The organism is Ostreibacterium oceani, assembly GCF_009362845.1.
In the GTDB taxonomy this organism is placed as follows: domain Bacteria; phylum Pseudomonadota; class Gammaproteobacteria; order Cardiobacteriales; family Ostreibacteriaceae; genus Ostreibacterium; species Ostreibacterium oceani.
On sequence record NZ_WHNW01000009.1, the window covers coordinates 1 to 57,671 of the forward strand.

Below are 57,671 nucleotides of genomic sequence, written 5' to 3' on the forward strand. Positions count from 1 at the left end.
TTGTGAAGTCGAGCAATCGACTGAGCTAAAATAATAAGGTTTAAACTGAAGAGTTTGATCCTGGCTCAGATTGAACGCTGGCGGCATGCTTAACACATGCAAGTCGAACGGTAACAGGAGAGAGCTTGCTCTCTTGCTGACGAGTGGCGGACGGGTGAGTAATGCATGGGAATCTGCCTATTAGTGGGGGATAACACGGGGAAACTCGTGCTAATACCGCATACGCTCTTTGGAGGAAAGCGGGGGATCTTCGGACCTCGTGCTAATAGATGAGCCCATGTCGGATTAGCTAGTTGGTGGGGTAAAGGCCTACCAAGGCGACGATCCGTAGCTGGTTTGAGAGGATGATCAGCCACATCGGGACTGAGACACGGCCCGAACTCCTACGGGAGGCAGCAGTGGGGAATATTGGACAATGGGGGCAACCCTGATCCAGCAATGCCGCGTGTGTGAAGAAGGCCTTCGGGTTGTAAAGCACTTTCAGTGATGAGGAAACGGTTATGGCTAATAACCATAGCAATTGACGTTAGTCACAGAAGAAGCACCGGCTAACTCCGTGCCAGCAGCCGCGGTAATACGGAGGGTGCAAGCGTTAATCGGAATTACTGGGCGTAAAGCGCGCGTAGGCGGTTTATTAAGTCAGATGTGAAAGCCCTGGGCTTAACCTAGGAACTGCATTTGAAACTGGTAGACTTGAGTATGGTAGAGAATGATGGAATTTCCAGTGTAGCAGTGAAATGCGTAGAGATTGGAAGGAATATCGATGGCGAAGGCAGTCATTTGGGCCAATACTGACGCTGAGGTGCGAAAGCGTGGGTAGCGAACGGGATTAGATACCCCGGTAGTCCACGCCGTAAACGATGTCAACTAGGTGTCGGGTCTTTTGGATTCGGTGCTGCAGCTAACGCATTAAGTTGACCGCCTGGGGAGTACGCACGCAAGTGTAAAACTCAAAGGAATTGACGGGGACCCGCACAAGCGGTGGAGCATGTGGTTTAATTCGATGCAACGCGAAGAACCTTACCTGGCCTTGACATGCAGAGAACTTTCCAGAGATGGATTGGTGCCTTCGGGAACTCTGACACAGGTGTTGCATGGCTGTCGTCAGCTCGTGTCGTGAGATGTTGGGTTAAGTCCCGCAACGAGCGCAACCCCTATCCTTAGTTGCCAGCACGTTATGGTGGGAACTCTAAGGAGACTGCCGGTGACAAACCGGAGGAAGGTGGGGATGACGTCAAGTCATCATGGCCCTTACGGCCAGGGCTACACACGTGCTACAATGGGCGGTACAGACGGTTGCCAAGTCGTGAGACGGAGCTAATCTGAAAAAGCCGTTCGTAGTCCGGATTGCAGTCTGCAACTCGACTGCATGAAGTCGGAATCGCTAGTAATCGCAGATCAGAATGCTGCGGTGAATACGTTCCCGGGTCTTGTACACACTGCCCGTCACACCATGGGAGTTGGTTGCAAAAGAAGTAGGTAGTCTAACCTTTGGAGGACGCTTACCACTTTGTGGTCAATGACTGGGGTGAAGTCGTAACAAGGTAACTGTAGGGGAACCTGCGGTTGGATCACCTCCTTTAAAGAAGATAAAGGATTGGCCGGTAAAATACTCGACACAAATTATTTTGTTTACATATCAGACGTTAGCCGGGGCTATAGCTCAGCTGGGAGAGCGCCTGCCTTGCACGCAGGAGGTCAGCAGTTCGATCCTGCTTAGCTCCACCATTTTAGGCCTGTAGCTCAGCTGGTTAGAGCGCACCCCTGATAAGGGTGAGGTCGGTGGTTCAAGTCCACTCAGGCCTACCATTTAGGTGAATTTAGGTGACGTTTGATACGATGTAGGTTTTGAGAAAGTAAATCAAGCGAATGGTTAATGATTTTTATCCGTTTTTTTTATTTTGCTTTTTCAAGGCAAAGCTCTTTAACAATTGGCAAGTCAAGTGGATCAGATAATTATCTCTCAAGAGTTATCTGATCAGTAAGGTCGTGATGCGTAAGTATTGCGAACATTACAACGTTACTTATGCAAGTAAGAAAATGATACAAGGTAAGTGTTAATCATTGGCTTTGGCGTTAGACGCTTTAAGGTTATATGGTTAAGTGAATAAGTGCATACGGTGGATGCCTTGGCGACAACAGGCGATGAAGGACGTGAAAATCTGCGAAAAGCCACGGGGAGCTGATAATAGGCATTATATCCGTGGATATCCGAATGGGGAAACCCACCGCTTCGGCGGTATCCCATGCTGAATACATAGGCATGTGGAGGCGAACCCGGGGAACTGAAACATCTAAGTACCCGGAGGAAAAGAAATCAACCGAGATTCTGTTAGTAGCGGCGAGCGAACGCGGAGTAGCCCTTAAGGTTGTATTAAGTTAGTGGAAGCTTCTGGGAAGTGGCGCGATACAGGGTGATAGCCCCGTACACGAAAACTTTTTACAGCTGAAATCGAGTAGGACGGGACACGTGAAATCCTGTTTGAATATGGGGGGACCATCCTCCAAGGCTAAATACTCGTTGTCGACCGATAGTGAACCAGTACCGTGAGGGAAAGGCGAAAAGAACCCCTGTGAGGGGAGTGAAATAGAACCTGAAACCGTATGCATACAAGCAGTGGGAGCATCCATGTGATGTGACTGCGTACCTTTTGTATAATGGGTCAGCGACTTAATTTCAGTAGCGAGCTTAACCGGATAGGGGAGGCGTAGCGAAAGCGAGTCTTAATAGGGCGTATAGTTGCTGGGATTAGACCCGAAACCGGGCGATCTAGCCATGGGCAGGTTGAAGGTTGAGTAACATCAACTGGAGGACCGAACCCACTAATGTTGAAAAATTAGGGGATGACCTGTGGCTTGGAGTGAAAGGCTAAACAAGCTCGGAGATAGCTGGTTCTCCTCGAAAGCTATTGAGGTAGCGCCTTGTGGTGACACTGTTGGGGGTAGAGCACTGTTATGGCTAGGGGGTCATACCGATTTACCAAACCATTGCAAACTCCGAATACCAACAAGTGATACACAGGAGACACACGGCGGGTGCTAACGTCCGTCGTGGAGAGGGAAACAACCCAGACCGTCAGCTAAGGTCCCAAAGTTTGTGTTAAGTGGGAAACGATGTGGGAAGGCATAGACAGCTAGGAGGTTGGCTTAGAAGCAGCCATCCTTTAAAGAAAGCGTAATAGCTCACTAGTCGAGTCGTCCTGCGCGGAAGATTTACCGGGGCTCAAACACAACACCGAAGCTACGGGATGTCATTAGACATCGGTAGAGGAGCGTTCTGTAGGCTGATGAAGGTGTCTCGTAAGGGATGCTGGAGGTATCAGAAGTGCGAATGCTGACATAAGTAACGATAAAGGGAGTGAAAAACTCCCTCGCCGAAAACCCAAGGTTTCCTACGCAACGTTAATCGGCGTAGGGTTAGTCGGCCCCTAAGGCGAGGCAGAAATGCGTAGTCGATGGGAATCAGGTTAATATTCCTGGACTTTTAATTACTGCGATGGGGGGACGGAGAAAGCTAAACCAGAACACTATCGGATGTGTATCTAAGCAGGTAGGCAGAATCTTTAGGCAAATCCGGAGATTTAATGCTGAGATGTGATGGCGACGATTATTGCAATCGGAGTGGTTGATGCTATGCTTCCAAGAAAAGCCTCTAAGCTTCAGGTAATTAAGAACCGTACCCCAAACCGACACAGGTGGGTGGGATGAGAATTCTAAGGCGCTTGAGAGAACTCGGGTGAAGGAACTCGGCAAAATGGTACCGTAACTTCGGGAGAAGGTACGCCCCTGATGGTGAATGAATACTCAGTAAGCTATTGGGGGCCGCAGAGACCAGGTGGCTGCGACTGTTTATCAAAAACACAGCACTCTGCAAACACGAAAGTGGACGTATAGGGTGTGACGCCTGCCCGGTGCCGGAAGGTTAATTGATGGGGTGCAAGCTCTTGATCGAAGCCCCGGTAAACGGCGGCCGTAACTATAACGGTCCTAAGGTAGCGAAATTCCTTGTCGGGTAAGTTCCGACCTGCACGAATGGCGTAACGATGGCCACACTGTCTCCACCCGAGACTCAGTGAAATTGAAATCGCGGTTAAGATGCCGTGTACCCGCACCAAGACGGAAAGACCCCGTGCACCTTTACTATAGCTTGGCACTGAACTTTGCACCTACATGTGTAGGATAGCTGGGAGGCTTTGAAGTGGGGACGCTAGTTCTCATGGAGCCGTCGTTGAAATACCAGCCTTGTATGTGTGGAGTTCTAACTTAGGTCCGTCATCCGGATCGAGGACAGTGTCTGGTGGGTAGTTTGACTGGGGCGGTCTCCTCCTAAAGCGTAACGGAGGAGCACGAAGGTAACCTAATCACGGTCGGAAATCGTGAGGTTTGTGCAAAGGCATAAGGTTGCTTGACTGCGAGACAGACAAGTCGAGCAGGTACGAAAGTAGGTCTTAGTGATCCGGTGGCTCTGTATGGAAGGGCCATCGCTCAACGGATAAAAGGTACGCCGGGGATAACAGGCTGATACTGCCCAAGAGTTCATATCGACGGCAGTGTTTGGCACCTCGATGTCGGCTCATCACATCCTGGGGCTGTAGCAGGTCCCAAGGGTATGGCTGTTCGCCATTTAAAGTGGTACGCGAGCTGGGTTCAGAACGTCGTGAGACAGTTCGGTCCCTATCTGGTGTGGGCGTTGGAGATTTGAGGGAAGCTGCTCTTAGTACGAGAGGACCGGAGTGGACGAACCACTGGTGTTCCAGTTGTATCGCCAGATGCATTGCTGGGTAGCTACGTTCGGACGGGATAACCGCTGAAAGCATCTAAGCGGGAAGCCCCTCCCAAGATAAGATCTCCCTAGACCCTTGAGGTCTCTAAAGATCCGTTGTAGACCACAACGTTGATAGGCTCCGTGTGGAAGTGCAGTAATGTATGCAGCTAAGGAGTACTAATTGATCGTGAGGCTTAACCATATAACGCTTAAATCGTTTATATCATGGATTACCGTATAATAACGTTGTAACCTTACAACACTTGACAGCCAATGTTAAATAGCACCAGTTTTGCTGGTATACATAGAGACGTGGAACCACCTGATCCCATCCCGAACTCAGAAGTGAAACGCGTCATCGCCGATGATAGTGTGGGGCCTCCCCATGTGAAAGTAGGTCAATGCCAGCGCTTAATAACAAGCCCCGTACAATGTGCGGGGCTTTTTTTATGCTAATATCTACGCCTTCTCTATTTGAAACAATGCTCTTAAATCTGGATTGATAGCGTAATCTTCTATTGTGTCTAATATATCCTGATATTCCTTATTAGGCAGTCTTTTCCTAAGGAAAAAAATCATATCGCTGATAAATGCTATTGCAATATTGATTAGATAACCATTTATATTCTGGATTGATTTGTCGTTAAAGCTGTCCCGATGCAAGATATTTATATTCCTGTAATCAATAGAGCCACGAACTCCAAAAGCACAATGTAAAAATCCTATGCCACCCTTATTGTTAAGTTTATCACCCCTGAAGTCCTGTGCTTCTTTGGGATTGTAATCACTCCATTTGAAATCCGTTTTTTTCTTTATTTCGTTTTCGTGTTTTTCTCGGTAGTACTTATGTTCACCATTCAATTTTGCAAAGCAAGCTGATTTAGCATCTGAGTAATTTCTAATAAGAGCATTATCATGCCCCCCAAGCTTAAATGAAGTTACGTTTTGTGAGTCAAATTCATTTTCCCTCGTGCTTTCTACTAGCGATGAGTACCTAAAGGAAAAAGGTTCTTGTATTAGTCCTTTTTTAGCAAATAATTCGTCAAACATTTTTGCTGTTTGAGTATGATTTTCTGAGGATGTTTTTCTTTCTTGAGCTGATATCATGGATTTAGCAGCGTGATAAATGCAATAATACCAAGAATTTACATTGGATAGCAGTATCGGGGTTGTTAGGCAGTTTGGGCTATCTTTTATAGCGGATAAATTGCTTAAGGACAATAGTATCTGTTCTGTTATTTCCTTTGTAATTTCATCAGTAAATTCTCCTTGCTCAACTTTCAGATTATTTCCATTATCTGCGCGATTGTTTACATCATCTACGATAAAATTTAGCGCTTCAAGCCATTTTATGATAGGTCTATGGCCTGCATATTGATTATATTTTAGTAACTTACTCATTGTTTATTGTTTATTGTTTGTTATCGTTAATCTAGTCCTTTTACGACGTTTTTAGGAGTGATGAAGCGTTTTTGAATTGCAAACAGTAATGCCCCTGTTGCAAGTCCTATTATATCGGAGACTATGCCGCCACTAATCATTGCAAGTGCAGCAAAAAATAAGACGATGCGCAGCACCGGTATCACTCGACCAAAGAACCAGCCTTGTATCGCCGAGGTTAACATGAAAATTCCAAGGGCGGCGCTGGAAAAAGCATGGAAATTTTCAACGCCACTGCCTTGCATTAACATGCCAGGGGTATAGAAAAACATAAACGGAATAACAAAAGCGGCTAAGCCGTATTTAAAGCTTTCCACGCTGGTTTTCATTGGGTCGGTTTGTGCAATTCCAGCCCCTGCATAGGCGGCTAAGGCAACCGGTGGCGTGATGGCAGACATTACGGCAAAGAAGAAAATGAAAAAATGTGCAGTTAATGGTTCAATGCCCATTTGTACTAAGCCTGGCGCAATCACACTTGCTGCTACGGCATAGGCGGCGGTTGTAGGCATGCCCATGCCAAGAATAATGGCCACTAGCATGGCAAAAAATAGTGCAATGAGTTGGCTATTGCCGGCTAAATTTAAAAGCATGGCTGAAAATCGGGTGCCGATACCTGTTAGTGCAATCACGCCGACAATGACTCCAGCCGCCGCACACACTGCCACCAATTGCAATGACATTTTTGCCGCAATTTCAAAGGCATATAAAATCATTTTTGTGGTCATTTTATGTGGAGTGAACCAGCTTACAACAGCAGCAGAAACCATGGCTAACGTACCTGCACGTATAACAGAATAGCCTAAAAAGAGTGCGATAATTAAAATGAAAATTGGTAAAAACAAAAAACATTGCCGCGCAAGCAGCGCAAATTTAGGTAAGTCGCTGCGTGGCAAACCTTGCATTCCCAATTTAAGCGCGGCTTTGTCTACCATAAAATAGATTGACAAAAAATAAAGTAGTGCAGGTATGATTGCGGCAAAGACAATATCGCGATAAGCCAGCCCCGTGATTTCTGCCATGATAAATGCACCTGCGCCCATAATCGGAGGCAGAATTTGTCCGCCCGATGATGCGGCCGCCTCTATAGCCGCAGAGGTTTGGGGTTTATAGCCAACCTTTTTCATGAGAGGAATGGTAAGTGAGCCGGTTGACACCACATTGCCAGCGGATGTGCCATTAATGGTGCCCATCAAGGCAGAGGAGAATACCGCGACTTTTGCTGGCCCACCGCGTGCACCTCCGGCAACTGCAAAGGCGAAATTAATGAAATATTCACCAACTTTGCTGGCTTGTAAAAAGGCGGCAAAGGTAATAAATAAAATGATATAGGTTGAGGAGATGGCAGTAGTTGGACCAAGCACGCCATTGTCCGTATATAAAAAGGTGAAAAAACGTGCCGCAGGATAGCCTTGATGTTGCAGTACGCCAGGCAGCCATGGGCCAATAAAACCATAGGCAATAAAAACACAGACGATGATTACTAATGCTAAACCCGCCAAGCGCCGTGTTAATTCGAGGATGAGAATAATACCAGCAATGGCGGCGTACATATCGTTGATATGTGGAAAGACTTGGGCGCGCATACGCAAAAATTCTGCATGACTAATAATGTACAGCCCCACTGATAAGGCAGCCAATGTCAATAAAATATCGGGTAAGCTAAATTTTTCACGTGCTTTGGCAGGCGTTAACCACGCACATATCACGGCAAGGGTTGTACCAATAAAAATAGGATAACCAAAGGTATATTGCATTTTGTCTTTGGGTGCGCCCATTGGGATTAAATTGTCACTGACCACAGCATAAATGATTTGTCCTAATGCAACGAAAATTGCCAAAGCCGCTGGGATGAGTATAAGCCATAGATAGGTGGGTATGGGAGCAAAAAACGTGTGGTCTTGATTAGGGTTTGCAGAGAGTATGAAATTACGCGCCGAATAAATCATATAGCCAAGCATTAAACCGCCTGTGACATGCACTAAGCGATAAACCCATGTTTCTAAAGGATAAAAGTTCATGACAGCAATGTGAAACACGGTATAGAGTATGCAGGCAAATGCAAGCACTGCCGCGATTTTGCCACTGAACACACGCTGATTGTTTAAGATGACCTCATTATCAACACCTTGTGCAATATTTTCTGAAGTGGCAATGGTATGTTCGTGCGAAGGTTGGTTTGTGCTTTGGTTCATTGCATTAATCCTGTATAAGACTCAATTTGAGTGTTTATGCTTGTGTCAACAGGTGTCCAGCATGAATTCAAATATTCAAATGACAGCTGGTCCGCTTGTTAATGTTAATGTAATTTTGTTATGTGAAAACAATGCATACTAAAGGCTATGATTTCACACTTACTCGTCACACTTTTTTTTGCATGGCGAGTAAGTGGTGCAAATTATCTTGTTAAGGATTCCTAAACGCCTTACTCTTGCAGATTCGCAGGAATCTCAATGCCAATTTCTGCGAAGTATTTTACTGCGCCTTTATGGTAGGGGAGGAAGCTGTTTTTATCCCAGTTTTCGGCTACGGTTTTAGCGGCAGCTGCGTGAATGCTTTTCATGCGATCATTGTTTTCCATAACCAATTTAGTGATTTCATAGGCAAGCGATTCAGGCATGTCTTTATGTGCAACGGCAAAATTCCACATGGCAACGGACTGTTGATCGTCGGGTTGCACGCTGTAAGTACCCCCTGGAATAGTGAAGGCCGCAACTTCCGGAAATTTTTCCAAAATAATAGCGTGTTCTTCATCAGTAAAGGCAAAAGTTTTAACGTCAGCTTCGGCTGATAATTGTGAGAAAGCGCCAATTGGAATACCTGCTGAGAAAGTGAAGGCATCAATTAAGCCATCTTTTAATTGGCCGGCGGCATCGGACGCGCCAGAATAGTTAATTTGTGCATTCACCCCTAAAGCTTCGAGGTAGCGTGGCCAATATATCGAACTGGTTCCCCCTTGCGGTCCAACGCTGATGCGTTTGCCTTCTAAATCTTTCATGGACTTGATGTCCGTTTTACTCATGGCAATGGCATGAAAAGGCGTTTCGTACATGGGGAATAAGGCGCGAACATTTTTGTGTTCCAAACCTGGCGCTAATTCACTTTTGCCACTCCAAGCCTCATACATTGGTCCCATAGTAACTAAGCCAATGGTTTGTTCGCCCATTTCGACTAACGTGGCATTTTGCTGTGGGCCGCCTGTGACTTCTCCGCTTGCGCTAATGCCAAATGATTCACCGAGAAATCCAGCCAATCCGTTGCCATAAACAAAATATACACCGCCTTGGCTGGCTGTGCCAATACTGATGCTTTTTGGCCAATCACTACGATCTTGCGCGACCGCAACGCTCATAGTAATCGCAGTCGTTGCGATAGACAGTAGTGTTTTTTTCATTATTTTTTTCATGATATTACCTGTTTTGTGGTTTGTTGTATTTTGGTTGTGCTACGGACAGTGTAATGAGTCGCACAACCGTGATTGATTACGGTACTGAGTATAGGAATTTTTTCGCGCGATGTCTATTTTTTTATAGCTTATATTGGTAAAACAGATAGCAGCAGGGCGGCCAACTAAGGCGGGCGGCTAATGACGTAGCTTAAGCAACACCAAACTCACTAAAAAAAAGAGTAAGATAGGCGAAATCGCACCTAAAATAACGGGTAGCCCTGTGAGTAAAACAATGTTGGCAATACTCGAATAAGCAATGAAGTAAGCCAGTCCCAACAAAATGCCAATAAATAGCTTTCGACCTTGACCACTATTGCGCTGAGAGCCAAAGACAAAGGGCAGTGCGAGTAAAAACATGACACCTGTGGTCAAGGGTATCAGTAACCGTTGCCAAAAAATTAATAAATAATTGGTTGGTTGGATAGCATTGGCTTTTTGATATTGAATATAACGTGATAAATCACGCAAAGAGAGTGCCTCAGGATCGGATAATAGCAAAGTGAGGATATCGTAATCGAGCCGATTTTGCCAATCATACGTTTCATGATGGGTGACGCGCATTGTATTATTGGCAAAGGTTTTTTCAGTGGTGTTAAAGAGTTGCCAGTTGCCAGGGTTAAAGCGGCCGCGCTCTGCGGCCAATACTTGATCAAATTGCATTGCCTCGTCAAACGTATAGATTTTGATGCCAACGAATTCCCCTTGGGCATTGACACCGTTTATCCGCAAAATGCTGCGATTATCTTGCGCCCACACGCGTTGATTAACCAGGCTGTTCGTGACTCTACCCAGCGCGTTGGCGCGAATATTTTCGACTTTGTCGTTTAGATAAACGCCCAAAAATTCGCTAATCAACAAAATTAACGCACCGAGAATAACTGCCAAACTAAACCCTAAGATGCCGATACGTAGGCGTGAAACGCCAGACGACTGCATGACAATTAACTCATTTGCGGCGGCCATTTTACCAAGACCAAGCAGTGCGCCAATTAATAAAGCAATCGGGAAAAACTCGATGAGCTTTAGCGGAATTAGCCCGAAAACGTATTGCATGAGGGTGACAAAATTATAGGTATTTTTGCCGAGGTTATCCGCTTCGCCAATTAAGGTCGCAAGCAAATCAATCATCAGTAGGGCTAACAAGACAACAAAAATTGAGCCGCAAACCGTGATGACGATATGTCGGTCAAGTCGTTTTTGCATGTTTTCCTCTGTTTTTTCGCAACGACTGCAGACTGGTTTTGAGGTTGTTTTGCGAATTCGCTAGTGTTAACCAAATGAATAAAATAAGCAGAAATAAAAGGTGGCTGGTGTGCATGCCAGGCAAGATGCTCAGTTTGCCATTTTCAACCAATGCTTGGAAAATATACTGCGAGTTTAAATAAATTGCATAAGTGAGAATGGCAATTACATATTTTCCGTAGCGATTCTCGCGCGGATTGACTTGAACTAACAGCGGCGCAAATAGTGCGAGTAAAAAAATCGAAAGCGCAGGAGAAAATCGGCGCTGTAATTCGAGCTGGTTGTCTATGTTTTTTTCACTCAGCAAGGTTTTGGTGGGGACGGCTTTGATGCGTTGGTTACGATTGATGTCGGTTACAGCGGGGAGCAGGGCAAGTAAGCGCTCAAATTGCATCAGCTGCGTGCCATCGCTATTTTCGGTAATTCTTGAGCCACTATCTAGCGCTAAAAATCGCTGAGTATCTTGGCTAAACTGTTGCCCGCTTGCCGCGACAGTGGCGGACTCGCCCTGTTCGTTGGCTTGCCAGACAAAAAATTGGGAAAACTGCTGTTCATCGACGTTGGCCACATAGATGGTCGTTTGATTGCCGATGGTGCGAAAATTACCAGGTTGTATCAGAGATAATTCGGATTCTTTTCTGGCTTTTTCACGCAGGTCGTAGCTTAGCTCTCGCGTTTTGGGTAGCAAATCCAACGTCAGGTAAAGTATAAGGAGTGCCAGCGGCGCCGCTACGCTAAAGATGGCCGTGTATGTCTGCAATTTTCCATAGCCCAGTGCTTTCATCGCAATGAGTTCGTTGTCGGTGGCAAGCTTTGACAGGCTGATGAGCACCGCAATAAAAAAGGCAAAAGGCGTGAGCAGTACGAATAAATTCACACTGTGTAGCGCCACCAATTTAAAGACAGCGGCACCGACAATTTTTCCACTGGCCGCCTCGCCAAGCAATTTGGCGAACTGAAAGCTGACCATAATCAGTATCAGTGCGGTAATGACCGCCAAAAAGACTTCCATCATTTCGGTGATAATATGTTTTTTTAGCCGATGCAAATAACCTCCTTGCTGACCTTGTGTAATAAATCCAGTAAACTCTATGTTAAAATTACCCTGATTGATAATGACAACGAGTGATTTGGTTGTTTACTGCGGGTGTTGTTTTGTTATCCAGAATGGCTGCTAAGTCTCGATGACAAATAACGACAGCGGGTATTATATTACGACCAATGCCATTAGGGGTATGAGTTTGTTAAGAACTTAAATAAAACTAATCATAACGAAACAAGGTGATTCATGCAAATCGAGCTAAAAAAGCAAGCAATAGTCTCTGCATCCAGCGATGTGTTGATTGTAGGTATTGAAGAAGACCAAGCGATTCAAGGCGCATTAAAAACATTGGATGAGGCGACCAAAGGCTATTTTGATCTAAAAAAAGCAGCAGGTGTCTGGCCAACAAAAGCAGGGCAAATTCGGACATTTTATGGCGTGACAGGTGTTGAAGCAGCGTCTGTTGCGGTTATTTGCTTTGAAGCCAGTCACAAAGGGCTTAAAAAGGCAAGCGAGACCATTATCGGTTATTTACGAGGGCATGCGATCAAAACAGCGGATATCGCGCTAGTTCAAGCGCCAATTGAAGGGCTATCCATGACGGCGAAAGCACAGCTAATGACGCAGTCGATGCTAGATGCGGATTACCAGTTTGATGCGTTTAAATCGCAGCCCGAGCCGCGAGAACCCATTGAAGTTAATTTACTTAGCGAGACAGAGACTACGGCAATCGCGACTGGCATCCAGACGGGGCACGCCATTGCCGCAGGGATGAAGGTCTGCAAAGACTTGGGTAACGCGCCAGGTAATGTGTGTACGCCAAAATATCTGGCCAAAGTCGCGGGTGATATTGCCAAAATGTTTGACTCGTTGACCGTGCATGTGCTCAAAGAGCGCGACATAAAAGAGTTAGGGATGAATGCCTTGCTATCCGTGTCCAAGGGGTCGGCGGAAAAGCCCCGTTTGATTACGCTCGCGCACCAAGGCGCAGATGCCAACGAGGCGCCGATTGTTTTAGTCGGGAAAGGCGTGACGTTTGACACGGGTGGGATTTCAATTAAGCCCAGCGCCAATATGGATGAAATGAAATACGACATGTGTGGTGCAGCCACGGTGATTGGTGTCATGAAAACGGTGGCGATGCTAAATTTACCGCTTAATTTGGTTGCCGTGGTGCCTGCGGTTGAAAATATGCCGTCTTCAAAGGCGAGTAAGCCAGGCGACATCGTCACCGCCATGTCAGGCAAAACGATTGAAATTTTAAACACAGATGCCGAGGGTCGGTTAATTTTGTGTGACGCCATGACTTACGCACAGCAGACGTTTAAGCCCAAAACGATGATTGATTTTGCGACGTTGACGGGGGCGATTATTGTCGCGTTAGGCCATGAAACAACGGGAATTATGGCGAATGATGACTCATTGGCACAATCACTGGTTGCCGCAGGTGATCGGGCGTTGGATCGTGCATGGCATTTGCCGTTAGGCGAGGAATACAGCGAAAAATTAAAAAGTCCGTTTGCTGATTTGCAAAATATTAGCGCGGGTCGCGGTGCAGGGAGTTTGACCGCAGGTGCATTTTTGCAGGCGTTTGTTGACGATGTGCCTTGGGCGCATTTGGATATTGCGGGTACGGCATGGCAGTCAGGCGCTAACAAAGGGGCGACAGGCCGCCCAGTGCCGCTGGTTGTTGAGTATCTGCTTTCACAAGTGTCTTGATGACAATCAATAGCCAGTCGCCTGATGCGCGACAATCTGATATATCGCTAACTGAGGCATCACTAACTAAGGCATCGCTAACTGATGCGCAATCTGCGGCGCGTTTGCAAGCCGCCGCCGACGAATTAGGGATTACGTTGTCAGGCCAGCAAATTGCTCAATTGCTGGACTATGCGCGGTTATTTATGCACTGGAACAAAGCATATAATCTATCCGCTGTACGGACCTTGCCGATGGTGGTTGATCGACACTTGATTGACTCGCTCTCAGTGGTGAGTCAGGTCGCCGCCTATTGCCCTAAATGTATTGCTGATATTGGGACGGGAGGGGGTTTGCCTGGCGTAGTGTTGGCTATTTTGTTTGCAGATACGCCCGTTTATTTGGTGGAAAGCATTGGTAAGAAGTGCCGTTTTTTAAGCCATGTCCGTGCCACTTTGCCGCTTAATAATGTTGAGGTTATACAGCAACGGGTTGAGGCTTGGCAGCCTGAGTTTGCTTGTTCGGTTGTTGTTAGTCGCGCGTTTGCGTCGCTAAAGCAGTTTACCCAGCTGACACGGCATTTGGGCGATGAATCTAGCGTTTGGTTGGCGATGAAATCAGCAGATATTGCCGATGAACTAAACGCGCTACAAGACAGTGAATTTGTGATTGCGTCGGATAAGCCAATAACCGTGCCATTTGAGCCAGCAAAACGGCGATTAATTAGTTTAACTTTACGGAAAACGCCTTGAAAATTATTGCGATTTGTAACCAAAAAGGCGGTGTTGCCAAAACGACAACCGCGGTTAATTTGGCTGCCTCTTTAGGCATCTTAGGTCAACGGGTGCTGTTGGTGGACTTAGATCCGCAAGGAAATGCATCAATTGCGTGTGGTATTGACAAAAAGACGCTATCTTCAACGTTGCTAGAGGTCCTCACGGGCGAGCAACCGTTAGCGGAAATTATTTTGCCAACTCGGTTTGAATCGCTTGCGCTGGCGCCGAGCAATCAGGATTTAACCGCGGCTGAAGTGAGTCTGGCGAAACAGGCCAACGGCGCGTTTCAGTTGCGTCGCTGTATCGAAGCATTAACCGAAGCGCGGACTGAAGTGTTAACCGAAGCGCGGGCCGATGACACAAGCCATCAATCCAGTTATGATACGGTGGTTATTGATTGCCCGCCTGCGTTAAATATCTTGACGGTTAACGCTTTGTCTGCAGCGGATTACTTAATTGTACCGATTCAGTGTGAATACTACGCGTTAGAGGGGTTGACAGCGCTGCTGGATAATGTCGCCGACATTCGTGCCAGCGTTAATTCGACGCTCAACGTGCTTGGTTTTTTGCGTACCATGTTTGATAAACGGGCGCGCTTGGGCACAGAAGTATCCGCGCAGCTAGAGGGCTACTTAGGCGACAAGGTATTTGATACCATTATTCCGAGAAATGTGCGCTTAGCAGAAGCGCCAAGCCACGGAATGCCCGTGTATTATTACGAACGTTCATCCAAGGGCGCCAAGGCTTATTTGGCATTTGCGAAAGAAGTGATAAAGCGGCTAAAATAATGCCCAAACGAACCGCTAATGGTACCTCCACAAAGAAATAATAGCGTAGAGAAAGCAATGACAAAAAAAAGAGGATTAGGGAAAGGGCTTGCCGCACTACTCGGCGAGGAAGCAAGCGGCGCGCTATTGGCGCGTCAAGAAAACGCCAACGGCGTTGCAGAAAATGATTGGTCCAACGGTGGTGCTATTTTGCAATTGGCGATTACGCGATTGGTGCCGAATCCGTATCAACCACGCAAAGCGTTTGACGAACAGGCGCTTGCGGCGCTTGCGGATTCCATTGCGGCGCACGGTATTATTCAACCTATTGCCGTCAGAGCCGTAGGCGATTATTACGAAATTATCGCAGGTGAACGGCGTTTTCGTGCCGCTAAGCGAGCGGGTCTCGAGGTAGTGCCAGTGGTTATTCATGAGGTAGACGATGCAGACAGTGCCGCATTTGCCTTGATTGAAAACATCCAGCGTGAAGATTTAAACGCCATTGAAAAAGCCAAAGGAATTAGCCAGCTAGTTGATAAATTTTCATTAACGCATGCCGAGTGCGCCAAGCTATTGGGGCAGTCGCGTGCGAGTATCAGTAATACGTTGCGATTACTGACGTTAAGTGAGGTGGTGCAGCAAGCCATCGTTGACCACCAGATAGAAATGGGGCACGCACGCGCCTTAATTTCTGTCGATAATGCGACACAGCAACAACTGCTTAAGCAAATCACTTTAAATGGGTTGTCCGTCCGAGAGACGGAGGGTTTAGTTAAGCAATATCAGTCGGTTGATGATAAAAAGCCGAGAGCCCAAAAGCCAGATGAAGTAAAATACTTAGAAACTGAGCTAAGTAAACAGCTAGATTGCCGTGTCAGTATACGAAAGCACCAAACGGCAGGTGGCAAAGTGACATTAAATTGCAGTGACGAAGAAAGCTTTAACCGACTAATTAAAAAGATAAAAAGCGCAAAAAAATAATGAACTCCGTGTAATATTTTTTTTCTGCAAAAATAAATGCCTGAATAGGTTGACCGATAGCGGATAAGGCTCTATAATTTTGTCCATTATACGACATGCAGGCATAAACTCATCAATGACCAATAAAAGCGTTTTACTTGTTGCGACTTTATTAATTGGGGTGGGTTTTTTTTTGCCAGACTGGCATAGTCAATTCAGCTATTATGCAGGTCTATCAGTTAGTGGGATGAATGCGGGGTTGTTTTTTTTGTTTTATTTTAGGGTAAAGCAGAAAATATCAACCTACCCTTCGCAAGCGGTGGTTAAGGTGTTTAGCTCGACAATCACACGGTTTGCGGCAGTGGTGGCATTGCTTGCGCTGATATTTCAGCTAGAGAATGTTGTTGCAGCATGGCTAATGGTCGGGTTTATGCTCGGGCAATGTTGCTTTTTATTGAATCAATTAAATTTATTATCGGTAAAACATGGCGAAAAATAGCGGCGAACAAACAGCAACAGAGTATATCCAGCATCACTTGCAAAACTTGACCTTTGGTCGTCACCCTGATGGCAGTTGGGGGATGGCTAAATCGTCTGAAGAGGCGCAGCAAATGGGTTTTTGGGCGATTCATGTCGATACCATGTTTTTTTCTATTCTCCTTGGTGTGTTGTTTCTGTGGTTATTTAATCGGGCAGCTAAAAAAGCCTCGGCCGATCAGCCGACTGGTTTTCAGAATTTTATCGAGTGGGTGATTGAATGGATTGATGAAAATGTCAGGAATGGATTTACTGGCAAGAGTACCATGATAGCCCCGTTAGCGCTGACCATTTTTATGTGGATTGCGCTGATGAATAGTTTAAAGCTAATGCCATTAGATTTGATGCCAATGATTGCCAGTCTGTTTGGTATTAACTACCTCAAAATAGCGGCGACTACGGATATTAACACAACCTTAGGGGTTGCGACAGGTGTGTTCTTGTTGATTCTATTCTTTAGTGTTAAGGTAAAAGGTGCGGGCGGTTTTGCCAAAGAGCTCTCTAGTCACCCTTTCCCATGGAAGGCACTAATTCCATTTAACTTTACGTTAGAGCTGGTGACGTTGATATCTAAGCCTGTGTCACTTGCTTTGCGTTTGTTTGGTAACATGTTTGCAGGTGAAATGGTCTTTATTTTGATATCATTAATGTTTAGCGGTGGTTTGTTCTTTGCCTTGTTTGGTGGCGGATTGCATTTGATTTGGGCGATTTTCCATATTCTTGTGGTGTTGTTGCAGGCTTACATCTTTATGGCGTTGACGATTGTCTATTTGGACGGTGCTTGTGACGAGCATATTGAGCATGACCATGCGCCTTAGTGATGGGTGTGCTTGCGATGTTTTTACGTATCTTTTTAAAATGAAATTTAAATCTGGAGGAGTGAAATGGGTGAATTAATGTTAGGTTTGGGTCTTATGACTGGTTTTTCGGCGATTGGTGCGGCGATTGGCGTTAGTATTCTCGGGGCAAAATTCTTAGAGAGTGTGGCGCGTCAGCCTGAAATGGAAAATCGATTGAAAGGCAGCTTGTTCTTGTTGGCAGGTTTGATTGACGCGGTACCAATGATTGTCGTTGGTTTGTCAATGTATGTTATGTTTGTGGTCGCTTAGTTCCTTGGCGTTAGTTTTGTTGTTCATATATCGCTAAAATTTAACTACCGGAGACAGGCATGAATATTAACTTGACCTTGTTTGGTCAACTGCTTTCCTTTGGGGTGTTCGTTTGGTTTTGTGTTAAGTACGTTTGGCCGCCGCTCATCAAAGCATTAGAAGAGCGAAAGGCTAAGATTGCACAAGGGTTGACCGCCGCAGAAGAAGCAAAGCGCCAATTAAGCGAAGCAGAGTCCCAGTCAGATGAGTTGGCGCAAGAAGCCCGTAAAAAAGCGATGGATATTGTCGCTGAGGCAGAGTCACGCGCCAAAGCAATGGTTGAGGCGGCTAAGCTCGATGCGCAGCAAGCCGGCGCGAAACAGTTGGCAGCGGCACAAGCGGAAATCTCACAACAGTTTGAGCAATCCAAACAGGCGCTACGCGGTCAGTTGAGTGAGTTGGTGGTTTCGGGTGTGTCGCAGGTTATCGATAAAGAAATCGATGATAAGCAGCATTCTGATTTGATCCGCAAACTCGCTGAGCAGTTGTAGGTGCGTTATGGCTGAATCAATCACCATCGCAAGGCCCTACGCCAAAGCGCTTTACGAAGTCGCAACAGCGCAAGGTAGCGCGGCAGCTGAATCATGGCTGCCTGCCATGCAAGTTTGTCAAGACTTAGGCGCTTGCAAAGCGGCAGTGAAGCTGATAAATAGCCGAGGCTTTGACTATGATGCGTTTAAACCGCTGATTTCTGCGTTATTTGAGCAGGCAAAAATCAACAAATACCCCGAGCAGCTTGATGATTTTTTTGCTGTGTTGGCGAATAACCAGCGTTTGGGCGTGTTGCCCGAGGTGGCGAGTCAATTTATCGCTGAAGCAAATCGCGCCAATAATAAGGTGTTTGCTGAAATCATCACGGCGAAACCATTGTCAGACGAAGACAGTCAGCTATTACGAGAGCGCCTACAAGCTAAGTACCAGCAGCAGGTAGAGGTTAGCGTTGTCATTGATGAGTCTCTCATTGCGGGGGCAATGATTCGCGTTGGTGACACAGTGATTGATGGATCGGTTAAAGGTCGATTATCCAAGTTAAGCAAAGCCATCACCAAAACCTAATGAGCACTGAATTACTATTTACAGAGGACGCAGTATTATGCAATTAAATCCATCCGAAATTTCAGACATCATCAAATCTCAGATAGCGTCGGCTGACCTGAGTGCAGAAGCACAAACAGAGGGTAAAATAATCGGTCTATCTGACGGAATTGCCCGTGTTCATGGCTTAGAACAAGCCATGCAAGGGGAAATGTTAGAGTTTCCTCACGATATTTATGGGCTTGCGCTTAACCTTGAGCAAGACTCAGTCGGTGCGGTTATCTTAGGTGATTACGAAGCCTTGTCTGAGGGCGATACCGTCAAATGTACGGGTAAAATTTTAGAAGTGCCAACGGGCGAAGCATTACTTGGTCGTGTCGTAAATGCATTAGGGCAGCCTATTGATGGCAAAGGACCCGTGCAGACGACAACAACGTCACCCATCGAGAAAATCGCACCAGGTGTTATCGAGCGACAATCGGTTGATCAGCCAGTACAGACTGGATTGAAATCAATCGACGCGATGGTGCCGATTGGTCGCGGCCAGCGAGAATTAATCATCGGCGACCGTCAAACAGGGAAAACGGCGATTGCGGTTGATGCGATTATTAACCAAAAAAAATCAGGCATCAAATGTGTTTATGTTGCCATCGGTCAGAAAGCCTCTTCGGTGGCGGCCGTTGTGCGTAAGCTAGAAGAAGAAGGCGCAATGGCGCATACCATCGTTGTGGTTGCATCCGCGTCTGAATCGGCTGCCATGCAGTATATTGCCCCTTACACAGGGTGTACGATGGGTGAGTATTTCCGTGACCGTGGAGAAGACGCGCTAATTGTTTATGATGATTTAACTAAGCAAGCGTGGGCTTATCGTCAAGTATCATTGTTGCTTAGACGGCCGCCAGGGCGAGAAGCCTATCCTGGTGATGTTTTTTACTTGCACTCACGTTTGCTTGAGCGTGCCTCGCGAATCAACGCAGACGAGGTAGAACGGCTAACCAATGGCGAGGTCAAAGGCAAAACGGGTTCACTAACTGCGCTACCGATTATCGAGACACAGGCGGGAGATGTCTCGGCATTCGTTCCGACTAACGTGATTTCAATTACCGATGGTCAGATATTTTTAGAAACCGATTTGTTTAACTCAGGCATACGTCCAGCGATTAACGCAGGTCTTTCTGTTTCACGGGTTGGTGGTGCTGCCCAAACCAAAATCATCAAAAAACTCGGTGGTGGTGTCCGGCTTGCCTTGGCGCAATACCGTGAACTCGCCGCGTTTGCACAGTTTGCTTCTGACTTGGATGAAGCGACGCGCAAGCAGCTCGAAAGAGGGCAACGAGTAACAGAATTGATGAAACAAACTCAGTATCAACCGCTTAGTACAGGTGATATGGCCATTTCGTTGTTCGCGGCGGATCGTGGCTATTTAGATGATATCGAATTAGACAAAGTATTGGACTTTGAAAAGGCAGCGATTGATTATTTCCGACAGCATCACGCAGGACTGGTTGATGAAATTGATGCCAGCGGTGACTTTAATGATGCCATTGAGCAGACATTTGTCAGTGCCTTTGATGCGTTTAAAGCAAATGGCGTTTGGTAAGCAGAGGCTGTCATGTCGAATGCAAAAGAGATAAGAACCCAAATCAGCAGTATCCAAAATACGAAAAAAATCACCAAAGCCATGGAAATGGTGGCGGCATCCAAAATGCGCAAAGCGCAAATGTATATGGAGCAAAGCCGCCCTTATGCCGATAAGATTCGTAGTGTTGCAGCTGGATTGGCGAACGCGAATACCGAAATCGAACACCCATTTTTAATTAAAAATGAGAAAAAGAAAGTCGGTTATATCGTGGTTACCACTGATCGGGGGCTTTGCGGTGGTCTCAATATTAATTTATTTAAAAAATTAATCGCGAGCGCAAAAGCGCACCACGAAGAAGGCTGCGAAGTTTCGCTGGCGGTTTATGGGACAAAAGGATATAAATTTTTGTCTTATATGGGGTTTAATATTATCGCTAATAAAGAAAAAATCAGCGATCAGCCAAGCCTCAATGAATTATTAGGGCCTGTGACGGTGATGATTGATTTGTATCGCGCAGGGGAGCTGGATCGGCTTTACATGGTGTCTAATAAATTCGTCAACACGATGACGCAAGCGCCTGAAATATCTCAGTTATTACCAGTGCCTGCTTTTGAGGCTGATGCGTTGCCCGAGCACGCGTGGGATTACATTTATGAGCCGTCGGCAGAGGCGTTGTTAGAAAAAGTATTGGTACGTTATGTTGAGGCGTTACTAAAATGCGCCGTCTCTGAGAATGCCGCATGCGAGATGGCGGCACGTATGATTGCGATGAAAAATGCAACCGATAACGCGGGTTCGTTGATCAAAGAAAAGCAGTTACAGTATAACAAGGCGAGACAGGCAGCGATCACACAAGAATTATCAGAAATTGTCGCGGGCGCAGCAGCGGTTTAATATTATTAAGGGGTATAACTAATGAGTATGGGTAAAATTGTTCAGATTATAGGGGCCGTTATTGACGTACAGTTCACCGTTGAGCATGTTCCAAATATTTATGATGCATTGGAATTAGCCGACGGCGGATTGACACTGGAAGTTCAGCAGCAGCTAGGTGATGGCATTGTCAGAACAATTGCTATGGGCGCCAGCGAAGGCCTGAAACGTGGCATGGCGGTTAAAAACACCAATGCCCCAATTTCTGTGCCAGTCGGTAAAGCCACACTGGGTCGCATTATGAATGTCTTAGGCGAGCCAGTCGACCATTGTGGTGATGTGGCGTCTGAAACGACTTGGCCCATCCACCGCAAAGCACCTGCATACGACGAATTATCTAGCTCAACGGAGTTACTAGAGACAGGTATTAAAGTTATTGACTTGCTTTGTCCCTTTGCAAAGGGTGGTAAAGTCGGCTTGTTTGGTGGTGCAGGTGTCGGTAAAACGGTGAATATGATGGAGTTAATCAACAACATTGCAACCGCCCACTCAGGATTGTCTGTGTTTGCTGGCGTCGGTGAGCGAACCCGTGAAGGGAATGATTTTTACCATGAAATGCAAGAGGCGGGGGTTGTCAATGTTGAAAAACATGATGAATCCAAAGTGGCGATGGTTTACGGACAAATGAACGAGCCACCTGGTAACCGATTGCGCGTTGCCTTGACAGGACTGACCATGGCGGAATATTTCCGCGACGAAGGTCGTGATGTACTACTATTTATTGATAACATTTATCGTTATACCCTAGCAGGTACTGAGGTATCGGCATTATTAGGTCGTATGCCGTCGGCGGTGGGCTATCAGCCAACCTTGGCTGAAGAAATGGGCCGCTTGCAAGAGCGTATTACTTCGACGAAAAAAGGGTCGATTACATCAATTCAGGCGGTTTATGTTCCTGCGGATGACTTAACAGACCCTTCGCCTGCCACGACATTTGCGCACTTGGATGCAACCGTTGTTTTGTCGCGTCAAATAGCTGAGCTAGGTATTTACCCTGCCGTTGATCCGTTGGATTCGACTTCGCGTCAGCTTGATCCACAAATTATCGGCGAAGAACACTACGAAGTTGCCCGTAGCGTCCAGACCGTATTGCAGCGTTACCGCGAGTTACGCGATATTATCGCCATTCTAGGGATGGATGAGTTATCAGAAGAAGACAAGCAAATTGTTACGCGTGCACGTAAAATACAACGGTTTTTATCACAGCCATTCACCGTTGCTGAAGTCTTTACTGGCGCACCAGGTAAATACGTCTCATTAAAAGAAACCATTGCTGGCTTTAAAGCTATCGTTAACGGTGACTATGATCACCTGCCTGAGCAAGCTTTCTATATGGTCGGCGGTATCGAAGAAGCTGTCGCCAAAGCAGATAAATTGTAGGAGGTCGGCCAATGGCCAACAAAATAGCGGTTGAACTAGTCAATGTCGATAATTCTGTTTTACTAAGTACAGAGGCTGATTTGTTGATTGCCACAGCAACAACAGGTGAGGTCGGCATTATGCATGGGCATATTCCGTTTTTTGCCTCACTAAAGCCTGGGCATGTGATTATAAAAAACGAGGGCAAAGCTGACGAAGCGGTCTTTATTTCGGGTGGGTTTATTGAAGTTCAACCCCAAAAAGTCACGGTATTAGCGGACACGGCAGAACGTTTTGAGGCGTTAGATGAAATGATGGCTGAGCAAGCAAAACGAGAAGCCGAAAGCGAATTACGTTCAGCAACAGGCCCTGACTTTGAAAGGGCGCAAATGGCTTTGGCCGAGGCGTCTGCTCGCCTGTCGCTAATCAAGCGCTTGCACAAGTAATCGGCTAAAAGCAACACGCTACCACCGCTAAAACGTTAAGCAAAATCAGCAGTAAGTAAAATTAGAGGTAAGTAAAATCGCGGGGGTCTGCAAAGGATTGCACGGGTGGCGCCATCTAGTGGCAAGCGCCTATTCGCCGGCTGAATCAGTCGTGTGCTTATCTACAGCATTAGCTGTTTCGGGCATCTTTTGATTGGTATGATTGGTGCCGAGCTGTGTTTCAATCTGTGTTTCAAGGCGATCCAATTTCTGGTGTAGCGTAATGACCATCGCCTTGAGCGTTTCAAATTCTTCTCGTGTAACAATGTCCATTTTCTTGAGCTGGCTGTCTAAAATGACACGTCCGACACCGTCGACTTCTTGTTTGATTTGTTTTGCATTTTCTGCAAAACTTTGTAATAAGTCATCTAATTTTTTATTTTGTTGCTGGCTCATGGTGTTCCCCAATTAATTCAAATAACTTGGCAGTGCTGAGCTTGCCAAACTATGCTACACTGACCTATGCTACACCAAATTAAGCAACTTATCAAAACAAACAGGCCGTGTGGCGATTAACAAAACCACTGAGAAACGACCCAAAAAACACGAGTCAAATGAATATACCTGCTATCCAGTCAATGCACGATGGAAACTAATTGGATAACCTACTTTAGTGCGCATACTGAAATTCTATTAGAGAAGTTTGCACAGGACTTGTCGGATGATTTATTCGGCGATGACGGCGGATTGATAGATCCTTTCGCCAAAACTGTTTTATTAGTGCCAAATTCAGGTATGCAACGATATTTAGAATTAGCGATTGCTGAGCGGTTTGGCATTTGTGCACAGATTGATATTACTTACCCCGGTCAGTTTTTATGGCAATTTTACCGCGAACTTTCGTGTGAGCTGTCGTGTGAGCTTTCGTATGAACTTTCGCAAGCACCCCCAACCGATGCCCAGCAGGCACTAATGCCCCGCTATGCCAATCCAGATAAGCGCACGATTATATTTGAGCTACTGAGCAAATGGCAGACGCAACCGAGCACCAATGACAAAACTAATACCGCGTATGATCAATTATTAAATGCGCATCCACACCCGATGCAACGTTATTTTTTGGCCGATCAGATTGCCACGCGATTGATACAGTATCTTAACGATCGCCCAGAAATAATCAACGCATGGCAACAATGGCTGCCGTCTGAACAATGGCAGCCGTCTGAAGCTTCAGCCACAGGGGCGTCAGATGAGACAGAAGCGTGGCAACGAGATTTGTTTAATCAGCTGGATTTATCGCAATACAATAAAGCCGAGTGGCAGACCCATTTACGGCATTACTTGGCATTGGAAACAACGCAACAGCTGCTACCCAATCGCTTGTATTTATTTGGCTTTCATGCGCTACCTGCGTCTCAATGGCAAGATATTAGGCTGTTGGCGGCGCATTTGTCTGTTCACGCGTATGTGTTTAATCCCAGTTTGAGCTACTGGGAAGACCTAGTGAGCGAGACAATCAAAGACAAAGTCATGCTAAATGACCCAGATAAAGCCCAGCTTTTTGAGGTGGGTAACCCACTGCTAGCGAATTGGGGCAAAGGTGGTAAACCGTTACTCATGCAATTGCAGGAGCTAGAGTCAACGCAGCTCGATGGATTTAGTGCGACGACAATAAACCTTGATGCGTACTTGTTGAATTTGGACGATTCAACGGCATGGCGTGAAGCGCCTAGTAGCTTATTGTCGGCAATCCAACAAGGCATTCATCTGAATCAATCAGTGGTACGGCTGAATGCAGATGAGCTCGCTCGCATTCACTGCAATGAACAAGCTGGGTTAGCACAACAAAGCATTATGCTAACTAATGCCAGTAGTCACCGCCGTGAAGTTGAGTTATTACAAGACTATTTATACCATCTATTTGAGCAGACTGACATAACACCTAACGAGGTGCTTGTCATGATGCCAGACGTTAGGGATTATGCGGATTATATTGGTGCAATTTTTGGCACACAGCATCAGTCAGTCATGGGCAAAGACTTGTCAATACCTTATACCATTGCCAATCAATCCGCTGCTACGACTAACGACGATGTCAAAGCGTTTTTGGCGGTGTTGGCGCTGATTGAGGCCGACTTTGATAGTGCGACGCTACTGCGTTGTTTATCAGAGAATAGCTTGGTTAGCCAGTACGGATTAGAGCTCAGAATGTTGAAATCGATTCGACGCTGGCTAGAGGGGCACCACGTGACCAATGGTTTTTTTGACGACAGTGATGGTTACTACAGTAGTCTAGAAAAACTCCTCGATCGATTGTTGCTAGCTGCTGTCGGTGGGGTAGAAGCACAGGTTGGGCAGCGCTTGGCCTCTGACCAGTATTATGAAGACCAAAATGAGGCATTAAAAATACTCTGCCAGCTATTCGAGGATATTAAGCCCTTTGCGCGGCTTAAACAGCGATCGCTGGGCTTGACAGCGTGGTATAGACAGCTGACACAACTCAGCCACGTATTGCTACCAACACAAGGTGGCAAGAATGGGGTGAGTGAGTTGTTGCGTGAGTGGCATCAATCGATTGCTAAAACAGCAGAAACGCAAGCGCGATTTGACTTTGCGATTATCTACCAAGATATGCTGGCGTTATTTGGGCGTGAGGCGCTGCACGGGCCGTTTTTATCAGGTGGTATTTCTTTTTGCACCATGATGCCGATGCGCGCAATCCCTGCCAAAGTGATTTGTGTGCTAGGTCTGCACCATGATTTTCCCAAGCCTTTGCTCAGAGATGCGCTGGATTTGCGGCAAAAATCCCCCAAGCCCACGGATAAAAATAGTTACCTAGAAGCCAAATATTGCTTTTTAGAAACTCTAATGTCAGTGCGCGAGCGACTATACTTGAGCTATATCGGCACCGATGATCGAACCGAAGAAACCATTTTGCCATCGACGTTAGTAACGGACTTAATTCAACAGATTAAGACGTACGGTGGGGAGGAAATGGTCAATGCCGTGATTAAAAAGCAACGACTGCATGGGTTTATGGATGCGGATAATCGTTCGTTTCAGACTTTGTATGAGGCGGCGCCAACTAATGCACCAACTAATGCACCAACTAATGCACCAACTAATGTTTTAACCAATACGGCTATGCCGATGCGTTGGCAGACATCTGGATTGGAATTGGCGCTTACTCGCCCGTTGAGCTTTTATATCAAATATCGCATACGTGCCACCCAAATTCATGATAAATACCCAGAAACACCCTTGGTCGAACATGATGCGATTCTGCCACTGAAGGGGCTAGGTCAGTGGCGGCTAAAAAATGCCTTGATGGATGAAGTTTGTTTTGCAAAGGATTACAAGACCCACCTGGCAAATGATAATCTATTGCCACCACCGCTGGTTGCCAATCATCTGATGGCTAATTATGGGCAAGCAGGGGCGTTGATGAGCCAAGCGATGCGACCAATCACGCAGGCACCCGTTGTGGCGGTTAGCGAGATTGTCTACCTGTCATCGGCAATGCCATCACTGTCGTCATCACTGCCCACATCATCGCCACCAAATGCACTGCCAGAGACACCGCCAATGTCACGACCAATAACGCCATCAATCACGCCACCAATCACGTCACCAATCACGTCACCAATCACGTTGGATGTTTATTACCACGCGACCCAATTAACCACCGCAGGTCAGTGGCGCTGTGTTTTATCTAGTAACGCTAGCACTGTTGCCAGAGGCGTGCTTAACGCATGGCTGCACCATGTGCTGCTTAATTTATGCGATGCGCCGTCAGCGGTCAAAGCAACCCATTTTTTTGCACTATCTGCTGATAAATCGTCTGTTATTAATCTACAATTTCCTGTGTTGACGGGTACTGCATTAAATGCCAGTTGTGAAGCGATAACTGCATGGTTAGCGCAGGCGTGGAGCCAACCGCTGCCAATTAGCGTCCACTGGAGTGCGAGCAATAAAATAAGTGGCAAGTTAGATAGCGAACTAAGTAAACAAGCAAGCCTGTATCAAGCATTAGCCCCACTGCCCAGCACCTTGCCGCCAGCCACTCAACAGGCATTGGCGCAATTGCTTGCCCTAGTGAATGAGCAAGTCATTAACGTACAGGTGATGAATGAATAAAACCCCAAACACAAGCATCGCGTTTGATCCATTCGATTGTCCGTTGACGGGCAGCCATTTGCTCGAGGCGAGTGCAGGCACGGGAAAGACCTATAGTTTGTCGTTTTTATACCTTAGGCTACTTGTTGAGGCGGAGCTTACGGTCGCAGAAATCCTAGTTACCACCTTTACCAAAGCCGCAACAGCCGAGCTGGGGCAGCGTATTTATCGTGAAATTGATAAACTGCAACAGGTGCTTAACCAACAACTACAACAGGTTGCATCAGGGACCGTGCTGGGTTTTGGTGATTTATTATCAGCATTGTCCGCGTCAGATAATACGGCGTTAACGGTTTGGCTAGATGGGTTTTTTGCTGTGAATACAGCGGATAACACGGTTGATGCCGACAAATTAAAACGCGCTAATCTACAGCTGCGTATTGCAATGGCGCAATTTGACCATGCGCAAATCTATACAATCGACGCGTTTGTGGCAAAAATATTCAATGAAAATAGTAACGTCATTAACCATTATTTGCCGCAGACGGTCAGTGATAATGACGAGACACTGATTAGCCTTTGCTTTACAGCGTTGGCCAAAGCAAACTTTGCTGCACTAGGTGCTGATGCAAAATCGTTAGTACAGGCAATTAGCGATAAGTCATATGATGAGTTGGTAAAGGATTTATGCCAAACAGTTTGGCACTATAACGCGTTGGATTGGGCGTGTTATACGCAGGCTAAGACAGCATACGCCCGCTATGAGCAACTAATCGCACAATTGATTGCAACCGACCATACAGCAATGGTAGCGGCGGTTAACGCCGCGATGGCAAAAGACTGGCTTAACAAAAACAGCTATAAGCCAGCCAGTTTTACAAAATACAGCGCGCTGTTAACCAATAAGCAGGCGTATGATGAAAAAGGAAAAGCTGACGTCGCACCGCTAGTTAATTTTTTTAGTCCAAATAATGTTATTAATAAAATTAATAAAAAAAGCGGCGCCAGTGAGACGGAAAAAAACACGCTACAGGCTACACTAAATAACGACTTTGATGAATTGGCAGGTTTGCAACAATCGCTGCCTGCAAGTCTGACAGATTTTCGCTATTCATCAGCGCTGGTGGCGATTGCGACAGCGATTAAGCCGTTATTGGCTGAAAAAAAAGCGCAAATTATGCAACTAACGCATAGCGATATTACCGAGAGTGTGGCAAAGCATATCAACGAATTATCGATCCAACATCGGGCGGCGTTGGTTGATGAGGCGCAAGATACCAGTCAAGATCAATTGGCGATTTTCCAGCGTGCATTTGTTGAAACGGGAAAAACCTGTTTCTTTGTTGGCGATCCAAAGCAAGCAATTTATGGTTTTCGTGGCGGTGATATCTATGCGTTTTTGCAGATTAAAAAAAATGTCCAACACTATTGGCGGCTAGACACCAATTATCGCTCAACGCTGGCACTAAACACCAGTGTTAATTACCTGTTTTCAGGTAAAAATCCGTTTATTGAAGCAGACATCCAGTATCAGCCAATCAACACTCAGCCCACCCAAGCTCAGTCCACATCAGCTCAGTCCACATCAGCTCAGTCCACATCAGCTCAGCCGCCCAATACAAGCCCAGCTCCAATTAGCGCGACTCAGCCCGCATTGGTGTGTGTGACGACAGCAAATGCAGACAAGCCCAGCTTGGCGGATATTGCGGCAACGCAGATTATCGAACTAGTTCAACAAGGTGTGCCAGTCAGCGATATCGCCGTATTGGTTCACGGTAATGCCGATGCAATGACAGTGAAAAACGCATTGGCAGCAGTGGGCGTATCCGTCAGTGCGGCGACCAAAAATACGGTCTATGACAGCGATGAAGCGAAATGGCTGCATGCGTTACTCAGTGCCATCGCCCACGCAGAGCTCAGTAAAACGCGTAGCTTATTGCTTAGCGGTTGGTTAAATTATCCACTGGCGTTCGTTGAGGATGATGAGGAAATTGCCGCCATCGGTCGCGCATTATTTGGCTATGCTAAGCGCTATCAGTATCTCGGCTTTGGCCGTATGTTTTATCAATTACTACAAGACTACCATATCCCTGCCAATCTATTGCGACAAACCGATGGTAAGCGAAAATTAACCAATGTGATGCAGCTATTTTCATTGTTACAAGCGGCAGGGCAAAGCCAGTCGTTATCATTGTTTGGGCTGATTGATTGGCTGGGTGAGCGCATCGCCAAAGCAGACAAAGAAAGCGAATTACGGCTAGACGACAGCAACGCCGTGTCTATTATGACGATGCACTCTGCCAAAGGGCTACAGTTTCAATATGTGGTGTTGCCGTTTATTTCCTGTGTGCCTAAGTCAAAGAAACCGACGTTTTTTAAGTCTAACCAGCGTCAGTCTGCGGTATTTTTGGCGTGGGATACCGATGGTTGTTATCAAAAACAACTGGCGTTTGAATCTGAAGCGGAAGAAATGCGCTTGGCTTATGTCGGATTAACGCGCGCGGTAAAACAAAATATCCTGATTTTATCCGAGAAAAAATCAGATAAAAAATCAGGGGGAAAAACAGCGAGTGAGCAGCCCGAGAATCCTTATGTGAATAGCTTATTTGGTAAACTTGTACAGACCCTACCGCAGAGGATGGCAGGGTTATTGGCACAACCGTTTGCCGCCAAAATAGACGTTGATATCTCACGGATGACAAGGCAGTGCTTGCAACAGCCGCAGGTGAACTACCAAGCAAAAAAACCAACCAAACAGCATGTCATGCGCTGGGTGTTGGATTCATTTTCACGAATGCAGCAAACGTCTCATCAGACGTCCCATCAGTTGCCCCATCAGCTGCCCCATCAGCTGCCTCATCAAGTGCCCCATGATTTTTTGAATGACTCGTCGAATAACTCGTTAAATGATTTACCGCAACCCAAAGGGTTGCCCGCTTTACTGAATTATCCCGCGGGTGCGGCAGCGGGTTCGGCATTGCATGAAATGTATGAATACTTGATGGAGGCGCGGCCAGCAACAGAGGCATTGGCGAGGCAAATTGAGCAGATTGAACCACACTATTTTTCTGCCGCGACCGCGCTACCCGATAGCCAAGATTTGGCGACTGATTTGTTGGCTACGGCGCAATACGCATTGACCCCGTTGGGGTTTTCATTGTGCGATATTGACCCAGCGCAACAAAGCATCGAAATGCCATTTTATTTGCATCTATCGCCAGTGGCACGTCAGTATCTATTGGATTGCTTTAATACGCACCCAGCGGCGATAAATGAGATAATATCGCAGAATAAATCAGGGCAAGGTCCGCCCAAGCAATCAACCCAAGCCACACCTGCCAGTTACTTGCATGGCTATATTGATTATTGGTTTGCGCACGAAGGGAAATACTATGTCCTCGATTATAAATCGAACAAACTAGGCGAGACGCCAAGCGCGTATCACCGACAAGCCATGCATACAGAAATGTTGCACCACGGCTATGATAAGCAAGCGTTAATTTATACTGCAGCGCTGTGCAAATATTTACGAATTACTGATGCGGCGACGTTTAACCAGCGTATTGGTGGGTATCTGTATTTGTTTTTGCGTGGCATGTGCCAACCCTTGTCAGCAAATGAGGCCGGGCATGATTACGGGATTTACTATGATCGGTTGACTTGGGCGTGTGTGAAGCCCTTGCTAGATGTGGAGCAAACAGGATGACACAGACTTTCGACGATGGAATTTACCATGATAACCTCGATGATAAACGAGCAGAAAAAGCGTTTTTACGGCGACTTTGTTCTCGGCTAATTGCACTTAATGCAAGTGCATTGACATCTTTTTCGCACATAGCTGAGGCGGATGAGTTAGTTCAACAAGTAGCGGAGCAACAAGTAGCGGAGCAACAAGGAGCGGGGCAACAAGGAGCGGCGCAATATGATGAGGCGCAATATGATGAGGCGGACAAGCAACCACGACTGAATCGTCTGTTTTCTCAGGTTGCTGCAAATGCGTATGCTGCGCTACAAGGGCAATCCCCTTTAGTAAAGCTACCTGCTGATAGCGATTTGTCTTGGCTGGACGCAACCCAAGCCACGCCTGACAACATGAACTTTTTGACCTTATTGCAGGCGTTTGATGCCGTGATTGGTCGCCCACCAACGCAAAAGCCTTTGGTCTATGCCGCCCCCTACTTGATGTTTCGCCAGCAGTGGTTATCTGTAGTTGCCTTTGCTGAGGCAATCAAGCAGCGGCAAAACCATTTGACACCACCTCGCATAGAAAGGTGGCAAGCGATGGGCTGGCAATTAGCAGACAACAACACGCTAAACACCGAGCAGCGACAAGCCGTCTGGATGGCCGCAACTGTGGGGTTTACCTTAATCAGTGGTGGCGCAGGAACGGGCAAAACCACAACACTGACAAAAGCATTGGAGCTTATTTTGCGCGAAAACCCACAAAGCCGTATCGTCCTCGCGGCCCCTACGGGCAAAGCGGCGCATCGATTAAATGAATCGCTGGCAGCGACATTGAGCTATGTGGATACGAGCATTCAGCCGTTAATGGTAGCGCTGACCGCGAAATCACTACACCGTGTGTTAAAAATCAGTGAGTCGGGCGGCAAGCCCTATCACGATAGCAATAACCCGTTATTTTGTGATGTTCTTGTAATTGACGAAGCCTCTATGGTCGGCGCAGCGCAGCTTATGCAAGTATTTTCGGCGCTACTACCAACTTGTCGCGTTATTTTGCTAGGCGATGCCAATCAGCTGCCCGCTATTAATGCCGTCTCTCTGTTTAATGAGCTGAGCAAAGAATCCATTGGGGTCAGTGAAAAATTAGCGGAGCTGTCTGGGTCGTATTTGCCGCAGGCATTGCCCGTAGGTGATGGCTTGATGCAAAACTGCTTGTGCCACCTGACAGCAGGTAATCGTTTTCATCGTGAGTCGATGGTAGGGCAATGTGCCCATGCGGTTTTGGCAAATGATGCCAGTGCATTTTTAGCCGCATTGGGGGAGCACTATCGAGCATTGGACAATCACACGATGCCAGATGCCACGTCTAACGCAATACCCTCAGTGTTTTACCAGCAGCTATTGGCCAGTTATCCCATCGATGCCGATGCATTGCATCACCAACTGAGCGAACGGATTGTGTTGTGTGCGTTTCGTCATGGCGCCTATGGAACACAGGCGATTAATGCCCAGCTTGATGCGTATTGCCGGCAACGCTTAGCGTCCAGCCCGAATCAGCTTTGGTACACAGGGCGGCCAGTTATTATCGAAAAAAATTACTATGAAATGGGTCTGTTCAATGGTGATATTGGCCAGTGCGAATGGCAAGCGGGAAGGTGGGTTATCGTATTTGATGGGGAGCGCACGGTGCTTGTGGATAACTTGCCCGAGGCCTATAGCTTAGCCTTTGCAATCACCATCCATAAAAGCCAAGGCTCAGAATACAATCAGGTCGATATCGTACTAAAACCCGAAGACTCAAAAACAACCAATGTGCAGCCATTTGTGACACGCGAATTGCTTTACACGGCGGTGACTCGCGCGCGAAAACAGTTGGTTGTCTATGCGACGCAGGCGATTGTCTCGACAGCACTCACCCCGCAGTCGTCAATACCGCGGTCAATACCAAGCGATTGGATTGAGCTACTCGAAATTATCAGGACAACGTCGCGAGGGTAGCGCAAAAATGCGCTGGTAATGAGTTGGATGAGGCTTCAGATATGGCTTAGATAAGGCTTAGATAAGGCTTAGATAAGGCAAAATGATTTGCTAGGTGCGGTGATGACTTAGCCCAATTAACCCTAACGCACCATGATTTAAACAATATAACGAAAGGTGAGATTGATTCTCGGTTGGTTAATACGCTTGGATTTATTAATGGAATGCTTCCAAAACTGTTGCGTCTTTCCACGCATGACTAATAGATCACCATGTGTCAGCGGTAACCTATGTTTAAGTGCTTTTTGCTTATGCTGGAGTATGAAGTCTCGAGTAACGCCTAAGCTAATTGAGGCGATAATAGGCGCTTTGCCCAGCTCGCTTTCATCATCACTATGGCAACCCATGCTATCATTGCCATCTCGGTAAAGATTTAATAGCACACTGTTAAAGCGGGTATTCAGGGATTGCTGCAATGTATCCTTTAATCTCGCCAAAGGCGGTAACCAGTCATCAGGCGCGTGGTATAACCCTGAATAGGTATAGCCTTTGTCGCCATACCAAGCTGAAAGCCGCGGCGTTAAGTGGTATTTTCCATAAACCCTAACACGGCATTGTTGCCAATTGACAGATTGTTTTAATTGATCAAACAATTCGTCGGCGCTATCAGTGGGTATATACTGTGGGTAATAATCTATCGTTGCGTCATTTAACGGTAATTGCTGACAATTAGGCAGCAGTTTATCATCCTGATTATTAATCATTTTTTAATTAATTTCGTTTTGCATGAGGGTTACACGAAAAATTGCACAATGCCGTTTTCGTCAAAATCGCAATTGTGCCATGCTTCATCAATATCAGCGCCGCATTTTTTATACAGGTCAATGGCTGGCTGATTCCAGTGTAATACCTGCCAGCGCACGCGTTTACAATGCGTTTTTTTGGCGACTGCAAAAATTTCATTTAATAATTGCGTACCGATTTTTTGTCCTCGGCAAGTGGCTTTAACATATAAATCGTCCAGATAAAGTGACTTGCCAACCCAGGTATAATAAGCAAAGTAATACAACGCCATACCGACAATTTCGCCGTCATCTTTTTGTGCGACAAAGCATTCAAAGAAATCCTGTTCCTCGCGCATCCGCTCGACACTGTTGCGTACTTTTCCTGCTGCTTTTTCAAATGTTGCTAGTTCGTAGATCAAAGCAAAGATAGGCTCGAAATCGGCTTCATTGGCCTTTCGTATCGTGATATTCATCATCAGCAACCCTCAACGACAATGGATTGAAAATAACTGGATTGAAAATAACCAGTCGTTTTTAATGTGCTTTTTAAGGTTTGTCACTTAGCATTTTAGAGAAATCGACGTATTTGTCAATTTATAGATGGTGCGAAAGGAGAGACTCGAACTCTCACGCCTTGCGGCACTGGAACCTAAATCCAGCGCGTCTACCAATTCCGCCACTCTCGCATTAGGGGGTATGTGTGTTCGTTGCGTATTATAACGCTTTGCGCTAACTTTACCAGTTTTTTTGTTATTTAGTCGCGGCGCTGTCGAAAAAATAATGCTAATTTACTGATTTAAAATAATTTAACAGTTAACCAAGGCGCGGGTAAGCGAACGTTATGTGCAGTCGATACGTGATAAATGCATAACTAAATACATAACGAAGGCTCATTTAACGCGGCTTACCCGTCACTGATATGGCATCATTTTATATGGTGTTATCCATATAGTGTAATTGTGATAAGGCGATTACTTACGCAAAAATTTGCTAGCAAGGTTCATGACATCGTCTAAACCAAAACCATTGTTGTTAGCGCCTTGGTTGCCTTGTTGTTGCTGAGTGCCGCCGAGTAACGAGCCGACTAAATCCATTACGCTGTTTGGGTTTTGTTGCAAGTTTTGTTGCATTCCTTGCTGCCCAGCTTGTTTGCCTAGCGCGCCCATCGCCATTGATGCAACCATCGGGAGTATTTTTTTAAGCACTTGGCTGTCTAGGCCAGTTTGCTGTGCTGCATCACTAGCCAATGCACGACTGTTGTCTTTGCTGCCTAAAATCTGCGCTAAGATGGCGTTGCCCTCTTGGACGGCCGGCTCGTCGTATAGGCGTGCGTTGTCATCATCTAGATACTGTTGTTGTTTTGCTTGGGCAATTTGTGCAATGATATCGGTATTTTGATTTTGTGCTTGTTGCCCGATGCCTTGGCTAATTGCAGGTAGTAATGAACCGATGGCTTTTTGCGCTTGCTGTTCGTCTAATCCAAACTGCTGCATGATGTCGGTTACGTTGCTTTGGTTTTGTTGGCCTAAAAGCATTTCTATGAGTTGTTGCATGTGTCGTTCCTCTGAGGTTTTTATTAAGTATGAATGGTATGGTGGTTATCAACGCCGATTGTCAGCTGACTGTCAACGTACTAAGATTATAACATATATGATATAAATTAAGCTAACAGGATGCGTGATTGGCTGATACTTGCGCTTCAATGGATTTGATATAGCGCGGTAAATTCGCATAACGTCGCCAGATGGCGTCGTAGCTGGCTTGCATATCAGGGGTAGAAAAAGCCAGCAAGAACCCATACACGACCGCATCGATGGTGGTGGGCTGCGGCTTGCCTAAGAAAAAGGTGTTATCACCTAATAACTCGGATAACGCGCTAAATCCATCATCCACGATTTTGGTGACGGTGGTTTCGTCGTGTAGCCCGAGCCCTTGGGCGAGGATTTTTTTCTTTATTTTTCGGCGTATGATGCTTGGGACAATAAGCTGTAGTGGTTTAGGTAAATCGCCAAAAAGGACGGGGCAGGCAATTGCCCAGCCTTTATCAGTTGCAAAGCGTGCATAGGCGCCACACCAATAAATATGTTCGTCCATGAATTTCATGATGAGATGCGACAGCGCGCGTTCTTTGGCGCTTAAATCGGCATCTAAATCCCTGTAGTTTGTGGCGAGATAATCAAGGATTACGCTGGAATCCGCAACCGTTTTGTCGCCATCGATGATATAAGGTAATTTGCCTTTGGGGGCTTTTTTAAGGTTGCTTATCCCAGGCTGAAAGCAGTAGGGAATTTTAGCTAGCTGTAGATAGGTTTCAACCTTGAGGACAAAGGGGCTGCCATCGCTTAGGCCAAACATCGGGCCAAAACCAAAGAGTTGGATGGGTTTTTGACTGTCAGCCAATGTCGTGTTGTTGGTTCGTGTCGAGGTGTTCATTGATTGAATTTATCTCCTAGTAAACTGAAATCTGGCAAGGTAAAATGTGGCAAAGTGGGATGTGGCAAAGTGGGATGTGACAAAGTGGGATGTGACAAAGTGGGATGTGAAAAAATGAGGGGGCAGGTAGGCTTATTTTGCCTCAAATAAATAGACAAAGACCGCTTGTCCATTTTCATGTAGGGTCGTTTTTTTGCGGAGCGTATGACCTGTAAGCTCAGCAAAAACGGGCATATCGTCTTGAGAAGTTGCGTCGGTTGCCATGACTTGCACGCACTGTCCAGATTGCATTGTAGAGAGTGCCAGCCGCGTTTTTAAGACGGGCAGTGGGCAAATCAGTCCTCGGGCATCAACGATTTCGGTTATCGTTTCATCGGCAAAAGGCGTGGCTTGTCCATCACAAAGCGGTTCGCAATGCGGCTCAGTCTGCGTCTCAGCGGCGTGTGGCATAGGCGAGGGCGTGTTTTTATCCAATTGATTTACCTAAGTTAAAAGGGGTTTTTGTGGTGGTTTTTCACTCTGTTTGATTTTCCGCTATAATAGCATAAAATCAACGGGGGATGTATGAAGCTAATCGAACAAATTGGCAGTTTTTATCTAGGTAAAACGATAGACGAAAAAAATCCTGAGCTTATTCGTTATGATGCCAAAGACCTCACCACTCACGCAGTGATTATCGGCATGACGGGTTCTGGAAAGACAGGGCTTGGTGTTTGCTTGCTGGAAGAGGCATTGCTCGATGGTATTCCTGTTATTGCAGTGGATCCCAAAGGTGACATGGGGAATTTATTGCTCACGTTTCCTGAATTAGCAGCGACGGATTTTGAGCCTTGGATCGATCCAGTTGAAGCAGAGCAAAACGACGAATCAATTGCGGATGTCGCTAAAAAACGCGCGAACCAATGGAAGCAAGGATTAGCAGACAGCCATCAAACGCCCGAACGTCTTGCGGCATTAAATGCTGCTGTTGAAAAGACGCTGTACACCCCAGGCGCTACTTTTGGGCGGCCTATTTCATTACTTAAATCGCTAGCACCACCTAAGCCTGCGCTACGAAAAGACAAAGACTTGTACCAAGAACGCATTAGCGCTGCGACGACGGGGATTCTTTCATTACTAAAAATCGACAATGACCCGCTTGCACGCGAACAAATTTTGGTGTGTCAGTTACTCGAATATTTTTGGGACCAAGGAAAAACCATTGCCTTGGCGGATTTGATTGCGACGATTCAGAATCCTCCATTCGAACGCATTGGTGTGATGGACGTAGAGACTATTTACCCTGCCAAAGACCGACTTAAACTGGCGATGCAATTGAATAACTTGCTTGCTAGCCCAGGCTTTGAAGCATGGACGCAAGGCGATGCGCTAGATGCAGAACGATTGTTATTTAGTGAGCACGGCAAGCCACGTCTGTCTGTGATGAATATTGCGCACTTGTCTGATAACGAGCGTATCTTTTTTGTGACGATGTTACTAAACGATATTTTGGCTTGGATGCGGACGCAGCCAGGTACGGGTTCGTTGCGTGCAATTCTCTACATTGATGAGCTATTTGGTTATATGCCGCCGATAGGCAACCCCGCGACCAAACCATTATTATTGACCTTGTTAAAACAAGCCAGAGCCTATGGTTTAGGGGTCGTTTTATCAACACAAAACCCCGTTGATTTGGATTATAAGGGTCTGTCGAATTCAGGGACTTGGTTTATTGGTCGCCTGCAAACGGAGCAAGACCGCAACCGCGTAATGGATGGGTTGCTATCTGCCAGCAAGGATGGGCTAGATAAAAAAGCCTTAAATGCGGCATTTGATTCGCTAGGGAAGCGTAAATTTTTAATGCATAATATCCACGAGGATGCTCCTATTATTATGACAACGCGTTGGGCGATGAGCTATTTGTCAGGGCCTTTGAGTCGTCAGCAAATCCAATTGCTGACTCAGCCATCCAATCAATCGGCAAACGAAAAAAGTCCTAATAGCAACGACAATTCGTCTGAGAGCAACAAGGATAATGCACAGGAATTGGCACAAACCGATTGGGTGAAATACGCCAACCTTGCGCCAGAGATTGCCCAGTTTTTCCTGCCGACCAAACAAGTCATAACCGACACATCGGCGCTACATTACCAGCCTACACTGATGGCGATTGTTAATATTCATTACGAAGACACGCGTGCAGACATTCGCCATAGTCTTACGCAGCTATTTACAACGCCATTTGTTGATGGGCCTATCGCGATTGACTGGCGCAATGCGATTGAACCTTTTGTGGATAAAGCCCTTGGTGAGGCGCAAGATGAGTTAATAGCTCAAGTGACCGATGAAAAACCTAACGATGCTAAGTTGCTACAACCGCCGATTAGCGCCACCCAAAAGGCACATTACAGAGATTGGGAAAAAGCGTTCGTGCTGTGGGTGCGTCAAAATAAAGCCCTGACACTCTACCACCACGAAGGGCTTAACGATTACGCGATGCCGGGCGAGAGCGAATCGCAATTCCGCCAGCGAATCGCTATTGCTTTGCGTGAGGCACGCGACGAACAACTAGAACAGCTACGCACGCAAATTGGCAAAAAATTAGCCGCACTGGAGGCAAAGCGCAGTCGTGCTGAAGCGCGAATTGCCAAGGAACAACAACGTGCAAGCAACCGAACAATGGATGCCATTGTTAGTACAGGTAGTGCGTTACTTTCGGCATTTATGAGTCGCAAAAAAGTGTCTGTGACGAATGCGCGACGGCTTGGCAGCGCCCTGAAAAAAGCCTCAACGGCGTTTGGCGACGACCAAGATATTCCAGCGTTAGAAGAAACCATCAAGCAAATTGACACAGAGATACAAGCGCTTGCTTCGAGTTTTGAACAAGAAATGCAAACGGTTCACGATCAGTTTGATGCGGTTAATGCGCCATTATCAACCCACCAGATTTATCCCAAATCAACGGCGATAACTATCCACGCTTTTGGGGTGGGTTGGCAGCCTGGGTTGCTAGTTGATGAGCAATGGCGAGCCGTTTGATTATACCGTTTTTATAGATGGGTTGAGCCATTACGATGAAAGCGCTATGATGTTACGATGATTTCGCTGGTGTAACGGTAACAAGCGGTAACAAGCGGTAATAAGCGGTTGATAAGTGGGTAATAAGCGGTAATAAGTGCTAATAAAACAAATGATAACGAATAACCAGGAGAATTAACATGACAATGCAACCCGCCAATAAAACAGGCTTTTTATGGCATGAAATTTATATGTGGCACGATACAGGGACATTCTGTGGTTGCGAAAAACCCAGTGCAACAGTCCAGCCCGCCTATCATTACGAGAATCCTGAGTCTAAGCGTCGTATCCGTAACTTGCTCGAAGTCACAGGTTTATTAGAACAATTAACACCGCTAACGGCTATGCCTGTGACGCGAGATGACTTAGCGCGCATTCATACCAATGCGTATTTAGACCGCATTGAGTCTATGCGCGGTATTGGTGGCTACGCGGATCCAGAAACCCCGCTGGGTATTGCGTCAGTCGATATCGCCGAAAAGGCCGTAGGCGGCGCCATTGCGGCAACCAAAGCGGTTATGCAGGGCGAAGTTGACAATGCTTATGCCCTTATGCGACCGCCAGGGCATCATGCCGAGCCAGATAACACCACGGGATTTTGTGTCTTTGCTAATGCCGCAATTGCAGGGGCGTATGCCCTAGAGCATTTGGGTGCTAAACGGGTCGCTTATATTGATTGGGATGTGCATCACGGGAATGGCACAGAAAGTTGCTTTATTGATAACCCCAATGCACTAACGATTTCAATCCACCAAGCGGATTGGTTTCCGCGAAATCGAGGGCATTTCGATGATATCGGGACTGGCGATGGTGTCGGTAAAAATATGAATATCCCGTTAATGCCTGGCTGCGGGCATGGCGCTTACTTGTATGCTTTTGAGCAGATTATCATTCCTGCGCTCGATGCGTATCAACCTGATTTGATTTTTGTTCCTTGTGGGTTTGATGCCTCAATCGAAGATCCACTGGGCCGTATGATGCTGACAGAAGATAGCTACCGAGAAATGACGGCCATGCTAATGCAAGTTGCCGATAAAGTCTGCAATGGGCGTCTGGTGTTTACGCATGAAGGGGGCTACAACCCCTTTACTACGCCATTTTTGGGGCTAGCAGTGATAGAGACGTTGTGCGGTTACAAAACAGGCGCACAGTCCCCTAACCTTGAGATGAGGCGTGATGTGGGGTATCAGGCGTTACAGTCGTATCAAAAGGCGTTGATTGATGAGATTCGTGACTTTTTTCAGCAGGCGCAAGGGTGTCCGCTAAACCCCGCTGCAGCAGCACAATAATGTCAATGTGCAGCAAAGGCTACTGCCGATGTGGCTATATTATCGTTATCGCCTTAATTGGCGTGATTTGACATGCTTCATCCTGCGTGGCTAACAGTTAATCGAACACATTTTGCCGAAAATGTGCGCTTGACTCAGTCCTTGATTGGGTCAAGCCAGCTTTGTGCCGTGATGAAAGCCGATGCCTATGGGCTTGGCATAGACAATTTGTTGCCGACCATCATTGAACAACAAGTTCCCTATGTTGCCATCGCTGATAACCAAGAGCTTTTCGCGATACGGCATCATCAAACCGCAACGTATCATGGGAAAATCATGCGAGTTCGTAACGCCAGTGAGGCGGAAATCCGTGAGGCCATTCCGTATGGTATCGAGGAAATTCTCGGGCATTGGGATAACGCCAAGCAGATGAATGCCTGCGGTAAAGCCGCCAATCGTGTGATTCCCTTTCATTTGAAGCTTAATTCTGCTGGCATGGGTCGCAATGGGCTTGACCTATCCACGCCGATGGGTAAAAATGCCGCCATCGACATACTAAAAATGCCGTGGCTAAAGCCCGTCGGTTTGATGACGCATTTCCCCAAAGAGTGTCCTGTGGACTTGCAAGCATCGCTCCAGCAGTTTCAGCGTGACTGTGATTGGATTATGAATGCCGCAGGATTGGATAGACGTGCTTTACTAATCCACGCCGCGAATTCTTATGCGCTATTCACTGACCCACAAACGCACTTAGACATGGTGCGCCCAGGGAGCTTGCTTTATGGCGACGGGTTGCCTGAAATATTCACCCATGGATTTTGTCCCGTGATGGTTTTTAAAACACGGATTGTTAGCATTAATGACTATCGCGCAGGACAAACGGTTAGCTATGAGCGCGAGTGTACACTAAAACGCGATAGCCGTATTGCATCGGTGCTAGTGGGCTATGCCAATGGCTATCGCCGCGCGTTTAGTCACCAAGGACGGATGCTCATTAATGGACAATTCGCACCAGTGATTGGGCGCGTATCGATGAACGTGACCACCTTGGATGTCACTGATATTGTCGAGGCGAAAATCGGGGATGAGGTGGTCGTTTTTGGTGAGCAAGGCGATTTGCAGATAACTCAAGCAGAAATCGAAACCATGAATCAGGCATTATTTGCCGATGTTTACACGATTTGGGGGCAGTGCAATCCAAAAGTGTTGCTATGAAAAGTTGTAAAAAGCAGGGTTTCGATAAATTCAGTTGCGACAAATAAGCAGTTATACTCAAATAGGCAGTTATACTCAAATAAGGGCTTTCGGTGGGTGCGTTTTTATTTTCCAGCACGCATTTTACTTACACTTACTAACACGCGTTTTACTTATCAGCACGCGTTTATTTGCCAATACAAAACTGCCCAAAAATTTCGCCCAATAAATCGTCGCTGGTAAACTCACCCGTGATTTCACATAGACTATTCTGCGCTAAGCGTAATTCTTCCGCGACTAGTTCGCTGGTGGCCAATGACTGAATGCATTGTACGGCTTGCTGAATATGAAATTTGACAACCTTGAGTGCTTGGACATGGCGCTCTCGTGCAGAGAAAATGCTTTCCTCGTGGTGTTGATAGGTAATGCGTTTAGCGATGGCAGTGATTAGTTGATCGATACCTTGCCCTGTTTTGGCGCTAATTTTTAGTACGTCGTTAGTTAGTACGCCGTTAGTCTCAATTGGCGGTGCTTGGCAAAGGTCTTGTTGGCAAAGGTCTTGTTTGTTATGTACTTCAATAAAGTCAATACCGCCATCTAGGCTGAGTTCATCGGGTTTTTTATCTTGTAAATGACTGGCGTCTCGTAGCCAAATGGCGAGTGCCGCGGCGCGTACGGCCTGTTTGGTTCGCTCGATGCCTGCTTTTTCAACCAAGTCATCCGCTTCGCGTAATCCTGCGGTGTCTGTTATCCGTACAGGAATGCCTTGAATTATCAACGACTCTTCAATGGTGTCACGGGTTGTTCCTGCTTGTTCGGTCACAATGGCGCGCTCTTGACCGAGTAGGCGGTTCATCAACGATGACTTGCCAACGTTGGGTTGCCCGACCAATACAATTTGTACGCCTTCTTGTAGCACTTTGCCCTGATTGGCTTTATCCAGTGTGAGGCAAACTTCCTCAAATAACGCGTCTAGCCGTGATGCGATATTGCCTTCGCTCAAAAAATCAATTTCTTCATCAGAAAAATCCAGCGCGGCTTCAATATAGACACGCAAGCCAATGATGGTTTGTTCGAGGGTGTGAATGACAGTTGAGAATTCGCCATTTAGCGAACGCATGGCGGCATCGGCAGCTGACTGAGAGCGCGATGCAATGAGATCGGCAACCGCCTCGGCTTGGACCAAATCCATTTTGCCGTTTAAAAAAGCACGCTCAGTAAACTCACCTGGCCGTGCTTGGCGGGCGCCCAAAGCTAAAACCGCTTGTAACAACCGCTGCATGACATGAATGCCGCCATGCCCTTGGAGCTCAACAACGGCTTCACCTGTGTAGGAGTTGGGTGCTTCAAAATAGAGGGCGATGCCCCGGTCTAGTGTGTCTTGTTGTGCGTTACGAAAAACGCTGTATTGAGCTAGCCTCGGTGTCAGCGTCTGATTCGTCATTTGCTGCCCAATGGCTAATGCTTGGCCGCCACTAATTCGAATAATGCCGACGCCGCCCATGCCAGGTGGCGTCGCAATGGCCGCAATGGTCTCATTCTGCATGTTTTAAGGTCAGTGCACCGTATTTTTTTGTGATGACATATTGCTGGACTATCGAGAACAAGTTGCTCACCGTCCAGTATAAGACCAAACCAGAGGGGAAGAATAAAAAGAAGATACCAAACAAGACAGGTAGCATATTCATAATCTTGCGCTGCATGGGGTCGGCAGGTGGCGGGTTTAGTTTTTGTTGCAGATACATCAATACCGTATTAATGACAGGTAAGACATACCAAGGGTCTTTGATGGACAAATCCTCAATCCAGAAAATCCACGGTGCTTGGCGTAATTCAACCGATTCCATCAGCATGTAGAAAAACGCTAGGAAAATAGGGATTTGAATCAAGATAGGAAAGCAGCCAGACGCAGGGTTAATGCCCTCTTTTTTATAGAGCTTCATCATTTCTTGTCCGAGTCGCTGGCGGTCTTCTTTGTAATTGTCGCGTATCCGCTCTAGTTGGGGTTGGAATTTACGCATTTTGGCCATTGATTTGAAACTTTTTGCAGCCAGAGGGAATAAGACCAATTTAATTAGAATCGTTACAATAACAATCGCCCAGCCCCAATTGCCGACAACCGCATGAACCCAGTTGAGCAAATTAAATAACCATTCGGATAAGAAAAACAACGGCCCATAGTCGGTGGCTTTGTCTAAGTGCGGCGCGATGCTTTTTAAGTCATCTTTAATTTTTGGACCGACGAAGCCTTGTTGTGTAAAGACGTGGTTTTGTCCGTCTTCGACGACAGTAGGTTGTCCTATCATGCCAATGCGGTAGAGATTATTGGCAAATTGTTTGGCAAAAAATTGATGCTCGCTGTCTTGATTGGGGATGATAGCGCCCATAAAATAATGCTCAATCATCGCTGCCCAGCCGCCTGTTACGTCTTTTATCTCTAATGGTTCGTCAGCGACTTCGCCAAATGAGATTTTGTTATAGGCACGCTCAGGAGACGAAGTTGCCATCCCAGCAAAGGTGTTAAACGTGGTAATGCCCCGCTTAACAACGACTTCATTACGTGCTAGCTGCCCATATTGAAAGCCTTGCCACGTTTGACCTGAGGTGTTTTCTACGCGCTGTTCGATATCAAAGTGATAATCGCCACGCGTAAACGTGTATGTTTTGGTGACGCGAATACCGTCTTTTTCCCAGACTAAAGGTACGGCTAATGTGTCGCCTGTCAGACGGTAGGATGTTGCTTGGCTGGTGAAAATAGCTTGATGGGTTGCATTGCTCTCAAAGTTACTATTTAAGCCAGTCTCCAAAGTAAACACTTGTCCAGGTGTTGCCTGAAATAACTTGATTGGGGTGTCATCATTGACCGAGATAGGATATTGCAATAAATCACTTTCGACCAATGTGCCACCACGGGTGTCAATCTGTATTGAAAGGACATCAGTTTCCACGTGAATGAGCTCGCCTGAGTGGGCGAGTGGAATAGTTTCCCCGGGCACTTGCGATGCCGTTGCTTGCGTATTGATATCGCTAGCTGGTGTGGTGGGCGCATTAGGGATTTCAGCTGACTGACCATCGGCAGTTTGCGCCGTATTTTGTGGGGTTTCTTGTGCAGCTGGCGCGTTAGCACCTTGCCACTGAACCCAAAGAATCATAAAAGAGGCGGCACAAATCGCCCACAAAAACGCTCTAAAGTTATTATTCATTTGCAGAATCTCTCTTTAATCATTGGATGTTAAGCAGTTGTTGCTTGGACATTGTTTTTTAGATTGTTTGCACAACGGCGTAGGGTTTGCTTCTGGTACAGGGTCAATCCCGCCTTTACACAGTGGCTGGCAGCGGCAAATTCGGTTTGCAGCTAAATAACTGCCTTTGATACAACCATGCGCGGTAATGGCTTCGATAGCATAGTTTGAGCAGGTTGGGTAAAATCGACAGGCGTTACCTATCAATGGGCTTAGCGTCCATTGATAACCTTTGATTAGTGCGATGAGTATTTTTCGCATTGTTGTAGCGGGTTCAGTCGGTTTATCCACAGATGATTGATGTCACGATGCAGCTGTTGGTTGTCGGCTTGTTTTGCTGCAGGTCTTGCAATAAAAACAATGTCAACGTAATGATTGAACGCATCAGCTTGTTGTTGCAGCGTTGATAATCGCTGTCTGAATTGCTCGCGTATCAATCGCTTAATGCGATTTCGATCAACGGCGCGTTTGGATACTTTTTTAGAGACCACGGCGCCTAATCGAACGGGCTTGTTTGTTTTGTGGTGCTGTTTTAGCTCGTGATAAAAAAAGACCAAAACCACGAAGTAACGACTTTTTATTGTCAACTGATTTTGTTGAAAAACCTGTTGAAATTCGGTCGTTTTAAGCAGTCTGCTGTCTTTTTGAAAACAGCACCCCAAAGCCAAGTGTCCTTTACGCGGATAATCGCTTTCTGCCTTTGGCGCGTCTGGCATTAATCACTGCGCGGCCGCCAGCGGTCGCCATGCGTGCACGAAAACCATGAGAGCGCTTGCGCTTGATATTACTGGGCTGAAAAGTACGCTTTTGTTTCATTGTATTATACCTGTTTTAATTAGAGCAAAATGACACGAGAGACTACCGCATTGAAAGCGGTTTGTCAATATTTTAATGTGAATTGGGCCGATTGTGGGTAGGGCTTTTAGGGTTTTGTTCACCTACTCTGTTTTCGATGTATCACTGGCGGGTTTGCCTTTTCTTTTGGGTGGTTGTGCTTGGGGCGCCTGGGTTTGGGGTGTTTGCGCGGCAGACTGTATTTGACCATTGTCGCTTAGTTGAATGTCGAATGCAGCCAATATGTCAGGGCCGATTACCCCCGTTTCATCGATGTTTTCTACGGTTGCTGCGATGCCGTCGAGGCGCTTTCCTGCGATTTCAATAGAGTCTAAAATGACTTGCCCGATAAAACGTTGATTGTCAGGAATGGATTCTTCTTCATCGGGGTTTAGCCCCATTAACCCTAATTGTTTTATCGTGTCTTTGGCGAGTAAAAGTCCGCTGGCATTGCTATCGGCGCGTAATTGTAATGCCGTGTCATTGATGATGGCAATGAGGTAGTAGTCGCCACTGGCGTCTTGTTCTAGTGCGTTATTTGCGGGGCTAGATAGGCCGTTTTCTAGGGTGGTGGCCGTCGGGTCGGTAGATGGATTCGAAGCAAAGGAAATTACGGGTGCTTGGCCCTGAGAGAAGATGCGAATTTTGGCAATGTCGCCAGTGTTACCGTCAGTTAGGTAGCTTACATTATAATTGTGCAATAATTTGTTTAATAGCGTCTTTAGCGGCATGGCGGGGTAGGCAATGTGGATTTTTTCTTCTAATGATTCGGTGGTTTCTATTTGTACGCCGGTTGCTTCGATAATTTCGATTAATGCGGCTTCTACTGTGATATTTTCAAAATTTGCGGACACCAAATTATCCTGCACCTGCACATCGGCAAAGGCCAACCCAGTGAAAAAACTTGCGGCAACTAGTATCTGTTTGTGTGACATTTATGGTAACCTTTAGCAATTGAAGTCAATGTAAGGATAGATTATACACGATGTCACTAGCTACTGTCTTGTCACGCGCACAAAATGGCATGCATTCACAGCCAATTACGATAGAAACACACCTTGCGAACGGCTTGCCTGCTTTTACGGTCGTGGGTTTGCCTGAGGCGGCAGTTCGCGAAAGCAAAGACCGCGTCAGAGGAGCGATTCAAAACTCGGGATTCACGTTTCCAAATAAACGCATTACGGTAAATTTAGCGCCTGCCGATGTGCCCAAAGAGGGTTCGCGATTTGATTTGGCCATTGCGGTTGGCATTTTGGTTGCCAGCGGGCAGATGGATGCGGCGATTCTTGAAACCCACGAATTTATTGGTGAGCTGGCGCTGTCGGGTGAAATCCGTGAAGTGCGCGGCGTCTTGCCGACCGCCTTGGCCTGTTCGGTCGCAAAACGTGCCTTGATACTGCCTGAAGCCAATGAGCAAGAGGCCGCCTTGATTAGCAGTCTTACCGGCTACAAAGCCAAGCACATTCTTGATATTTTTGCACACAGCCAAGGTGAACAGTTGCCAAATATTCGTGCGCAAGCCATGACAGACCCCGACCAAGTACCATTGGATTTTGCCGACATCAAAGGCCAAGAACACGCCAAACGGGTGCTATTGATTGCCGCTGCTGGTGGGCATAATGTGTTGTTGATGGGGCCGCCAGGTACAGGCAAAAGTATGCTAGCCTCTCGGTTGCCGAGCATTTTACCCGAGATGACCGAGCAAGAAGCATTAGAAACGGCGTCGCTTTATTCGATCTCACACCATGGGTTTTCGCCAGTCCAGTGGGGTCGGCGCCCTTTTCGCCAGCCGCATCATTCGGCGTCCTCACCTGCATTGGTCGGCGGTGGCAGCAACCCCAAACCGGGTGAAATTTCACTTGCCCATAATGGGGTGCTTTTTTTAGACGAGCTACCAGAGTTTCATCGACAAGTCCTAGAAGTCCTGCGTGAACCGTTAGAAACCCACAGAATTTCAATTTCTCGCGCAACACGACAAATTGATTATCCTGCTAATTTTCAATTGATTGCTGCAATGAATCCTTGCCCTTGCGGTTATCTCGGCGATTCTCAACGCGCGTGTCGCGATACGCCCGACCAAGTCGCTCGTTATCGAAATAAAATTTCAGGCCCGTTTATCGACCGAATTGATATTGTGACCGAAGTGCCCCGTATTGACCATCAACGCCTGAGTGAGGAAACACCGAAAGAATTTGGTAGCCACTATATGCGCGAGGCGGTTGCACAAGCCAGAGCCATTCAGAATGAACGCCAAGGCTGTCCTAACGCAAGCCTAAGTGCTGCACACATTAACCAATTTTGCGCGTTGGATAATGATTGTCAGGCGATGCTAAACCATGCAGCCAAAAGCCTGCATTTATCGATGCGCAGCTACCATCGTATTCAAAAGCTGGCGCGCACGATTGCAGATTTGGTGGCAGAGCCAACAATCACAACCGCACATTTAGCCGAAGCCATTCAGTTGAGGCGCATTGATTGGCAGACCTAATGCTTGCCGTCCCGATGCTAATGTCCAAATGCCCATGCCCGATGTTTAACATTTAGCCAGTGACGCCCTGTGCATATTTCTCAATTGCGTGTTGAAAATTTTCGTAACCTAGCCAATCAGGTTGTGCCGCTGTCTGATAAAGTGAACTTAATCACTGGTGCAAATGGCGCAGGTAAAACCTCTATGCTAGAGGCGATTTATTACTTTGGTCGGCAAAAGTCTTTCCGCACCAGCAAAATAAAGGAGCTTATCCAGCAAGGCAAGCCTTATTTTCGCATTATTGGCAAGACTGAATTGCCCAACCACCATATCGGTATTGAGCGCCGTGAAGACCTCAGTACGCAAATGCGTCTTGATAGACAGCCACAAAAAAACGCCGCGCATATTTCAAAAATTGTCCCTGTGATTGCCGTTACCGCGCATAGTTTTCAATTGATTGATGCCGGCCCTGCTTTTAGGCGACCTTTTATCGATTACGGTACGTTTCATTATCATCAGCATTTCATCCAAGCGTGGCAGCGCTATCATCGTGCCTTAAAAAATCGCAATGCAGCGCTAAAGCAAAAAATGCCAACCGCAGCGATTCAAAGCTTTGATGCGGTACTGACCGAACAAGGGCATCAGCTGCATGACATGAGAAGAGCGTATTTTGCGCAATTGATACCAATCCTTTCTGAGCAGCTGCAACGGTTAAATTTTCCGTATACGATTACGCTAAGCTATTTGCCAGGTTGGAATGAATTATATGCGCTTGATGCGTATTTAACACGTCATTTTGCCAATGATTTACGTATGGGGCATACGCGTTATGGACCACACCGTGCGGATTTTACATTGACGGTTGATGGTATTGAGGTGAGTCAGCGGCTATCGCGTGGCCAGCAAAAGACCCTTATTTTGGCGTTGTATTTATCGCAGATAGCGTTAATTAGCCAGTTTGGTCATACGCGACCATTGCTTATTATTGATGATATTGCGTCCGAATTTGATGCGCTACGACGCAATCATTTGTTAGAGCAACTGATGGGCTTTGATTGCCAAATGTTTTTTTCAAGCACAGAAGCGGATTTTTTTGATGCGTCGTTGCGTCGCCACGCTTTTCTTATGCAAATGGATAACGGGCATATCCGCTAGCCTAGTACCCAAAAGCCAGCACCAAAAGGCCAGCACCAAAAAGCCAGCACATTGAGTGCTGGCTTTTTAACCGATGCGAGCAGGGTTTGTTGCTGCAAGGCCGCTAGCGTTACAAGGCCGCTAGCGCGGTTTCGGCGCTAACATAATCTAGCCCTTGTGCCTCAGCAACCGCGCGATAGGTGAGTTTGCCTTGGCAGACATTGAGACCATTGCGTAAATGCTTATCGTCAAGTAATGCTTGTTTTACCCCTTTGTTTGCAATGGCGAGGGCAAACGGTAACGTTGCATTATTTAGTGCATAAGTCGATGTTTTTGGTACGCCACCAGGCATATTGGCGACGCAGTACAATACGATATCATCAACGAGGTAGGTTGGGTTTTCATGTGTCGTGGGTTTGGATGCGTCGGTGCACCCGCCTTGGTCGATAGCGACGTCCACAATGACAGCGCCTGGTTTCATTTGTTGCATAATCTCATGCGTGACTAATTTAGGCGCATTGGCACCAGGTATCAGCACGGTGCCAATCACCAAATCGGCCGCTGTTGTTGCTTTGTACACACTGTCTGCAGTCGAATAAAGGGTTTTGACGCGACCTTGGTAGATGTCGTCGATATAACGCAAGCGTTCGACATTGCGATCGATAACAATAACTTCTGCCCCCATGCCAACCGCCATTTTGGTGGCATTAAAGCCGGCAACACCGCCGCCTAAGACAACGACTTTGGCGCTTTCCACGCCAGGTACGCCACCAAGCAAAACCCCAGCACCGCCTTCGGCTTTTTGCAGGGCGTAAGCGCCAACTTGTACCGCCATGCGGCCGGCTACTTCGGACATCGGTGCTAACAGAGGTAGGCTTCCTTGGTTGCTCGTGACCGTTTCATAGGCGACAGCAATACAGCCTGATTTAATTAGGCCTTGGGTTTGCGCGACATCTGGTGATAAGTGCAAATAGGTAAATAGAATTTGGTCAGGACGTAACTGCTCGTATTCAACGGCCTGCGGCTCTTTGACCTTGATGACCATCTCCGCTTTGGCAAAAATTTCGGCGGCCGTGTCAACGACCGTTGCGCCAGCTTGTTGGTAGTCTGAGTCGGTTTTGCCGATGCCTTGCCCAGCATTTTTCTCGACAATGACTTGATGCCCAGCATTAATGAATTCACGAACACTAATGGGCGTCAGGCCGACACGATTTTCATTGGCTTTAATTTCTTTTGGTACACCGATTAACATAGTAGTTCCTCTTTGATGGTTCAAGGTAAAAAAAATTTTATCAATAGTAGACATTTATTGCCAACTCAGCAATAATAGTTTTTTAAGTGGTGGCTTAATTTATTTAAGCCAAAACCCCATTTTCTGAGTGTCACTATGCAATTACCTCCGTTAAATAGTTTGCGCGCCTTTGAGGCGGCGGCACGACACAATAGTTTTTTGCTCGCGGCCAATGAATTGCACGTGTCAGCTGCTTCGATTAGCCGTTTTATTAAGGTGCTAGAAGCCGATTTAGGGGTTCGGTTGTTTTTGCGAAAATCCAGTGGTGTCGTGTTAACTGTGGCGGGGCAGCATTATTACCATGCTATTTCGCCGCATTTGAATGCCATTGCTGATATCAGTGCGAGCCAGCGCCAGCAGCAACAGCGTCAAACGCTACATATTTTTTCTATTCCAGCAATCGCTGAGACATGGCTTGTCAGTCAATTATGGACATTTCAGCAACGCTATAAAAAGATAGAAATTAATCTCGTGCTAGACGATAGACCGCCAGACTTTTTGCGTAATGAAAACAGTATTTGGCTGCGTTATGATAGCGCTAATCAAGCGGGGTGCATTAGTTTTGCCTTGCCACAGGACAGCCTAACACTCGTTTGTAGTCCTGAGGTTGCTAAGACGCTTTCGCGGCCAGCGGATATATTCAATCATTGCTTGCTCGTGGATCTAGATTGGCAATCAGATTGGTTGGCTTGGCTTAATGCGGCTAGCTTGCCGGTTAAAATTCCTAAATGGCATACGGGTTTTGAGCGTTACAGCATGGTGATAAACGCCGCAATTGCAGGGTCTGGTGTGGCGATTGGGCATACGGCGCTGTTAAAAAGCTATTTAGACATGGGTACGTTGGTGCGCCCATTTGCGATTAATGCTAGCACCAACAAACAGTTCCTTGCTATTATCGATAATAACCAACCCACAACATCAGTTAAACATTTTATCAACTGGTTTTTAGGTTACCCTTACTACGACATCGTAAGATAAAGTGGCGAGCTGAATATCGAGCTGAATATCGAACAGAATGGCGAGGTGATTTTTGTGGTGTTTTGCAGTATGATAAAGTCCTAATTTATAGCTAATGGTAGCCTTATCCATGAAACAACCTGCAATTATTGAAACCCATATTACGCATTTACCGCTAGTTCATCGTGGCAAAGTCCGCGACATTTATGCTGTTGATGATGAGCATTTGTTGATTGTGGCAACCGATCGGTTGTCCGCGTTTGATGTGGTTTTGCCAACGCCCATTCCTGGTAAAGGCGCAATTTTGGCGCATATTTCCAACTTTTGGTTTGAAAAAACCCGTGCGATTATCCCTAATCATTGCAGTGAATTGTCGCTGCAATCGGTTTTGAATGATGCCAAGCAATTCGATACACTCAAAAACCACGCGGTGGTTGTTAAAAAGATGCATAATTTACCAGTGGAGGCCATTATGCGCGGCTATATCATTGGTTCGGGCTGGAAAGACTATCAGCGATACGGCAGTATTTCAGGCGTTCCCTTGCCTGCTGGATTGCAGCAGGCCGAAAAACTACCGCAGCCGATTTTCACCCCATCGACTAAGGCAGCGGTTGGCGAGCACGATGAAAATATCGCGTTTGAGCACGTTGTGGCTGCCGTGGGTCATGAGCTGGCCGAGCAAATGAAATCCGTGTCTACCGCGATTTATGAAATGGCCTATGCCTACGCCAAAGCCCGTGGGATTTTGATTGCCGACAGTAAGTTTGAGTTTGGTACGGATAAGGCGGGTAACTTGGTGTTAATTGACGAGGTGCTTACGCCTGATTCTTCGCGTTTTTGGGATATGGAAAGCTATCAAGTGGGTATTAGCCCACCTAGTTTTGATAAACAAATTATTCGTGACTATTTGGAGACCTTGGATTGGGATAAAACTGCACCAGGGCCTGAGCTGCCGCAAGCGGTGATTGATAATGCATTGGCGCGTTATCAGCTGGTCGAAAAGCGTTTGCTCGGCTAGCGTTTAACGGGGCAGGTTAAATTTGAGGCCATCTTTTGGTCGTTATTCGTGCAGCCATGCATCAATCAGCTGTCTAGCGATAGACTGTGAATTAGGCAAGTAACAGCGGTCGCTACCCATTTGTTGGTCGTTGGCGGCGAGTTGCCTGACGGCAGCCTTGTCGAACCATTTGGCCGCTGTTAATTCGTCTTTATTGAGATGAATAGCACGCTCGGCAGTCATCGCACGAAACCCTAGCATAAGCGAGTTAGGGAATGGCCACGGCTGTGAGCCCTGATATTGAACGGCCGACACCCGAATGCCGGTTTCTTCGAATACCTCTCGATAAACGGCTTCTTCTAAGGTTTCGCCAGGCTCGACAAAACCAGCCAACAAGGAAAAATATTGACCAGATTTGTTGCCCGATTTGCGTTTTGCATGGCTAGCCAGCAGGCATTCTGGCTGGCCATCGGCTGCGATACGTTCAACAAGGACAATAATCGTGGAATCCGTACGCGGATAACTGCGCTGTCCACACGGCAAACAGCGCATGGCATGGCCGCCTTTGATCAGGTGCGTCGTCGCACCACAAGCGCCACAAAATTGATGCGTTTGTTGCCAGTGAAAGAGGGCTCTGGCATGTGCCAAGATAGCGGCTTCGTGGGCTGAAATAATGGCGCTTACAGCACGTAAATCTAGTAATGTATGCGCTTGTAGCCATGGGTAAACGCGCGCCAGTTCGCCAGTGGTATCTGTTTCATGTGTTGTTTTGGCCACGGCTATATTTATCGCAAAATAAGGGGCGTTATTGTCGTAACCAAGGAGAGCAAACGGCGTTATTGCTTGTATGGCAGGCGGCAATTCAGCGTAAGAAAACGTGGCGCGAAAAGTTGTGGGTGTTGCAGGTGTTACAGATGCGACAGGTATTGTGTCACCTGCAATCACATGCTGTGACTGATAGAGTAGCGTAATGCGAGCATTGGCGGAGCGATACATGGCGCTGAGTTCAGTGGCTGAATAGCGGTCATTGTGGCTGCGGTTTAGCGGTGAGCCACAAAAGAGCAAGGGCGGTTGTCTGTTGTTAAGCTTCATTGGATAGCATGTAAATGGGTTAAATGGATTGTAAGTGAATTGTAAATGGATTACATGGTTAAACTACATAAACAGCAATGCGCAGGGAAACAGGGTGTCAGCAGATAATCTGTTAGCAGACAATCCGTTAGCCAAAGGCAGTTTCAAGGCGTCGTTTAAAGTCGGGTAGTGAGAAGTCGTAATTTTGCGTGCCATGCTGTTCAACCTGATACGCTGCACATAGCGCGGCCATTTTGCCTGTTGTGTGCCAATCAAAACCATGCAAAATACCATAAATTAAGCCTGCACGATACGCATCGCCACAGCCCGTTGGGTCAAGCGGTTGCGTTACCGTCGCCACGGGGATGGTCGTTATTTGGTTATCGTGATAGATGCGCGATCCCTGGTCGCCTTGGGTGATAATGATGGCGGTTGTCGTGCTGACAAGGCTTTGAATGGGCCGTGCTATTTTTTCACTGAGTAGGGCGGACTCATAATCATTGCAAATGAGGTAGCTAGCACCTGAAATTAGTTGCTCAATGGCGGCTTTGTCGAGCACTGGTAACGCTTGGCCTGGGTCGAAAATATAAGGAACGCCCAATGATTGTAATCGCGCGCTGTGTGCCAGCATGGCATCAGGTGCATCTGGGCTAATAATGGCTAGTCGCCAGTCGTTAGCAAACACAGAATTATCAGCCGCGTGTACCATGGCGCCAGGGTGAAAGCTATTAATCTGGTTGCCAGCGATATCAGTGGTTAAAAAGCATTGCGCACAATATTCATTGGGTACGTTGACAATGCCACGTGTGTTCAAGTTTAGGCGAGTTAAATGCGCATGATAAGGCGAAAAATCAGAGCCAACGGTGGCAAAAATAATCGGTGATAAGCCTAACAGCTGCATGGCATAAGCAATATTGCCTGCTGTGCCGCCGAATTCTTTGCGCATCTCAGGGGTGTAAAAAGACACGCTAAGTTCGTGCATTTTTTCGGGCAAAAGGGACTCGGCAAAGCGCCCTTCGAACCGTAAAATATAGTCATAAGCGATTGAACCGCAGACGGCTATTTGCATGGTAATTTATCGGTAGATTTGTTTAGCAAGTGGCGTAAATTCATCCGAGGTAATGAGGATGAATTAATTGACACTGATGGCATTTTTATGGTCGTGCTTTACGGTAAACATGGCTTCGTCAGCGCGATGCAATGCGTCTTCAACGCTGATATCATCATGGTGATAAACAGAAATACCGATGCTAATAGTTAGCGCCTGACAACCGCGATCGCCACCGTAGACTTTTAGCATTGCTTGAATGCGCTTGGCAAATTCTTCGCCAACTTGTTCGTTAGCGTTAGCTAGCAGGACGACAAACTCATCGCCTCCCCAGCGACAGACGATATCTGACTGGCGAACACTGTTTTTTAAGTAATTGGCAAAGGCGCTGAGTGTTTCATCACCCGCTTTGTGTCCGTATTGGTCATTAATGCGTTTAAAGTCATCGACATCCATGAGTACTAAACAATAAGGTGAGTGGTCTGTTTTGGCGCGTTCAAATTGTTTTTGGGCGGAAATCATAAAGGCACGACGGTTAAGAATATGGGTTAAATCGTCGTGGCTAGCCATACGTTCGAGCTTGGCTCTTTCGGCCAAATTGCGTGAAACACAATGGAAACTACCGTAAGCCATCAGCGCCAAGCCAACGGCTTGGGTAATGTCGCGACAAAAAACGGTCAAATAGGTGTCAAAAAGGTAAAGTTCCGACAAAAAACCGCCAACTAAAGAAAAGTAAAACAAACCGACACCCAGCATAAAAAGCCGTTCATAATTGCGTTTTTTCCAGCCTCTCACAACAGATAATAGGCATATCCAAACCCAAAGCACAACGGCGCTAATGGCTTGCGCAAAAAATCTTGTGATGCTGACTTCCTCAACTGGCTGCGCTAACCATGCGGTCAGTATAATGCCGATGAGCGTGAAAATTGATATCACTAAGGCGGGGAACAATTTGGCAAAAGGTATTGTCATTTATCTACTGTATATCTGTTGTATATCTACTTGCTTTTCTAATTAACGCGTTATTAGTTGGTTGAAATATTAATAAAAATGCATCAATAGGCGTTTAAATCAAAGCATTAATCACCTATCATGGCACCCAACTATCGCGCCCAACTACCGCTTTATGCTCACTGGAAAAGAGACAGAAAGCACAACTATCTATACTAGCAAATCTATTCAGTAATAGGTAGTTAATTTTCGTCATATCTTTTTCAGTATGCTGTAGTTAATGTGTCATTTTTCCGTTCTGCCGTGGGCATTCTGCACGGATGCACTCTACGCGGATGCATCCTACATTGGCGTATCTGTAAATGGCATGACAGCATCAATCGTCTCTGACTGCAAGGTAAGCATTAATAAACGGTCTAATCCGATGGCGACACCTGCACAGTCAGGCATGGTCTTTAGTGCGTCAATTAATAGCGTGTCGTGTGGTATTTGGCTTTTTTTGGCAGCTTGGCGTCGCGTGTTGTCCTGTACAAAACGTGCTTGCTGCTCGTTGGCGTCGGTCAGTTCGTCAAAGCCATTGGCAAGCTCAACGCCTTGGTAATAAAGCTCAAATCGTTTGGCAACGATAAAGCCTTCGGCATTGGTCTTTTTTTTGGCAAGCGCTGCCATGCTAGCAGGATAGTCGTATAGAAACGTTAGTTGCTTTTGCCCTAGTGTCTTTTCAATAAATGAGACCATCAAGCAGTCTAGCCAAGCATCTCGGCAATCACCCAGCTGTGGGTCATAACCGAGTAAAGCAATGGTTTTTTGTTGTAAGTTTATCAAATCATCCGCCAAGGGGTGTATGCCAATTCGCCCAAAGGCGTCGGTATAGCTGATTATTTCAACAGGCAAATCAGACAGATTAGGGTTAATTGCTTTGAGTAGTGCTGCCACTTCGTCTATTAGCTGTGTGAGGGTAAACCCAACACGGTACCACTCTAGCATCGTAAATTCACAGCGATGTCGGCGGCTGGGTGGTTCGTCGCGAAAGACTTTGGTAATTTGAAAGCAATCACATTGAAACTGACTGATCCAGCGCTTCATAGCAAACTCTGGCGAAGTCTGTAAAAAATGTTGGCGTCCTTGATAAGTGAGCGATAAGCTATCAATGTGTAAATCGGTGCTACCGTAAGGTGACAATAGTGGCGTCTCGATTTCTGCCACGTTACGCGCCCCAAAAAACTGGCGAATGTCTTGATACATCGCCATTCTGGCCTTCATGACTAGCTGTTTATTCATTGATTGTTCTCGTTGCTGTGTTGGTGACTTAACCGTCGTTTTGGGGGTTATATTTTGGGGCTTTATTGTAAAGACTTTTCGCGTATTTTGAAACAAGACGCTTACAGTCTTGTGCTTAGTCTCGTCAAACGTGAGATTGCTCGTTATAATGGGACAATGCGTAGGTTTGTTAGGCAGGTGGCTGGCAGATTCGGCTGGTGGATTGCTGGCACGGATTGTTGAGACTGCTTGCTTTTGATTATCTCTTAAAATAAATTATAAAAAAACAATAAGATGAATATTAATACAGTGGTGACAGCCCCATATGCCGATCAATGCCCTGGTACGTCAGGCTTGCGTAAAAAAACGCAAACCTTTATCACGCAAGCCAATTATTTGGAAAACTATATTCAAAGCTGCCTGTGTGTTGTTGATGTGGATAAGCATCAGCCCATCATTATTGGGGGTGACGGTCGATATTACAATGATATCGCTATCCAGCAAACCATCCGCATTGCCTTAGGTAATGGATTTACTGATATTCGTGTTTGTCAGCGGGGGCTGCTATCGACACCAGCTTGTTCGCATTTGATTCGTCATTGTCAGGCAACGCTTGGGTTTGTCTTTAGTGCCAGTCATAACCCAGGGGGTGAAAACGGCGATGTCGGTATCAAGCTGAATGTCGCTAACGGTGGGCCTGCACCTGTGAGTCTGACGGATGAAATCTATGCCTATAGCCAGCAAATTTCACATT

At 46.5% G+C, this 57,671-nt stretch carries 46 protein-coding genes, 3 tRNA genes and 3 rRNA genes (1 of these 52 running past the window's edge); 29 read left to right on the forward strand and 23 right to left on the reverse strand.

From position 1 onward, the window contains the following. The first annotated feature begins 42 nt into the window (after positions 1–42). From GCU85_RS07630 to rrf, 5 genes are all read left to right on the forward strand, one after another. Positions 43–1,582, forward strand: a 16S ribosomal RNA gene (locus GCU85_RS07630). Between the two features lie 70 nt (positions 1,583–1,652). Continuing rightward, positions 1,653–1,728 (forward strand) — tRNA-Ala (locus GCU85_RS07635). Positions 1,729–1,732: 4 nt separating this feature from the next. Beyond that, positions 1,733–1,809 (forward strand) — tRNA-Ile (locus GCU85_RS07640). Positions 1,810–2,097: 288 nt separating this feature from the next. Beyond that, positions 2,098–4,967, forward strand: a 23S ribosomal RNA gene (locus GCU85_RS07645). Between the two features lie 92 nt (positions 4,968–5,059). Then, positions 5,060–5,175 (forward strand): 5S ribosomal RNA (gene rrf, locus GCU85_RS07650). Together the 16S, 23S and 5S rRNA genes with 2 tRNA genes alongside form the textbook arrangement of a ribosomal RNA operon. 49 nt (positions 5,176–5,224) lie before the next feature. On the opposite strand, the gene GCU85_RS07655 is transcribed toward rrf, so the two are convergent. From GCU85_RS07655 to lptF, 5 genes are all read right to left on the reverse strand, one after another. Further along, positions 5,225–6,166 carry a hypothetical protein gene (locus tag GCU85_RS07655; protein ID WP_152810595.1) on the reverse strand — a complete coding sequence of 314 codons (942 nt, stop codon included), beginning with the start codon at positions 6,164–6,166 and terminating at the stop codon, positions 5,225–5,227. Positions 6,167–6,192: 26 nt separating this feature from the next. After that, positions 6,193–8,397, reverse strand: a complete 2,205-nt coding sequence (locus GCU85_RS07660) for a TRAP transporter permease (RefSeq protein WP_152810596.1) — start codon at positions 8,395–8,397, stop codon at positions 6,193–6,195. A 230-nt stretch (positions 8,398–8,627) separates the two neighbouring features. Next, a complete protein-coding gene (locus GCU85_RS07665; protein WP_218110612.1) occupies positions 8,628–9,608 on the reverse strand; it encodes a TAXI family TRAP transporter solute-binding subunit in 981 nt (326 codons plus the stop codon). 177 nt (positions 9,609–9,785) lie between these two features. Then, positions 9,786–10,853 carry an LPS export ABC transporter permease LptG gene (gene lptG, locus GCU85_RS07670; protein ID WP_152810597.1) on the reverse strand — a complete coding sequence of 356 codons (1,068 nt, stop codon included), beginning with the start codon at positions 10,851–10,853 and terminating at the stop codon, positions 9,786–9,788. Then, positions 10,837–11,940, reverse strand: coding sequence for an LPS export ABC transporter permease LptF (lptF, locus tag GCU85_RS07675; RefSeq protein ID WP_152810598.1), 1,104 nt, complete (start codon positions 11,938–11,940; stop codon positions 10,837–10,839). The genes lptG and lptF overlap by 17 nt, the downstream gene beginning before the upstream one ends. A 240-nt stretch (positions 11,941–12,180) precedes the next feature. Here lptF and GCU85_RS07680 point away from each other — a divergent pair, with 240 nt between their 5' ends. The 13 genes from GCU85_RS07680 (at position 12,181) to atpC (ending at position 23,175) form a co-directional block, all read left to right on the forward strand. After that, entirely contained in the window at positions 12,181–13,653 is a 1,473-nt protein-coding gene (locus GCU85_RS07680) for a leucyl aminopeptidase (protein ID WP_152810599.1), read from the forward strand. After that, complete coding sequence (gene rsmG / locus GCU85_RS07685; protein WP_152810600.1) at positions 13,653–14,384, forward strand: 16S rRNA (guanine(527)-N(7))-methyltransferase RsmG; 732 nt, start codon at positions 13,653–13,655, stop codon at positions 14,382–14,384. The genes GCU85_RS07680 and rsmG overlap by 1 nt, the downstream gene beginning before the upstream one ends. Beyond that, a complete protein-coding gene (locus GCU85_RS07690; RefSeq protein ID WP_152810601.1) occupies positions 14,381–15,196 on the forward strand; it encodes a ParA family protein in 816 nt (271 codons plus the stop codon). Before rsmG ends, GCU85_RS07690 begins: the two co-directional genes overlap by 4 nt. 57 nt (positions 15,197–15,253) lie before the next feature. Further along, a complete protein-coding gene (locus GCU85_RS07695; RefSeq protein ID WP_218110613.1) occupies positions 15,254–16,156 on the forward strand; it encodes a ParB/RepB/Spo0J family partition protein in 903 nt (300 codons plus the stop codon). Between the two features lie 115 nt (positions 16,157–16,271). Continuing rightward, positions 16,272–16,634, forward strand: a complete 363-nt coding sequence (locus tag GCU85_RS07700; RefSeq protein ID WP_152810603.1) for an ATP synthase subunit I — start codon at positions 16,272–16,274, stop codon at positions 16,632–16,634. Next, positions 16,621–17,490, forward strand: coding sequence for a F0F1 ATP synthase subunit A (gene atpB / locus GCU85_RS07705; RefSeq protein WP_152810604.1), 870 nt, complete (start codon positions 16,621–16,623; stop codon positions 17,488–17,490). Before GCU85_RS07700 ends, atpB begins: the two co-directional genes overlap by 14 nt. A gap of 66 nt (positions 17,491–17,556) precedes the next feature. Then, positions 17,557–17,781: a F0F1 ATP synthase subunit C gene (gene atpE, locus GCU85_RS07710; protein WP_152810605.1), complete on the forward strand. Its 225-nt coding sequence runs from the start codon at positions 17,557–17,559 to the stop codon at positions 17,779–17,781. Positions 17,782–17,840: 59 nt separating this feature from the next. Continuing rightward, positions 17,841–18,311, forward strand: a complete 471-nt coding sequence (locus tag GCU85_RS07715) for a F0F1 ATP synthase subunit B (RefSeq protein WP_152810606.1) — start codon at positions 17,841–17,843, stop codon at positions 18,309–18,311. A gap of 7 nt (positions 18,312–18,318) precedes the next feature. After that, positions 18,319–18,876 (forward strand): F0F1 ATP synthase subunit delta, encoded by a 558-nt coding sequence (locus GCU85_RS07720; RefSeq protein ID WP_152810607.1) that lies wholly within the window; start codon positions 18,319–18,321, stop codon positions 18,874–18,876. Positions 18,877–18,913: 37 nt separating this feature from the next. Next, the gene (gene atpA, locus GCU85_RS07725; protein ID WP_152810608.1) at positions 18,914–20,455 is read left to right on the forward strand and encodes a F0F1 ATP synthase subunit alpha; all 1,542 of its coding nucleotides are present in this window, start codon (positions 18,914–18,916) and stop codon (positions 20,453–20,455) included. Between the two features lie 12 nt (positions 20,456–20,467). Continuing rightward, a complete protein-coding gene (gene atpG, locus GCU85_RS07730) occupies positions 20,468–21,331 on the forward strand; it encodes a F0F1 ATP synthase subunit gamma (protein ID WP_152810609.1) in 864 nt (287 codons plus the stop codon). Positions 21,332–21,352: 21 nt separating this feature from the next. Beyond that, positions 21,353–22,750 (forward strand): F0F1 ATP synthase subunit beta, encoded by a 1,398-nt coding sequence (gene atpD / locus GCU85_RS07735; RefSeq protein WP_152810610.1) that lies wholly within the window; start codon positions 21,353–21,355, stop codon positions 22,748–22,750. Between the two features lie 11 nt (positions 22,751–22,761). Further along, the gene (gene atpC, locus GCU85_RS07740; RefSeq protein ID WP_152810611.1) at positions 22,762–23,175 is read left to right on the forward strand and encodes an ATP synthase F1 subunit epsilon; all 414 of its coding nucleotides are present in this window, start codon (positions 22,762–22,764) and stop codon (positions 23,173–23,175) included. Positions 23,176–23,304: 129 nt separating this feature from the next. Here the strand turns inward: atpC and GCU85_RS07745 are convergent, their stop codons facing one another. Continuing rightward, complete coding sequence (locus GCU85_RS07745; RefSeq protein ID WP_152810612.1) at positions 23,305–23,610, reverse strand: accessory factor UbiK family protein; 306 nt, start codon at positions 23,608–23,610, stop codon at positions 23,305–23,307. 189 nt (positions 23,611–23,799) lie between these two features. Between GCU85_RS07745 and GCU85_RS07750 the strand changes: the two genes are divergently transcribed. Genes GCU85_RS07750 through recD form a run of 3 tightly spaced genes read left to right on the forward strand, consistent with a single transcriptional unit; the run spans position 23,800 to position 32,949 of the window. Further along, positions 23,800–27,291 carry an exodeoxyribonuclease V subunit gamma gene (locus tag GCU85_RS07750; RefSeq protein ID WP_152810613.1) on the forward strand — a complete coding sequence of 1,164 codons (3,492 nt, stop codon included), beginning with the start codon at positions 23,800–23,802 and terminating at the stop codon, positions 27,289–27,291. After that, positions 27,284–30,976: a UvrD-helicase domain-containing protein gene (locus tag GCU85_RS07755; RefSeq protein WP_152810614.1), complete on the forward strand. Its 3,693-nt coding sequence runs from the start codon at positions 27,284–27,286 to the stop codon at positions 30,974–30,976. Before GCU85_RS07750 ends, GCU85_RS07755 begins: the two co-directional genes overlap by 8 nt. Next, complete coding sequence (gene recD, locus GCU85_RS07760; RefSeq protein ID WP_152810615.1) at positions 30,973–32,949, forward strand: exodeoxyribonuclease V subunit alpha; 1,977 nt, start codon at positions 30,973–30,975, stop codon at positions 32,947–32,949. Before GCU85_RS07755 ends, recD begins: the two co-directional genes overlap by 4 nt. 137 nt (positions 32,950–33,086) lie before the next feature. Here the strand turns inward: recD and GCU85_RS07765 are convergent, their stop codons facing one another. From GCU85_RS07765 to GCU85_RS07790, 6 genes are all read right to left on the reverse strand, one after another. After that, positions 33,087–33,692, reverse strand: coding sequence for an alpha-ketoglutarate-dependent dioxygenase AlkB family protein (locus tag GCU85_RS07765; RefSeq protein ID WP_152810616.1), 606 nt, complete (start codon positions 33,690–33,692; stop codon positions 33,087–33,089). A 29-nt stretch (positions 33,693–33,721) separates the two neighbouring features. Further along, complete coding sequence (locus GCU85_RS07770) at positions 33,722–34,189, reverse strand: GNAT family N-acetyltransferase (RefSeq protein ID WP_218110614.1); 468 nt, start codon at positions 34,187–34,189, stop codon at positions 33,722–33,724. Between the two features lie 125 nt (positions 34,190–34,314). Beyond that, a tRNA-Leu gene (locus GCU85_RS07775) sits at positions 34,315–34,399 on the reverse strand. Between the two features lie 285 nt (positions 34,400–34,684). Continuing rightward, positions 34,685–35,266 (reverse strand): DUF937 domain-containing protein, encoded by a 582-nt coding sequence (locus tag GCU85_RS07780; RefSeq protein ID WP_152810617.1) that lies wholly within the window; start codon positions 35,264–35,266, stop codon positions 34,685–34,687. Between the two features lie 112 nt (positions 35,267–35,378). Next, complete coding sequence (locus tag GCU85_RS07785; RefSeq protein WP_152810618.1) at positions 35,379–36,146, reverse strand: glutathione S-transferase family protein; 768 nt, start codon at positions 36,144–36,146, stop codon at positions 35,379–35,381. A gap of 132 nt (positions 36,147–36,278) precedes the next feature. Then, a complete protein-coding gene (locus tag GCU85_RS07790; protein WP_218110615.1) occupies positions 36,279–36,620 on the reverse strand; it encodes a sulfurtransferase TusA family protein in 342 nt (113 codons plus the stop codon). Between the two features lie 90 nt (positions 36,621–36,710). Here GCU85_RS07790 and GCU85_RS07795 point away from each other — a divergent pair, with 90 nt between their 5' ends. The 3 genes from GCU85_RS07795 (at position 36,711) to alr (ending at position 41,686) form a co-directional block, all read left to right on the forward strand. Next, positions 36,711–39,164: an ATP-binding protein gene (locus GCU85_RS07795; protein WP_152810619.1), complete on the forward strand. Its 2,454-nt coding sequence runs from the start codon at positions 36,711–36,713 to the stop codon at positions 39,162–39,164. 179 nt (positions 39,165–39,343) lie between these two features. Continuing rightward, positions 39,344–40,492 (forward strand): class II histone deacetylase, encoded by a 1,149-nt coding sequence (locus tag GCU85_RS07800; RefSeq protein WP_218110616.1) that lies wholly within the window; start codon positions 39,344–39,346, stop codon positions 40,490–40,492. 72 nt (positions 40,493–40,564) lie between these two features. Continuing rightward, positions 40,565–41,686 carry an alanine racemase gene (gene alr, locus GCU85_RS07805; RefSeq protein ID WP_152810620.1) on the forward strand — a complete coding sequence of 374 codons (1,122 nt, stop codon included), beginning with the start codon at positions 40,565–40,567 and terminating at the stop codon, positions 41,684–41,686. A 166-nt stretch (positions 41,687–41,852) separates the two neighbouring features. Here the strand turns inward: alr and mnmE are convergent, their stop codons facing one another. The 6 genes from mnmE to GCU85_RS07835 all read right to left on the reverse strand — a co-directional run bounded on the left by mnmE (position 41,853) and on the right by GCU85_RS07835 (position 46,676). After that, a complete protein-coding gene (gene mnmE / locus GCU85_RS07810) occupies positions 41,853–43,211 on the reverse strand; it encodes a tRNA uridine-5-carboxymethylaminomethyl(34) synthesis GTPase MnmE (RefSeq protein WP_152810621.1) in 1,359 nt (452 codons plus the stop codon). After that, positions 43,201–44,868, reverse strand: coding sequence for a membrane protein insertase YidC (yidC, locus tag GCU85_RS07815; protein ID WP_152810622.1), 1,668 nt, complete (start codon positions 44,866–44,868; stop codon positions 43,201–43,203). Before yidC ends, mnmE begins: the two co-directional genes overlap by 11 nt. Positions 44,869–44,883: 15 nt before the next feature. Next, on the reverse strand, positions 44,884–45,168 hold the full coding sequence (gene yidD, locus GCU85_RS07820; protein ID WP_152810623.1) for a membrane protein insertion efficiency factor YidD: 285 nt from the start codon (positions 45,166–45,168) through the stop codon (positions 44,884–44,886). Continuing rightward, a complete protein-coding gene (gene rnpA, locus GCU85_RS07825; RefSeq protein ID WP_152810624.1) occupies positions 45,144–45,623 on the reverse strand; it encodes a ribonuclease P protein component in 480 nt (159 codons plus the stop codon). The genes yidD and rnpA overlap by 25 nt, the downstream gene beginning before the upstream one ends. After that, positions 45,583–45,723, reverse strand: coding sequence for a 50S ribosomal protein L34 (gene rpmH / locus GCU85_RS07830; protein ID WP_152810625.1), 141 nt, complete (start codon positions 45,721–45,723; stop codon positions 45,583–45,585). The genes rnpA and rpmH overlap by 41 nt, the downstream gene beginning before the upstream one ends. 122 nt (positions 45,724–45,845) lie before the next feature. Further along, entirely contained in the window at positions 45,846–46,676 is an 831-nt protein-coding gene (locus GCU85_RS07835) for a hypothetical protein (protein ID WP_152810626.1), read from the reverse strand. 50 nt (positions 46,677–46,726) lie between these two features. Here GCU85_RS07835 and GCU85_RS07840 point away from each other — a divergent pair, with 50 nt between their 5' ends. Both GCU85_RS07840 and recF read left to right on the forward strand, forming a co-directional pair. Then, positions 46,727–48,229, forward strand: coding sequence for a YifB family Mg chelatase-like AAA ATPase (locus GCU85_RS07840; RefSeq protein WP_152810627.1), 1,503 nt, complete (start codon positions 46,727–46,729; stop codon positions 48,227–48,229). A 69-nt stretch (positions 48,230–48,298) separates the two neighbouring features. Further along, positions 48,299–49,363, forward strand: a complete 1,065-nt coding sequence (gene recF / locus GCU85_RS07845) for a DNA replication/repair protein RecF (protein ID WP_152810628.1) — start codon at positions 48,299–48,301, stop codon at positions 49,361–49,363. Between the two features lie 109 nt (positions 49,364–49,472). On the opposite strand, the gene ald is transcribed toward recF, so the two are convergent. Further along, positions 49,473–50,594: an alanine dehydrogenase gene (gene ald, locus GCU85_RS07850; protein ID WP_152810629.1), complete on the reverse strand. Its 1,122-nt coding sequence runs from the start codon at positions 50,592–50,594 to the stop codon at positions 49,473–49,475. A 135-nt stretch (positions 50,595–50,729) separates the two neighbouring features. Here ald and GCU85_RS07855 point away from each other — a divergent pair, with 135 nt between their 5' ends. Both GCU85_RS07855 and GCU85_RS07860 read left to right on the forward strand, forming a co-directional pair. Continuing rightward, entirely contained in the window at positions 50,730–51,611 is an 882-nt protein-coding gene (locus tag GCU85_RS07855) for a LysR substrate-binding domain-containing protein (protein WP_152810630.1), read from the forward strand. Positions 51,612–51,720: 109 nt separating this feature from the next. Beyond that, positions 51,721–52,608, forward strand: a complete 888-nt coding sequence (locus tag GCU85_RS07860) for a phosphoribosylaminoimidazolesuccinocarboxamide synthase (RefSeq protein ID WP_152810631.1) — start codon at positions 51,721–51,723, stop codon at positions 52,606–52,608. 42 nt (positions 52,609–52,650) lie between these two features. Here the strand turns inward: GCU85_RS07860 and nudC are convergent, their stop codons facing one another. The 4 genes from nudC to epmA form a co-directional block, all read right to left on the reverse strand. Beyond that, on the reverse strand, positions 52,651–53,679 hold the full coding sequence (nudC, locus tag GCU85_RS07865) for an NAD(+) diphosphatase (protein ID WP_152810632.1): 1,029 nt from the start codon (positions 53,677–53,679) through the stop codon (positions 52,651–52,653). A 127-nt stretch (positions 53,680–53,806) separates the two neighbouring features. After that, positions 53,807–54,727: a carbohydrate kinase family protein gene (locus tag GCU85_RS07870; RefSeq protein ID WP_152810633.1), complete on the reverse strand. Its 921-nt coding sequence runs from the start codon at positions 54,725–54,727 to the stop codon at positions 53,807–53,809. Positions 54,728–54,790: 63 nt separating this feature from the next. Next, positions 54,791–55,678: a GGDEF domain-containing protein gene (locus tag GCU85_RS07875; protein ID WP_152810634.1), complete on the reverse strand. Its 888-nt coding sequence runs from the start codon at positions 55,676–55,678 to the stop codon at positions 54,791–54,793. A 321-nt stretch (positions 55,679–55,999) separates the two neighbouring features. Further along, positions 56,000–56,938, reverse strand: coding sequence for an EF-P lysine aminoacylase EpmA (gene epmA, locus GCU85_RS07880; RefSeq protein ID WP_152810635.1), 939 nt, complete (start codon positions 56,936–56,938; stop codon positions 56,000–56,002). Between the two features lie 273 nt (positions 56,939–57,211). Here epmA and GCU85_RS07885 point away from each other — a divergent pair, with 273 nt between their 5' ends. Further along, positions 57,212–57,671: the 5' portion of an alpha-D-glucose phosphate-specific phosphoglucomutase gene (locus tag GCU85_RS07885; RefSeq protein WP_152810636.1), read on the forward strand. It continues 1,166 nt past the right edge of the window; the window shows 460 of its 1,626 coding nt (coding positions 1–460); it begins with the start codon at positions 57,212–57,214; its stop codon lies beyond the right edge, outside the window.

Coding starts and splice junctions, on each gene's coding strand:
- nudC (WP_152810632.1), bottom strand. CDS start 53,679: ATGAAGCTTAACAACAGACAACCGCCCTTGCTCTTTTGTGGCTCACCG.
- atpE (WP_152810605.1), top strand. CDS start 17,557: ATGGGTGAATTAATGTTAGGTTTGGGTCTTATGACTGGTTTTTCGGCG.
- GCU85_RS07840 (WP_152810627.1), top strand. CDS start 46,727: ATGTCACTAGCTACTGTCTTGTCACGCGCACAAAATGGCATGCATTCA.
- yidD (WP_152810623.1), bottom strand. CDS start 45,168: ATGCGAAAAATACTCATCGCACTAATCAAAGGTTATCAATGGACGCTA.
- alr (WP_152810620.1), top strand. CDS start 40,565: ATGCTTCATCCTGCGTGGCTAACAGTTAATCGAACACATTTTGCCGAA.
- mnmE (WP_152810621.1), bottom strand. CDS start 43,211: ATGCAGAATGAGACCATTGCGGCCATTGCGACGCCACCTGGCATGGGC.
- GCU85_RS07800 (WP_218110616.1), top strand. CDS start 39,344: ATGACAATGCAACCCGCCAATAAAACAGGCTTTTTATGGCATGAAATT.
- atpD (WP_152810610.1), top strand. CDS start 21,353: ATGAGTATGGGTAAAATTGTTCAGATTATAGGGGCCGTTATTGACGTA.
- atpA (WP_152810608.1), top strand. CDS start 18,914: ATGCAATTAAATCCATCCGAAATTTCAGACATCATCAAATCTCAGATA.
- GCU85_RS07665 (WP_218110612.1), bottom strand. CDS start 9,608: ATGAAAAAAATAATGAAAAAAACACTACTGTCTATCGCAACGACTGCG.
- GCU85_RS07770 (WP_218110614.1), bottom strand. CDS start 34,189: ATGATGAATATCACGATACGAAAGGCCAATGAAGCCGATTTCGAGCCT.
- epmA (WP_152810635.1), bottom strand. CDS start 56,938: ATGAATAAACAGCTAGTCATGAAGGCCAGAATGGCGATGTATCAAGAC.
- rsmG (WP_152810600.1), top strand. CDS start 13,653: ATGACAATCAATAGCCAGTCGCCTGATGCGCGACAATCTGATATATCG.
- rnpA (WP_152810624.1), bottom strand. CDS start 45,623: ATGCCAGACGCGCCAAAGGCAGAAAGCGATTATCCGCGTAAAGGACAC.
- GCU85_RS07750 (WP_152810613.1), top strand. CDS start 23,800: ATGGAAACTAATTGGATAACCTACTTTAGTGCGCATACTGAAATTCTA.
- GCU85_RS07695 (WP_218110613.1), top strand. CDS start 15,254: ATGACAAAAAAAAGAGGATTAGGGAAAGGGCTTGCCGCACTACTCGGC.
- GCU85_RS07715 (WP_152810606.1), top strand. CDS start 17,841: ATGAATATTAACTTGACCTTGTTTGGTCAACTGCTTTCCTTTGGGGTG.
- GCU85_RS07660 (WP_152810596.1), bottom strand. CDS start 8,397: ATGAACCAAAGCACAAACCAACCTTCGCACGAACATACCATTGCCACT.
- ald (WP_152810629.1), bottom strand. CDS start 50,594: ATGTTAATCGGTGTACCAAAAGAAATTAAAGCCAATGAAAATCGTGTC.
- GCU85_RS07855 (WP_152810630.1), top strand. CDS start 50,730: ATGCAATTACCTCCGTTAAATAGTTTGCGCGCCTTTGAGGCGGCGGCA.
- GCU85_RS07720 (WP_152810607.1), top strand. CDS start 18,319: ATGGCTGAATCAATCACCATCGCAAGGCCCTACGCCAAAGCGCTTTAC.
- GCU85_RS07680 (WP_152810599.1), top strand. CDS start 12,181: ATGCAAATCGAGCTAAAAAAGCAAGCAATAGTCTCTGCATCCAGCGAT.
- yidC (WP_152810622.1), bottom strand. CDS start 44,868: ATGAATAATAACTTTAGAGCGTTTTTGTGGGCGATTTGTGCCGCCTCT.
- GCU85_RS07780 (WP_152810617.1), bottom strand. CDS start 35,266: ATGCAACAACTCATAGAAATGCTTTTAGGCCAACAAAACCAAAGCAAC.
- GCU85_RS07785 (WP_152810618.1), bottom strand. CDS start 36,146: ATGAACACCTCGACACGAACCAACAACACGACATTGGCTGACAGTCAA.
- GCU85_RS07700 (WP_152810603.1), top strand. CDS start 16,272: ATGACCAATAAAAGCGTTTTACTTGTTGCGACTTTATTAATTGGGGTG.
- GCU85_RS07655 (WP_152810595.1), bottom strand. CDS start 6,166: ATGAGTAAGTTACTAAAATATAATCAATATGCAGGCCATAGACCTATC.
- GCU85_RS07835 (WP_152810626.1), bottom strand. CDS start 46,676: ATGTCACACAAACAGATACTAGTTGCCGCAAGTTTTTTCACTGGGTTG.
- GCU85_RS07795 (WP_152810619.1), top strand. CDS start 36,711: ATGAAGCTAATCGAACAAATTGGCAGTTTTTATCTAGGTAAAACGATA.
- GCU85_RS07745 (WP_152810612.1), bottom strand. CDS start 23,610: ATGAGCCAGCAACAAAATAAAAAATTAGATGACTTATTACAAAGTTTT.
- recD (WP_152810615.1), top strand. CDS start 30,973: ATGACACAGACTTTCGACGATGGAATTTACCATGATAACCTCGATGAT.
- GCU85_RS07860 (WP_152810631.1), top strand. CDS start 51,721: ATGAAACAACCTGCAATTATTGAAACCCATATTACGCATTTACCGCTA.
- atpB (WP_152810604.1), top strand. CDS start 16,621: ATGGCGAAAAATAGCGGCGAACAAACAGCAACAGAGTATATCCAGCAT.
- atpC (WP_152810611.1), top strand. CDS start 22,762: ATGGCCAACAAAATAGCGGTTGAACTAGTCAATGTCGATAATTCTGTT.
- atpG (WP_152810609.1), top strand. CDS start 20,468: ATGTCGAATGCAAAAGAGATAAGAACCCAAATCAGCAGTATCCAAAAT.
- GCU85_RS07765 (WP_152810616.1), bottom strand. CDS start 33,692: ATGATTAATAATCAGGATGATAAACTGCTGCCTAATTGTCAGCAATTA.
- GCU85_RS07755 (WP_152810614.1), top strand. CDS start 27,284: ATGAATAAAACCCCAAACACAAGCATCGCGTTTGATCCATTCGATTGT.
- GCU85_RS07875 (WP_152810634.1), bottom strand. CDS start 55,678: ATGACAATACCTTTTGCCAAATTGTTCCCCGCCTTAGTGATATCAATT.
- lptG (WP_152810597.1), bottom strand. CDS start 10,853: ATGCAAAAACGACTTGACCGACATATCGTCATCACGGTTTGCGGCTCA.
- GCU85_RS07870 (WP_152810633.1), bottom strand. CDS start 54,727: ATGCAAATAGCCGTCTGCGGTTCAATCGCTTATGACTATATTTTACGG.
- rpmH (WP_152810625.1), bottom strand. CDS start 45,723: ATGAAACAAAAGCGTACTTTTCAGCCCAGTAATATCAAGCGCAAGCGC.